General features: G+C 70.1%; 54 protein-coding genes and 1 tRNA gene (1 of these 55 cut by a window edge). 19 read left to right on the top strand and 36 right to left on the bottom strand.

Going from position 1 to position 55,685, the window contains the following annotated elements:
* Positions 1-50 precede the first annotated feature (50 nt).
* Complete coding sequence (locus ACZ7OU_RS47810) at positions 51-875, bottom strand: hypothetical protein (protein ID WP_470260376.1); 825 nt, start codon at positions 873-875, stop codon at positions 51-53.
* A gap of 883 nt (positions 876-1,758) precedes the next feature.
* Between ACZ7OU_RS47810 and ACZ7OU_RS47805 the strand changes: the two genes are divergently transcribed.
* Both ACZ7OU_RS47805 and ACZ7OU_RS47800 read left to right on the top strand, forming a co-directional pair.
* Positions 1,759-1,974 carry a hypothetical protein gene (locus tag ACZ7OU_RS47805; protein ID WP_470260375.1) on the top strand — a complete coding sequence of 72 codons (216 nt, stop codon included), beginning with the start codon at positions 1,759-1,761 and terminating at the stop codon, positions 1,972-1,974.
* A gap of 112 nt (positions 1,975-2,086) precedes the next feature.
* Entirely contained in the window at positions 2,087-2,371 is a 285-nt protein-coding gene (locus tag ACZ7OU_RS47800) for a hypothetical protein (protein WP_470260374.1), read from the top strand.
* A 206-nt stretch (positions 2,372-2,577) separates the two neighbouring features.
* Here the strand turns inward: ACZ7OU_RS47800 and ACZ7OU_RS47795 are convergent, their stop codons facing one another.
* On the bottom strand, positions 2,578-2,883 hold the full coding sequence (locus ACZ7OU_RS47795; RefSeq protein WP_470260373.1) for a hypothetical protein: 306 nt from the start codon (positions 2,881-2,883) through the stop codon (positions 2,578-2,580).
* 742 nt (positions 2,884-3,625) lie between these two features.
* Here ACZ7OU_RS47795 and ACZ7OU_RS47790 point away from each other — a divergent pair.
* Positions 3,626-6,067: a hypothetical protein gene (locus ACZ7OU_RS47790; protein WP_470260372.1), complete on the top strand. Its 2,442-nt coding sequence runs from the start codon at positions 3,626-3,628 to the stop codon at positions 6,065-6,067.
* A 442-nt stretch (positions 6,068-6,509) separates the two neighbouring features.
* Here the strand turns inward: ACZ7OU_RS47790 and ACZ7OU_RS47785 are convergent, their stop codons facing one another.
* Positions 6,510-9,428, bottom strand: a complete 2,919-nt coding sequence (locus ACZ7OU_RS47785) for a hypothetical protein (protein ID WP_470260371.1) — start codon at positions 9,426-9,428, stop codon at positions 6,510-6,512.
* On the bottom strand, positions 9,415-10,272 hold the full coding sequence (locus tag ACZ7OU_RS47780; protein WP_470260370.1) for a hypothetical protein: 858 nt from the start codon (positions 10,270-10,272) through the stop codon (positions 9,415-9,417). Before ACZ7OU_RS47780 ends, ACZ7OU_RS47785 begins: the two co-directional genes overlap by 14 nt.
* A gap of 709 nt (positions 10,273-10,981) precedes the next feature.
* Between ACZ7OU_RS47780 and ACZ7OU_RS47775 the strand changes: the two genes are divergently transcribed.
* The gene (locus ACZ7OU_RS47775) at positions 10,982-11,899 is read left to right on the top strand and encodes a hypothetical protein (protein WP_470260369.1); all 918 of its coding nucleotides are present in this window, start codon (positions 10,982-10,984) and stop codon (positions 11,897-11,899) included.
* A 61-nt stretch (positions 11,900-11,960) separates the two neighbouring features.
* Here the strand turns inward: ACZ7OU_RS47775 and ACZ7OU_RS47770 are convergent, their stop codons facing one another.
* The 6 genes from ACZ7OU_RS47770 to ACZ7OU_RS47745 form a co-directional block, all read right to left on the bottom strand.
* Complete coding sequence (locus ACZ7OU_RS47770; RefSeq protein WP_470260368.1) at positions 11,961-12,617, bottom strand: hypothetical protein; 657 nt, start codon at positions 12,615-12,617, stop codon at positions 11,961-11,963.
* 1,170 nt (positions 12,618-13,787) lie between these two features.
* Complete coding sequence (locus ACZ7OU_RS47765) at positions 13,788-14,831, bottom strand: tyrosine-type recombinase/integrase (RefSeq protein ID WP_470260367.1); 1,044 nt, start codon at positions 14,829-14,831, stop codon at positions 13,788-13,790.
* Positions 14,828-15,298, bottom strand: a complete 471-nt coding sequence (locus ACZ7OU_RS47760; protein WP_470260366.1) for a hypothetical protein — start codon at positions 15,296-15,298, stop codon at positions 14,828-14,830. Before ACZ7OU_RS47760 ends, ACZ7OU_RS47765 begins: the two co-directional genes overlap by 4 nt.
* Positions 15,299-15,438: 140 nt before the next feature.
* Positions 15,439-15,522 (bottom strand) — tRNA-Leu (locus ACZ7OU_RS47755).
* Positions 15,488-17,272, bottom strand: coding sequence for an AfsR/SARP family transcriptional regulator (locus tag ACZ7OU_RS47750; RefSeq protein ID WP_470260365.1), 1,785 nt, complete (start codon positions 17,270-17,272; stop codon positions 15,488-15,490). Before ACZ7OU_RS47750 ends, ACZ7OU_RS47755 begins: the two co-directional genes overlap by 35 nt.
* Before the next feature lie 36 nt (positions 17,273-17,308).
* The gene (locus ACZ7OU_RS47745; protein WP_470260364.1) at positions 17,309-18,250 is read right to left on the bottom strand and encodes an NmrA/HSCARG family protein; all 942 of its coding nucleotides are present in this window, start codon (positions 18,248-18,250) and stop codon (positions 17,309-17,311) included.
* 155 nt (positions 18,251-18,405) lie between these two features.
* Between ACZ7OU_RS47745 and ACZ7OU_RS47740 the strand changes: the two genes are divergently transcribed.
* Positions 18,406-19,179, top strand: a complete 774-nt coding sequence (locus ACZ7OU_RS47740) for a cellulose-binding domain-containing protein (protein WP_470243405.1) — start codon at positions 18,406-18,408, stop codon at positions 19,177-19,179.
* On the opposite strand, the gene ACZ7OU_RS47735 is transcribed toward ACZ7OU_RS47740, so the two are convergent.
* The 3 genes from ACZ7OU_RS47735 to ACZ7OU_RS47725 all read right to left on the bottom strand — a co-directional run bounded on the left by ACZ7OU_RS47735 (position 19,151) and on the right by ACZ7OU_RS47725 (position 21,385).
* Positions 19,151-20,203, bottom strand: a complete 1,053-nt coding sequence (locus tag ACZ7OU_RS47735) for a cytochrome P450 (protein ID WP_470260363.1) — start codon at positions 20,201-20,203, stop codon at positions 19,151-19,153. The two genes, ACZ7OU_RS47740 and ACZ7OU_RS47735, sit on opposite strands and share 29 nt — an antisense overlap.
* Before the next feature lie 61 nt (positions 20,204-20,264).
* The gene (locus tag ACZ7OU_RS47730; RefSeq protein ID WP_470260362.1) at positions 20,265-20,459 is read right to left on the bottom strand and encodes a tryptorubin family RiPP precursor; all 195 of its coding nucleotides are present in this window, start codon (positions 20,457-20,459) and stop codon (positions 20,265-20,267) included.
* A 32-nt stretch (positions 20,460-20,491) separates the two neighbouring features.
* Positions 20,492-21,385: a LysR family transcriptional regulator gene (locus ACZ7OU_RS47725; protein WP_470260361.1), complete on the bottom strand. Its 894-nt coding sequence runs from the start codon at positions 21,383-21,385 to the stop codon at positions 20,492-20,494.
* Positions 21,386-21,482: 97 nt separating this feature from the next.
* On the opposite strand from ACZ7OU_RS47725, the gene mdlC reads away from it, so the two are divergent.
* Genes mdlC through ACZ7OU_RS47710 form a run of 3 tightly spaced genes read left to right on the top strand, consistent with a single transcriptional unit; the run spans position 21,483 to position 25,700 of the window.
* Entirely contained in the window at positions 21,483-23,057 is a 1,575-nt protein-coding gene (gene mdlC, locus ACZ7OU_RS47720; protein ID WP_470260360.1) for a benzoylformate decarboxylase, read from the top strand.
* Positions 23,058-23,059: 2 nt separating this feature from the next.
* Positions 23,060-24,487, top strand: a complete 1,428-nt coding sequence (locus ACZ7OU_RS47715) for a benzaldehyde dehydrogenase (protein WP_470260359.1) — start codon at positions 23,060-23,062, stop codon at positions 24,485-24,487.
* Between the two features lie 7 nt (positions 24,488-24,494).
* The gene (locus ACZ7OU_RS47710; RefSeq protein ID WP_470243411.1) at positions 24,495-25,700 is read left to right on the top strand and encodes an MFS transporter; all 1,206 of its coding nucleotides are present in this window, start codon (positions 24,495-24,497) and stop codon (positions 25,698-25,700) included.
* Here the strand turns inward: ACZ7OU_RS47710 and ACZ7OU_RS47705 are convergent, their stop codons facing one another.
* Positions 25,701-25,874 carry a hypothetical protein gene (locus ACZ7OU_RS47705; RefSeq protein ID WP_364621888.1) on the bottom strand — a complete coding sequence of 58 codons (174 nt, stop codon included), beginning with the start codon at positions 25,872-25,874 and terminating at the stop codon, positions 25,701-25,703.
* A gap of 103 nt (positions 25,875-25,977) precedes the next feature.
* Here ACZ7OU_RS47705 and ACZ7OU_RS47700 point away from each other — a divergent pair, with 103 nt between their 5' ends.
* The gene (locus ACZ7OU_RS47700) at positions 25,978-26,607 is read left to right on the top strand and encodes a maleylpyruvate isomerase family mycothiol-dependent enzyme (RefSeq protein WP_470260358.1); all 630 of its coding nucleotides are present in this window, start codon (positions 25,978-25,980) and stop codon (positions 26,605-26,607) included.
* 477 nt (positions 26,608-27,084) lie between these two features.
* Here ACZ7OU_RS47700 and ACZ7OU_RS47695 read toward each other — a convergent pair whose 3' ends face one another.
* The 3 genes from ACZ7OU_RS47695 to ACZ7OU_RS47685 all read right to left on the bottom strand — a co-directional run bounded on the left by ACZ7OU_RS47695 (position 27,085) and on the right by ACZ7OU_RS47685 (position 28,425).
* On the bottom strand, positions 27,085-27,531 hold the full coding sequence (locus ACZ7OU_RS47695; RefSeq protein ID WP_470243413.1) for a nitroreductase family deazaflavin-dependent oxidoreductase: 447 nt from the start codon (positions 27,529-27,531) through the stop codon (positions 27,085-27,087).
* 52 nt (positions 27,532-27,583) lie between these two features.
* On the bottom strand, positions 27,584-27,763 hold the full coding sequence (locus ACZ7OU_RS47690) for a hypothetical protein (protein WP_470243414.1): 180 nt from the start codon (positions 27,761-27,763) through the stop codon (positions 27,584-27,586).
* An 83-nt stretch (positions 27,764-27,846) separates the two neighbouring features.
* Positions 27,847-28,425: a TIGR03086 family metal-binding protein gene (locus tag ACZ7OU_RS47685; protein WP_470260357.1), complete on the bottom strand. Its 579-nt coding sequence runs from the start codon at positions 28,423-28,425 to the stop codon at positions 27,847-27,849.
* A gap of 100 nt (positions 28,426-28,525) precedes the next feature.
* Between ACZ7OU_RS47685 and ACZ7OU_RS47680 the strand changes: the two genes are divergently transcribed.
* From ACZ7OU_RS47680 to ACZ7OU_RS47670, 3 genes are all read left to right on the top strand, one after another.
* On the top strand, positions 28,526-29,785 hold the full coding sequence (locus tag ACZ7OU_RS47680) for an amidase family protein (RefSeq protein WP_470260356.1): 1,260 nt from the start codon (positions 28,526-28,528) through the stop codon (positions 29,783-29,785).
* A gap of 7 nt (positions 29,786-29,792) precedes the next feature.
* A complete protein-coding gene (locus tag ACZ7OU_RS47675) occupies positions 29,793-30,596 on the top strand; it encodes a MerR family transcriptional regulator (RefSeq protein ID WP_470260355.1) in 804 nt (267 codons plus the stop codon).
* Positions 30,597-30,673: 77 nt separating this feature from the next.
* A complete protein-coding gene (locus ACZ7OU_RS47670; protein ID WP_470260354.1) occupies positions 30,674-31,858 on the top strand; it encodes an SEFIR domain-containing protein in 1,185 nt (394 codons plus the stop codon).
* 14 nt (positions 31,859-31,872) lie between these two features.
* Here the strand turns inward: ACZ7OU_RS47670 and ACZ7OU_RS47665 are convergent, their stop codons facing one another.
* Positions 31,873-32,223: an ArsR/SmtB family transcription factor gene (locus ACZ7OU_RS47665; RefSeq protein ID WP_470260353.1), complete on the bottom strand. Its 351-nt coding sequence runs from the start codon at positions 32,221-32,223 to the stop codon at positions 31,873-31,875.
* A 54-nt stretch (positions 32,224-32,277) separates the two neighbouring features.
* Here ACZ7OU_RS47665 and ACZ7OU_RS47660 point away from each other — a divergent pair, with 54 nt between their 5' ends.
* Complete coding sequence (locus tag ACZ7OU_RS47660; RefSeq protein WP_470260352.1) at positions 32,278-33,204, top strand: cation diffusion facilitator family transporter; 927 nt, start codon at positions 32,278-32,280, stop codon at positions 33,202-33,204.
* Here the strand turns inward: ACZ7OU_RS47660 and ACZ7OU_RS47655 are convergent.
* From ACZ7OU_RS47655 to ACZ7OU_RS47625, 7 genes are read right to left on the bottom strand one after another with little or no spacing between them, the layout of a single operon-like run.
* Positions 33,167-34,504 carry a uracil-xanthine permease family protein gene (locus ACZ7OU_RS47655; RefSeq protein WP_470260351.1) on the bottom strand — a complete coding sequence of 446 codons (1,338 nt, stop codon included), beginning with the start codon at positions 34,502-34,504 and terminating at the stop codon, positions 33,167-33,169. The two genes, ACZ7OU_RS47660 and ACZ7OU_RS47655, sit on opposite strands and share 38 nt — an antisense overlap.
* A complete protein-coding gene (locus ACZ7OU_RS47650) occupies positions 34,501-35,133 on the bottom strand; it encodes an SRPBCC family protein (protein ID WP_470260350.1) in 633 nt (210 codons plus the stop codon). The genes ACZ7OU_RS47655 and ACZ7OU_RS47650 overlap by 4 nt, the downstream gene beginning before the upstream one ends.
* Positions 35,133-37,475 carry a xanthine dehydrogenase family protein molybdopterin-binding subunit gene (locus ACZ7OU_RS47645; protein ID WP_470260349.1) on the bottom strand — a complete coding sequence of 781 codons (2,343 nt, stop codon included), beginning with the start codon at positions 37,473-37,475 and terminating at the stop codon, positions 35,133-35,135. The genes ACZ7OU_RS47650 and ACZ7OU_RS47645 overlap by 1 nt, the downstream gene beginning before the upstream one ends.
* On the bottom strand, positions 37,468-37,950 hold the full coding sequence (locus tag ACZ7OU_RS47640; protein ID WP_470260348.1) for a (2Fe-2S)-binding protein: 483 nt from the start codon (positions 37,948-37,950) through the stop codon (positions 37,468-37,470). The genes ACZ7OU_RS47645 and ACZ7OU_RS47640 overlap by 8 nt, the downstream gene beginning before the upstream one ends.
* The gene (locus ACZ7OU_RS47635) at positions 37,943-38,812 is read right to left on the bottom strand and encodes an FAD binding domain-containing protein (RefSeq protein WP_470260347.1); all 870 of its coding nucleotides are present in this window, start codon (positions 38,810-38,812) and stop codon (positions 37,943-37,945) included. Before ACZ7OU_RS47635 ends, ACZ7OU_RS47640 begins: the two co-directional genes overlap by 8 nt.
* Complete coding sequence (locus ACZ7OU_RS47630; RefSeq protein ID WP_470260346.1) at positions 38,809-39,585, bottom strand: alpha/beta fold hydrolase; 777 nt, start codon at positions 39,583-39,585, stop codon at positions 38,809-38,811. Before ACZ7OU_RS47630 ends, ACZ7OU_RS47635 begins: the two co-directional genes overlap by 4 nt.
* Entirely contained in the window at positions 39,582-40,571 is a 990-nt protein-coding gene (locus ACZ7OU_RS47625; RefSeq protein ID WP_470260345.1) for an amidohydrolase family protein, read from the bottom strand. Before ACZ7OU_RS47625 ends, ACZ7OU_RS47630 begins: the two co-directional genes overlap by 4 nt.
* A 160-nt stretch (positions 40,572-40,731) precedes the next feature.
* Here ACZ7OU_RS47625 and ACZ7OU_RS47620 point away from each other — a divergent pair, with 160 nt between their 5' ends.
* The 3 genes from ACZ7OU_RS47620 to ACZ7OU_RS47610 are packed head-to-tail and all read left to right on the top strand — an operon-like array spanning position 40,732 to position 42,964.
* Complete coding sequence (locus tag ACZ7OU_RS47620; protein WP_470260344.1) at positions 40,732-41,340, top strand: UbiX family flavin prenyltransferase; 609 nt, start codon at positions 40,732-40,734, stop codon at positions 41,338-41,340.
* A complete protein-coding gene (locus ACZ7OU_RS47615; RefSeq protein WP_470260343.1) occupies positions 41,337-42,269 on the top strand; it encodes a LysR family transcriptional regulator in 933 nt (310 codons plus the stop codon). Before ACZ7OU_RS47620 ends, ACZ7OU_RS47615 begins: the two co-directional genes overlap by 4 nt.
* Positions 42,266-42,964 (top strand): GntR family transcriptional regulator, encoded by a 699-nt coding sequence (locus ACZ7OU_RS47610; protein ID WP_470243429.1) that lies wholly within the window; start codon positions 42,266-42,268, stop codon positions 42,962-42,964. The genes ACZ7OU_RS47615 and ACZ7OU_RS47610 overlap by 4 nt, the downstream gene beginning before the upstream one ends.
* Here ACZ7OU_RS47610 and ACZ7OU_RS47605 read toward each other — a convergent pair whose 3' ends face one another.
* From ACZ7OU_RS47605 to ACZ7OU_RS47570, 8 genes are all read right to left on the bottom strand, one after another.
* A complete protein-coding gene (locus ACZ7OU_RS47605) occupies positions 42,965-43,669 on the bottom strand; it encodes a GntR family transcriptional regulator (protein WP_470243430.1) in 705 nt (234 codons plus the stop codon).
* On the bottom strand, positions 43,669-45,093 hold the full coding sequence (locus tag ACZ7OU_RS47600; RefSeq protein WP_470260342.1) for a UbiD family decarboxylase: 1,425 nt from the start codon (positions 45,091-45,093) through the stop codon (positions 43,669-43,671). Before ACZ7OU_RS47600 ends, ACZ7OU_RS47605 begins: the two co-directional genes overlap by 1 nt.
* Positions 45,090-45,794 (bottom strand): isochorismatase family protein, encoded by a 705-nt coding sequence (locus ACZ7OU_RS47595; RefSeq protein ID WP_470260341.1) that lies wholly within the window; start codon positions 45,792-45,794, stop codon positions 45,090-45,092. Before ACZ7OU_RS47595 ends, ACZ7OU_RS47600 begins: the two co-directional genes overlap by 4 nt.
* A complete protein-coding gene (locus ACZ7OU_RS47590) occupies positions 45,791-46,756 on the bottom strand; it encodes an ABC transporter substrate-binding protein (RefSeq protein ID WP_470260340.1) in 966 nt (321 codons plus the stop codon). The genes ACZ7OU_RS47595 and ACZ7OU_RS47590 overlap by 4 nt, the downstream gene beginning before the upstream one ends.
* Positions 46,753-47,511 (bottom strand): ABC transporter permease, encoded by a 759-nt coding sequence (locus ACZ7OU_RS47585; RefSeq protein WP_470260339.1) that lies wholly within the window; start codon positions 47,509-47,511, stop codon positions 46,753-46,755. Before ACZ7OU_RS47585 ends, ACZ7OU_RS47590 begins: the two co-directional genes overlap by 4 nt.
* Positions 47,495-48,400 (bottom strand): ABC transporter ATP-binding protein, encoded by a 906-nt coding sequence (locus ACZ7OU_RS47580; RefSeq protein WP_470260338.1) that lies wholly within the window; start codon positions 48,398-48,400, stop codon positions 47,495-47,497. The genes ACZ7OU_RS47585 and ACZ7OU_RS47580 overlap by 17 nt, the downstream gene beginning before the upstream one ends.
* 183 nt (positions 48,401-48,583) lie before the next feature.
* Positions 48,584-49,783 carry an MFS transporter gene (locus ACZ7OU_RS47575; protein WP_470260337.1) on the bottom strand — a complete coding sequence of 400 codons (1,200 nt, stop codon included), beginning with the start codon at positions 49,781-49,783 and terminating at the stop codon, positions 48,584-48,586.
* Positions 49,780-50,556, bottom strand: a complete 777-nt coding sequence (locus tag ACZ7OU_RS47570) for a DeoR/GlpR family DNA-binding transcription regulator (RefSeq protein WP_470243437.1) — start codon at positions 50,554-50,556, stop codon at positions 49,780-49,782. The genes ACZ7OU_RS47575 and ACZ7OU_RS47570 overlap by 4 nt, the downstream gene beginning before the upstream one ends.
* A gap of 123 nt (positions 50,557-50,679) precedes the next feature.
* Here ACZ7OU_RS47570 and ACZ7OU_RS47565 point away from each other — a divergent pair, with 123 nt between their 5' ends.
* Entirely contained in the window at positions 50,680-51,267 is a 588-nt protein-coding gene (locus ACZ7OU_RS47565) for a TetR/AcrR family transcriptional regulator (RefSeq protein ID WP_470243438.1), read from the top strand.
* On the opposite strand, the gene ACZ7OU_RS47560 is transcribed toward ACZ7OU_RS47565, so the two are convergent.
* Positions 51,264-52,364, bottom strand: a complete 1,101-nt coding sequence (locus ACZ7OU_RS47560) for a Gfo/Idh/MocA family protein (protein ID WP_470260336.1) — start codon at positions 52,362-52,364, stop codon at positions 51,264-51,266. The genes ACZ7OU_RS47565 and ACZ7OU_RS47560 overlap by 4 nt on opposite strands.
* Positions 52,361-53,089, bottom strand: a complete 729-nt coding sequence (locus tag ACZ7OU_RS47555; protein ID WP_470260335.1) for a sugar phosphate isomerase/epimerase family protein — start codon at positions 53,087-53,089, stop codon at positions 52,361-52,363. The genes ACZ7OU_RS47560 and ACZ7OU_RS47555 overlap by 4 nt, the downstream gene beginning before the upstream one ends.
* Before the next feature lie 199 nt (positions 53,090-53,288).
* On the opposite strand from ACZ7OU_RS47555, the gene ACZ7OU_RS47550 reads away from it, so the two are divergent.
* Together ACZ7OU_RS47550 and ACZ7OU_RS47545 are read left to right on the top strand one after the other, a co-directional pair.
* Entirely contained in the window at positions 53,289-53,483 is a 195-nt protein-coding gene (locus tag ACZ7OU_RS47550) for a hypothetical protein (protein WP_470243441.1), read from the top strand.
* 77 nt (positions 53,484-53,560) lie between these two features.
* Positions 53,561-54,406: an SAM-dependent methyltransferase gene (locus tag ACZ7OU_RS47545; RefSeq protein ID WP_470260334.1), complete on the top strand. Its 846-nt coding sequence runs from the start codon at positions 53,561-53,563 to the stop codon at positions 54,404-54,406.
* On the opposite strand, the gene ACZ7OU_RS47540 is transcribed toward ACZ7OU_RS47545, so the two are convergent.
* Positions 54,403-55,685, bottom strand: partial view of an RICIN domain-containing protein gene (locus ACZ7OU_RS47540; RefSeq protein ID WP_470260333.1) — the 3' end only. 1,573 nt of this gene lie beyond the right edge of the window; the window shows 1,283 of its 2,856 coding nt (coding positions 1,574-2,856); its start codon lies off the right edge, out of view; its stop codon occupies positions 54,403-54,405. The genes ACZ7OU_RS47545 and ACZ7OU_RS47540 overlap by 4 nt on opposite strands.

The raw sequence follows: 55,685 nt of genomic DNA, 5'->3' as shown, positions 1-55,685 counted from the left end.
TACCCAGGGCGACCGAAGTGGTTTGGCGTAGCAGCCGGCTACGCCGGATGTCACCAGCCGAGTGTCTCGGCCGGACCGGTTCTTGCGTGCCCGACAAGTCGATAGCGGGTGCGTTTACGCACGGGGTCGAACACCGACGAGTTCCTCGTGGCGGGGAGGACTTGGCGGTCGACCTCCAGGAGCTTGCGGCTGACCAGCTCGGCGGTGCCTGCGGCGCGGGTCTTGTGGGAGATCCGGTAGCGGGCCGGGAACGCGGTGGTGCTGAACCAGACGAGCTCGCGGTCGGCGCGTTCGGCCAGCAGGATCAGCAGCATGACCGTGGCTGGGCCCGACAGGCTTTGAAACGTGCCGTCCAGCCACAGCTCGCGCGACAGCTTGGAGTACATGTGCGTGCGCTTCTGCACGTCGGTCCGGGCGAACTGGAACGCGGTGCTGGGCGGGCTGTAAGCCCGGCCACTGCCGTCTTCCATCCGAATCTCGATCATGTTGGGGTGGCCGGGCTGAGCTGTGATCTTGATCAGCTGGGCGGAAGCGAGAGTTTTCAGCGCGTCGGTGACCCGGCGAGCACCCTTTCCGGTGGGGTCCGTGAGACCAAGCAGGGTCGCCCATGCGCGAGCCGGCTTGTCGGTCTGGTACGGCGGGGCGGCGCATCGCCAGAGCAGCGCGATGTACAGCTTCACCGCGACGATGCCGCTGCGGCCGCCCGCGTAGATCCGGGCCAGCGGTGCCGGGTCAGGGGATGCGTCGTCCGAGACACGGACGAAACTCTTCCGCACCGGGATGTCGATCCGCCGCTGCCCGACTCCGTCGGCCTGATCCTGCGCTGCTGCTAATGCCGTGTCCGGGACGTTATTGCCTAGGACGAACGCTCGCATCCGCGGGCTCAGACCCGCAGGAAGTACAGGTGGCATCGCCGACTGGTCTGCGGTGTCACGTGGACTCATGTACGCCCTCTCTACTTCGCACCAGGAGCGTCGCATCTAATGCACCATAAGGGTATCCCTCAGAGAACCGGGAAGGCGGCGCTTTATGGGACGCAAACGAGGGGCGGCATCGTACCTCAGTTAACCGCATTGGTCAACGGGTTGAGGTGTGCAAATCAGGCTGGTTGTGGCATACTCATCGCACGGAGCTGAGCCGTCCGGGGTGGGCACGTCGTGTGGACGAAAGCCCCGGACCAGCGTCAGCGCCGAGCAAGGCACGCCTCTCGACTTCACCCACGTGGATCGGAGGCCGGTGTCGTCAGGGACGACTGGACTTCCCGCCGTGGGAAGCCGCGAACCCGCGTGGCGGCGTGTGGTGCCGAGCCCTGGCCAGCCGCGTGAAGCGGCATCGGGACGCGGCTGGCCAGGCGTCTAACTGCCTCCGCTGTGACGATTTCGGAGATAGCACCTCGATCTCGCTGCCCCACTGGGGCGGCCGGCGCTCCCCAGGGCATGCCCAGCGTCCGCCTGGACTCCGGTCGGGACGTCGGTGACGTGGCCGAAGTCGGGTGACAGCGAGAGGACGACGAGGACCTCCCTCTGGAGGAAGCGTGTTTGCCGAGGTCGGCTCGATGCTCCTTCCTGGGGCGGAGACTGGGCGAGGTGGTGGCGCTGCCTGCGTCTGCAGCCGGACTCTCGGCTGCGAGACGGCCGACGGATGGGGCATAATGTCGACGTGGAGTCCGTCCGTTTCGGTACCGGTCGTCGAGTGGTCCGCTGGGTCCACTCGTGGTTGCCGGCGTCGTCATGGTCGGAATTTCGTAGCCGTTCCTACTTGGACTTCGAAGTAGGAAAGATCGTCTTCTACGGGATTCTCGTGGCGGTCGCCCTGTCTGCCTACATGCCATCTTGGCTGCCGAAGGAGATCTGGCTCCGGCCACGTCGACCGGAGCCCCAGGTGCGCCGCCTCGTGCGAACGCCGGACCACCCCCTTGTTCCTGCCTTCATCGTCGATGACTTTCTCGATCCCAAGTCATCCGCGGTGAACTGAGCGTCGCTTCGAGTAACCTTCGACGCTGGTTCCTGCCTCAACCGAGCAGGGGACCGGAATGGACCCACAAGTCTGGGTAGCACTGGGCCATTTTGCGGCTGCAAGTCCGATCGTGGGCGCCATTGTGGGCGGCCTGTGGGTGCTGCTGTCCAAGCTGAAATGCGTCAGCGACGCGTACGCCTCGATCTCGGAGACGCGGTCGAAGAAGAAGGCGTGTGAGGTACTCCTCGACCCGGACTCCAGTCCCAGAGAGCGCGAAGGCGCGGCGGTGGTGCTGCAACGACAAGACGTGGCGGGGCCCGAGCAGCCGGGGGCGGTCGCGAAAATCGAGCAGAGCAAAGAGTCCGACTCGTCGGAACACCGGTGGTGGCGGCGAGGGCGACCGAGACCGGACTAGGGCCAAGCGAGACGAGAAAGGCCCCGCCGGGCGTTTCGACTCCGGGCAGCACGGAGGAGCGCACGCGGCGGGGCGGCGGTGGGCTACGAGGTATTCGCACTGCCGACCGCAGAGCTTCCGGACCGGTCCGCGGCACCCCACGGGCTCGCGTCGGCGGACCCAGAGGGTCCGGGCCCTCTACCTTGGAGATCGGCGAGCGCGGCAACTCAGCAGCGACTCCTCCAGGCGCGGACAATGGCCGCGATGCCGGGAAGGAAAGCGCCGAAAGCCCCCGCCGTCGCGACGTACGGGCTCACGATCGCGGCCAAGCCGAGGATGGTGGCCAGCACGCCGAAGAACGCGGCGAGGCCAGTAAAGACGAGCCAATACGGACCGATTTCCTTGGCGAGGGCTCTGACAACCTCGTCCAGCTTGGACGGTTTTTCGAGGGCTCCGGTGGCTGTGGTGGAGCGGCAGCGGGGGTACTCATGGCGCTGATGGTGCCTGTCCGCCAACGGGTACAGCAACCGCACTAGAGGGGGAATGAGGCTTTACCCGGTCGTGACTGCCGTTTTTTGACGCTGATGCAGTTTTCTCCCTATATATGGCACCCTATTCAATCAGGCAACGCCTTGACCTCTAGTGATAGCGCAGCGTCGCAGCGACGTGACGCTCATGACGTCGCCCAATCGCGTGGATGTGATACGAGACACACAAGGGCTGGAGTCGCTTCCCTGGCACGGAACTTTTGAACGCAAGAACCCTCGCTTCCCGAGCAGGGAAACGAGGGCTCTTTCAGCGGCAGGCTCGGCAGACAGATTGGAGCCTGTCCGGCCGAGCGGAGTTGCAGCGGTACTCGGCGGCCGGCTACTCCGTCCGGCACGACGGGCACCGCTTCTCCGTCCGGATGATCCGAGGGCCGCTGGCCGCCTCGTCCGCGGAGCTGGCGAGCTACCGCGTGCCGGAAAACGGCGGCGGCGTGCTCGCGCTCGGCCGGGGTCCGCGATGGAGCCGACGAGTTCCTGGAGGCTCACCCGGCCACCCGGTCGAGGGCGTTGCCGAGGACCAGCAAGCCGTACGCCGTCCGCACGACGACCAGGTCACACACGGTCATCGAGCCGACGCACTCGAAGGTGCGGAGGCGCGGAGTGTGGCGGACTCGTCCGGCGTTAGGATTACGATCATCACCTCCTGCGCTCGGTGTTCGTCCGGGAGCCGCACAGCCATCCGGCGCGTCCAGTCGGCACCGACGAGCAACCTGGGTAAATTGACCCGATGAGCGGGAAACGGCACAAGGAGCGCCGAGCGAGGCAAAAGCGCGAGAAGGCACGACGCCAGCGTGCCATTCCCCCCGCCGTACCGGGCGTGGTGACCGAGATGGTCCAGATCGCCGACCGGTTCGCCCAGTACATCGAGAATTCCGACGGCTACTCGGGCGCTGCAGAAACCGCTCGTCAACGTCTGCGCGAGCTGGCTCAGACGATCGAGCAACGGGCCTGCGGCTTCGACCTGCTCAAAGCGGTTTCCGCCGTACGCGTCGGAATGATCATGAAGCAGGGGGGCCACGGGGTCGAACCGTCTGCAGCGGCCCTCGAAGTGATCGCGCTGATACTGGCGTGCCGCGACCGCTCCACTGAGCCCGTCGTAGGCCAACAAGACCCCGCACGGTTCACATCGGATCCGCTGGAGGCAGCCGCGCGGGAGGCCCTGTCGGTGGGCAGCTTGATCGGAATCTTCGAGTCCCCACCGGGCGACGCGGAACAGGCAGTCGTCTTCCGGTCGGTGCAGCGCGAGGTCAACCTGCGAAACCCGGTCTACCCGCACATGCTGCTCGACACCTTGCTAGGTCTGTTCGGCGACGAGAAGGTCAACGACGTCTGTCGCGAAGTACTGGGTTTTACTGGCCTAGAGGCGGTGCATGTGATGGAGGCAGTGCGCACCGCGTCACTTTCCGCGATACGGCAGCGGTTCTCTCGTATGGAGGAGGCCCGCGACGCATCGCTTCCTTTCCTCGATGCATTCCGCCGCGAGGGCCGGGATCCCACGTCAGAGCCGGATCCCGAGGCCGTGCGCGCAGTCCAGGAGATGTTCGATGCCGTGAACGACCTAACGAAGAACATCTCCGAAGCCACGCTCATCGACGTCAGCGCAATCGCCTCACTGACGGGATACGAGCCAGCCGTCGTCGAGGCCGTGCTGGACACCTTCACCCTCGACAGCGTCCTCGGACCAGAAGAGACCCTGGAACGTTTCTTCCACGGTGACAATCCGCTTCGGACGGCTCCGATCGTGGGCGATCCCGCTGGTCGGCGCATGCTCGTCCACGACGGCCTGGCCCTACCCGCCGTCCGGGAGGTCATCGAAACCCGGCTCAAGGCGGCGGGCCGCATGACGGCCTACGAGGACCACCGTGGGCCGTGGGTCGAGAAAGCGGCCATCGATCTACTCGAACGAGCCCTGCCGCACGCGCGCGTGTACCGGTCGCTCAACTACTTCGTCCCTGATCCACGAGCAGCGCAGCCCCAACTCGAACCGGCCGATTTCACCAAGCGCGTCGAAGCCGACGGTCTTCTGCTCATCGACGACGTCGCGCTGATCATCGAGGTCAAGTCCGTCTCACTCACCGGCGAAGCACGCGGTGGCGTCGCGCGCCGGCTCCGTGGGAAACTCCGGGACATCATCACCTCGGCCGCCGACCAAGCCGGCCGGCTTCGCGACCGCATCCTCACCGACAAGCGCCTCCGCCTTGACAACGGCGAATGGCTCGACCTGAGCGGAGTGCGCGAGGTCCACACCATCGCGGTCGGCCTCGAAGACCTGTCCGGTGTCACCACCACTATCCCTGCCCTGCTTGCCGCCGGGGTTCTCCGGCGCGACAACATCCCCTGGACCGTTTCGATACACGACCTGCGCGTCGTGTGCGAACTGCTCAACCGGCCAAGCGAGCTGATCCTCTATCTCCGCCGGCGCACCCAGCCGGAAACCACGTGGAAGTACCGGGCAGTCGACGAGCTCGACCTCTTCATGCTGTTCCTCGAAGCCCACTTCTACTTCGAACCCGATCCTGAACGCCTCAATGCAGACCTACCGTGGTCGCTCGCACCGCGAACCGGAGAGCAGCGGCGACATCGTGAACAGGTCCCCCAGGTAGTTGAGAGCAGGACCGAACCGCTCGACGCCTGGTACTACGCCAAGGACGACGACACCAACGCAGCCAAACCCGGCTACAACGCCAACGACGCCGTCCTCCGCTTGGTTGATGCCATCACCGAAGCCGCCGAGCCCGGCTGGCTGGCGACCTGCGCCGCGCTGCTTAGCCTGAACAAAGCAGCGCAGAGACAAGCCGGCCGCCGCGCCAAAGACCTGGCCAAAGTTGTCCGTCAAGATGGTCAGCACCACTCCATGACGACTCTGCTGGGTGACGACACCGGACGGCACATGTTGCTCGTCTGGGCCTGCATCGGGCGCCGGGAGCAACCGGCCGAAGCAGCCGAGTACCTGACGCGTTACCTGAAAGCCAAGAAGATCCAAACAGGCGCGTACCGCGCGGCCTGCCTGGTCTTCGACAGCCGCGGTCAAGCCTTGCAACAGCTTCTGTACGACAACACGCCGGTGGATCGAGAAGCAGTACCCGAACCAAGTGCCGGTTTGGTCCCACTCGAACGGATGAGCCGACGTATTCCCCGTCCTGGACGAGCACACGGACCGAAGCGGTAACACGACACCGAGCACAAACGCCCGGCCCGCACCCTGACGGCCGCACGAAGGCGACGACCTCGGATCGAGGTCCCCACGGCTCGATCAACTCGCGACCACGGGCGAGTGTTGCGGTCCGAGTACCGCCTCCTGAATGTGTCCTACGCGGAGATGCTCCGCTCTGCTCGTACCAACTCCACCAGGGCGCGCGACCGGTCTGCGCCTACACCCAGTGCCTTCCGGAGGTTCTCGGCAGAGACCGGCCTCCACATCGCCGCGGGGCAACGCCGACTTGGCTACGGCCGCACGCTCGTTGCCGCTGCCCGCGCCCGCGCAGCCGAAAGCACACCTGGACCGCGCCGCTACCCCGTGGCGGTACCGGGCAATCCTTCCGCGCCCGCATCCCCTATCCGCAGGCCAACGCACCCTGCGTACATCGGCACCATCTCGACGGCTGACGACGTCAAGCGACCGCTACACCTATCTTCTGTGCGAATTCGATCATTCCCCATGACGCCAACGTCTGAACGAAGCGACGGGTAAGGTCTCGAATATCCTGATCTTCGCTACTGATCAACGCCCGCAAGATCGCCTCTGACTTCTGGACGGCATAGTATCGCTGCTGATCAGTGGCCGCGTGGCGCAGAACTATTTCGATCGCCTCTAGCGCCTCCTTTTCATGGCCTTCGTATCTAGCAACCACGTCTTGAATTACCATGCCTGGCGCTTCGATGCGCGGCGCGATCCTTAAGACTGCGAGCAGTTCCTCGAACTCCCACGCGGTTCCGAGTTTGGCCGCGTGCCACCATCGATGGAATCCTGAAACCATGCGGGCAGCACCACCGGGGTCCCCATCACGACTCTCGGCACGTTTTCTCCACCAGGTCCACAGGGTGCGCAGATTCTCAGCTGTGACGTCGTCGAGGGATTCCTCATGCTGAAGCTGGAACCCGAGTTGCATGAATGCCTCTCCGGCCCACTGTGATCGAAAGACGGGTTTGAGGCGCGGGTCGTCGACCTTTAGGACGTCCCACACCACGAATAGCAGCATGTGATCTAGTAGGCGTTGACGGGTGTCTCGCCGGGCCCCTTGTCGCGTGCGTGGAGGCTCGCGCAAGGTGCGGAGTGCTTGTTCGTAATAGGCCTGCATAAGGTCCCACATGCCGACGTGAGGCATCGCGAAGAGGAGATAGGCGTCCAACGCTACTTGTCCGAGCTGCTGCTCACGGGTCCGCGAAATGGCCGAATCAGGTTGCTGCTGGCCTGCCGTCGCAGCGGTTGCAGGTGCACCGAAGATTCCAGCGACGTGCGCGCTTGTCCACCGCGGCAGGTAGCAGTGCAGCAACTTGATGTGCTGCCCGTAAACTGATCGGATGGCCGGGGAGGGCTCGCGTTCAAGGTCCAGATGCTGATCCAGCATCGTGATGAGCTGCGCAGGTGCGGTCGCTTCGGTTCCACCGTGCGCGCACCACCAGCTGATGAAGGCCATCACTGCGTTCATGGTGATCCCGCGGACGGAATTGATCGATCGCGTGGTGGGATCCGAAGTGGCGAGATCCTCACCCTCGTCGACAGGTGTCGGGTCTGGACTGTCCAGAAGTTGCGCGAGGACCGCGAGAATGTCGTCGGCGCTGTCGAGCGTCAGTCCGGCGACAGATACGGTAAGACCGGTGTCGATCAGGTGCGCCAAGCTTCGATGCAACCACCGAGAAGAGTCGGGGGTGTGCCGCGCATCGGACTCACCGGTGTCAGAAAGATCGGCGATCGCTGTGCTCGCTTCGAGCAGGGTGGGCCAATCCAAGTTCAAGGTTGGCGGTTCGCCCCCATCGTAGTTCTTCCTGGCAGCGGCGGAAAGGACGGTTGCAAGGCCGGTGAGCAGTTTGGAGATGTACAGCGGTGGCAGGGTCGCGAATTGCGTGGCTTGGGCGGTGTACTCGTCGGGCCGAGACTGAATGTCTTGGACGATCACGTCGGCCAGGGACTCCTCGGGGCTATCGAACAGCCACGAACCGGTCGGCGAGTAGTCCGCCAGCCAGAGCACGAGATCCTCGACGGACATGGCTGCTACCTCGGCAGCCGAGAGAGGAGATTCTGGCCTGATCGCAGGGTAGGTGACATGACTCAGACCGGGATGTGCCGGCATTGTCACATCTCGGGTCGCCAGGTCCTCGGCGATTGCATGCAGCGGCGCTGGCAGCTCAGCACCGAAGAGTGCAAGCCGCTCTGCTCGCCAGTGATCTGCGTACGCGCTGGCCGCGTCGTCGTCTGAGCTTCCGCTCAGCGCCGTCAGGCGCTGCACATGTTCGTCACTAAGGTGCGGGCCGACGCGCACCCGTTCCGCTATCGTCTCGACATCCGCGGCGGAAAGGTGCGGCAACATGGCGCGGACGAGCAGGCCGTACTCCAGGCGGCTTGACGAGTCTGCCAGCGAGCCGTCGGCCATCACCCAGTCTCTGGCTCGGGCACGCAGGGCCGTCACCCAGTCGGCTGACGGCGCGTCCTGACCGGTGTCGTCGGCCTCGTTGATGACAACTGTGGCCAAGTGGTAGGCGATCCGCCGGAAGATCGCGGGCGGTCGGGCCAGCAACTCATCCAAGAGATCCAGCCGACCGGTTCTACGCAGGTAGCTCAGGCCGGCGTCACGCAAGCCGTCAATCAGCGGGTCAACGTCGCCGTGGAGATGCTGATTTTCCGGGTGATCGCCGATTGACACCCTGCCGTAGTTGATCAACTCCCAGCGGCGCGGGTCGTCGCCGCCCTGATCGAGTGCCTCGGCGAAGACACAGACCCCTGCCGCGCTGGATCCTGCCAGTGGCTGGGTGAGCGCCTGCGCCACCTCGCCCAGTACGTACTCGTCGCGTATCGAGCTCAGCAGCGCCAATGCAAGACGTTCGCCCGTATTCGTATCGTCGAGTCGCAGAAGGGCTGCGGTCAGGCTCGTAAGATCCCGCTCGTCAAGCCAGGCTGCGTGCGGACCGCGCATCCACGACACGGCCAGGCTCGCGAATTCGGCAGCTTGAGTCGGCGGTAAGGCCAGCAGGGCTGCAACAAGGTGACGTTGGACCAATGGGTTGGTCGTGCCGCCGACCGCGTCAATCAGGCTCACCGCCGTCTCAGGCACGGCCGCGGCCACGCGAGCGAGGTAGGCCGCAGGGGGCCAGTCGAGGATCTGGACGCTTCCGTCGTCACCGACGATCGGCTCGGGCACACGATCGGTATCGAACCAACCGCGAGCCGCTAAGGGTGCAAGCCACAGCGGGTTGTCCAACCTCTCGAAGAAGTACTGAAGACGCCGAGGCTGGTTCACCAGCCTCTCAGCCTGCTCAAGCTGTTCGGGAGTCGCGCTCGGCCAGGCGAGTTTCTGAGGATCAGGCATCGTCACCAGCCCTCTCGGCGGGCACCTCAACCCCAACGGAAACGTGCGGAACTGCCGCACTGCCACCCGGACCGTCGATATCGAGCACCCGTTGTTGGGTTTGGGCCAACAAGTCATCCAGGTCTGCCACCACGTCCAGTGGTGCAAGCACTCCGCGCATCACGTCTTCCAGGAATTTGAAGTCGTCGGCGAGCTGATCTTCCGGGATTGCTTGGGGCCGCTTATCGAAAGCATGAACCCAAGGAAAAAGTCTATCGACAATCTTGACCCAACGGTCGACAGTAGGGTGACGTTCGGCTGCAGACTGTCCGTCCGGGGCATGCGGGTCAACAATCATCAGCGCAGCGCGACGGCGGTTGCTGCCACGTATACGCGTGGACAAGACAAGATCAGCTGCTGCCACTAAAACCGGCCTGGGGATGTGGCACTCGTCCGTAGCACTACCCGACGTCGGGCATCCGGGAACCTCGCCTACGTCGTCTGGCAAGCCGGCCTTCCCCCACGCCTTGGTCAAAATGGGTAGCTTGCTTTCCGTATTGCTGCGATCCACCCTGGCCACGTTGACGGCGTCCGGCATATGGTTGCACAACTCGCGCACCGCGTGCGCGAGGTGCGACATCCGCGCTGGTGCGTCCGGCGTATGCAGAAAGTAAAGGGCTGACTCATAGTAGTCGGCGAGCAACTGCATGCGCTCAGTCAGCAGCGCATGCAGGCTCCGGCGCTGCTCGGTCCATCCGACACCGTCACGCTGCCCAACCGACGACATAGCCCAATACAATGACAGATCACAGGCACTTCGCCGCTGCAACAAGCCGAGCGCAACATCGAATTCTCGTTTCACCAGAAGCACCGACCGATTCGATCGGGCCAAGCCCTGGAAGACGACAAGCGCACGGTCACGCCGGCCTGGGTCTGACCGATTGCGGCCAGAGTCCAGTCTGATCATCTCCTTCGAGACCACGGGACGAGTCGTAGGAGCGTTTCGAGCGTGTGCGCGGCAGCGGCTCGCGTCGAGCGTCGACGTGCGAGCGTCGCACACAGGGCGACTACGGCGATCAATGACATCGCGATGCCGGCCAGCACGACCAGGCACACGAGCGCTGTGCGTGCTTCGCTGCAGAGAGCGAGCACGGTCGGCAAATACGCCAAGGTAGCCGTTGACCGGACGGCCCGTCGCCGGTCCGGGTCCTTCTGAGTGGTTCTCACGTCACCGCCTCGGTCCACACCCCCAACCAAGTGCCGCGGGGCGGCGTCTAGTAGGCCAGAGGTGGTCGCGTATTTATTGACATACTTCGCGGGGTTCTAAGGATGCGGTGCCGATGAGAGCAGCCCCTGGCGCAGCAGACCGTCGGCTGATCGAGCAGCTGGCCGAACGCGGTCTGACTGCGTCGCCAGCTCAGCTCGAGCGGTGGAGACGGGCGGGGTTACTGCCGAGGAACACGCGTCACGGGCGTGGCCGGGGGCGTGGGTCGGTCGCCACAGCTGAGCCGCAAACCGTGGAGATCGCGGCAGCTCTGGCTCGGCACGCCCGCCAGGGTCGCGACCTGCGCTTGGCGGTCGTGGACTGGTTCGCCGAAGCAGGTCTCGCCCTCCCGCCGGCCGAGCCTGTACCCGACCCGCCCGACGAGGCTGTCCGCACGGCGATCGTCTGGGTGTTCGAAAGGAACCGTCAGCATCGACTTGTCCGGATTGCACGCTCGGCAGCAACGGAGGCGGAACGAGACGCGTTCTACACAGCAGCGGAACAGTCCGTCCGACGCAGCGGCGCACCGGCTCCGCGGCCGCTCGACCCCGACCTGATTCGTCAGTCCCTGCTCAGCGGTACGGACGTCCCGGACAATGAGGATCCGGTGCTCCCTGACGAACAACAAGCAGCCATGATCCACTTGACGGCCAGTCTGGGAATGGGGATCGACGAGGTCGGTCCGGAACTCTTCGCGGCGTCCCTCATGCAGCTCGGTATGATCCCGTCGGGTACTACCGCGGCCGAGCTGGCCAGCCTCCTGGCTGACCCGACACGGTCTTTCCACCTACGTGCGGCACTGGCGACGACGAGCGCCAGCGATGAGCTCGAAGCAGTGCGGCGCGCTGACGCGGGGCAGCTACGGCGGGCACGAACGGTGGCCAACGGTCTGGCCGGGTTCGGTGCAATCTACTTGATGCACGGCCTGCTGATGCCTGACACCCTCGGGTTTTCTGCGCTACGCGCGCGGATCGATAAACTCGGACTACGTGACCTACTGATGGCTCTGGGGCCATCAATGAGGTCGACTGCCGGATTCGTTTCGACCGTCGTGTCCTGTCTCTCGCCGTGGATGTCGAACCTCTACGACGCATTGCTCGACGGCGTCGAGAAAGGGCCTGGGCTGTTGCATGGCCCTGACGACCAGCACACTGCCGCGAAGTTCATCGATGAATGGATGGGGACCATCGCCAGACTCCGGTCCGAGCGCGGAGGCAGTGACAGTTCGATGTAGCGGTTGCGGGCCCGTACGGTTACGTCTTCGCCGTCACGTTCGCGAAGGCCAAGTTCGGCACCTACGCGGAGATGCTCCGCTCTGCACGTACCAGCTTCACGAGCGTTCGCGACCGCTCTGCGCCGACCCCCAGTGTCTTCCGGAGGTTCTCGGCAGAGACCGGACGCTGATACAGCTCTCGATGCCGCCGGTCCTCATGCCGTGCCCGCTCAAGCAACTCAGCGTCCACATTCACCTCTTCTTGCCACTCGGCCACAGCACTGGATGAGTCGGCGGCCTGGGCGACGCCAGCCGGACGCCCTGTGGCTGATACGGCGGCCAGCGCCTGCAACAGGACCGGCCCCACCTCAGCCCAGCCGATCAGCAACAGCGGACCCACCGCATCGAACAACGCCTTTCCCACCTCGCCGAGGATCAACGGCTCAGCGACGTTCAGCGCCAACGTCACCACACTCGAGGCCAACAGCAGCCGCCGCGCCGGCCGGATCACCTCAGCAGGAGCGCCTCGCATTGACAAGGATCGAATCGCAAGCAGCAGCCCGACCACCGACAGATCCACCGCAGGCGCCACCAGTGGTGCAACCCAGACCGGCACCCCCAGCCGAAGAGCCAACGTGAACACGTTCCCGAAACCGAACAGGAAGGTCAGAGCCACGATGACCCCTACGATCAGCGTGACCGCCGAGAGCACCGGATCACGCCCCTCACTCGGGCTCATCACAGCACCAGCCCTCCCTGGCAGCCCTCAGCCGTACCGACGTCCGCCACGGTTGACCTGCGCGGATACGTCGACAAAATCCGGCACGCGCGTGCCCGAGAAGTGCCCGAGAGGTCGCGCACACGACGACAGAAACCGGCAGGGTCCGACACAGGTGATGGCCGGTGACCAGTCGAAAAGGTCTTGTCCGACATCACTCGACACCATCCGACAGCGAGGACAGCGAACTCTTAATCAGCGGGTTGAGATTCTGACGGTATCCGAAATTCGTCGCTCGTTCCGATGCTCCGTCAGGCGCCTGAGACGTGTCCGCCTTGCACTCCGCTTGAAAGATCCAGTCAAGCCGGCACACTCGGCCAGCCGTCAATAAGCGGCCGATGAAGGCTGAACTGGACCGGTCCTCTTCGCAATCAGCAGCTCGAGTTGTCACGTTGAGCTGCGACTCCGGTGCGAGGTTGCCAGTGAGGCGCATCTCGCGGCATTGTGGCACTATTCACCCGGTCGGATGATCGACGCCCTCCCACGTCAACTCACGTGAAGGCAGCATGTCTAACTCTCCAAGCAGCTCGGGAAACCTGATAGTAGGCAGCGCTTCAGTACCACGGTCTGCGGCCGGCCCCCGCTCATCGACGAAGCATGTCCTACAGCCGGCGCAGCAGATTATCGAAACGCTCGCGATTCCCGCATTCACCCGAGCGGAGTCCCAGGTCGCACCGCTTCCCGTACCGGAACTGGAGCCTTTGGCGGGACACTCGACAGCAGGATTCGCGCTGGTACGCGTAGACGGCTCAGGAGCTGTCGCGTCGAAAGGCACCGTGAACCTTCTAGGCTGGCCAGCAGGTCTTCCGATTCGCTACGACGTGCGGTGCGGCCTGATCGTGGTGAGCGCGAGCCCTGACGCCGCGCGACGGGTGCCGGCGAAGCTGAATCTCGTTTTGCCGGCGTAGGTCCGTGCCCGCTGCCGGATTCAGGCGGGTGACCAGCTGCTTCTCGCCGCGCTGATGGAGCACGAGTTGCTGGTCATCTACTCCCAGCGCCGCCTCTACGAGATGGTGATCGCCTACCACGACACCCTCAGAGCTGAACCGGACACGCTCCCGTGACTCCTGGTCCACGACCCGATCGCGAGGTGGTCGCACGGCTTACGATGCTGCGCGACCACCTCGCAGGTCAGGCGTCCAGGTCGACCGCCAGTGGGTGAGGTTCACCGGTCAACGCAGCGAGGGCGGCGGCGACCTCCGCGACGCCGGCCTTCACGTAGCGGACCGTGGTCATGTCATTGGACGATCGATGTCCGGCGTAGGCGCGGGCGACGGCCATGCCGAAGTTGCGCTCGACCCAGGTCAGGGTGGTGTGGCGCAACCAATGTGCGCTGATCTGCAGTGAGCATGCCCATTCGAGCTCCTTCTGGACACGGCCGAAGATGTGGTCGTAGCGGCGCCGCGTGATGGGCTTTCGGCTGGCGTAGCGCAGCAGCTGACCATCGGGGTCGCCGTCTCCACGCTCGTCGAAGTGGGCAATGAGGTGACGCATGAGCGTCGGGGAGATTGGCTGCCAGCGTTCGGTGTATCCCTTCTCCCGAAGCAGGATGGCGCTCTGTTTCCGGTCGAGGTCGCGGCGGCGCAGCCCGAGTGCGCCGCCACGGCGGCAGGCGCTCTCCTCGTGCAGCCGGCAGATCAGAGCGTCGAGCTCAGGGTCGTCGCCGGTGCTGGCCACGACCTCATTGAGCTCCTTGATCTGGCCGGCGGCGATGGCGCGGCGGGTCGACTCGTTGCGCGAGGGCTTGGTGACACGGATGGCTGGATTCGCTCGCTCATCCAGGCGCCCATCGTCGACCAGGTGCTTGTAGAGGCACCGCATAGCCGCGACAAAGTTCTCCGCGGCGTTCTGGCCGCCACGGGAGTTGCGGCGGACCAACGCCGTTCTACGGACGTACTCAGTCATCGTCTTGATCTCGGTGCCGGTGATGGTGTCCATGCGCCGGTCTCCCCACACGGCCTCGGCCTTCTTCCAGTACGAGCCGTAGGAGCTGGCCGTGCGAGGCGACAGGAGCCCGGCGACGACGGGGATCCATTCGCGGATCGTCGGCACCGGACGGTCCTTGGTCGCCGCGGATGGGGGTGGGTCGCCGATGAGGTCGGCGGGGTTGACGCCCAGGCGTGCGAGCAGCAGCCGGGCGGTTTCGAGATCGGCAGGATCGGTGGTGTCAGTCATCGGTCCGCCTCCTCAGCGGCAAGGGTGGTGTGGAAGTCGCGCAGCATCGCGTGCACGACGTGCTCGGGGTGTACGACCAGGACGTCCTGCTCGAGGTCGGCGGCGATCAGCACCCGGCTGCCGGCCAGCACGCGGCAGCCGTGCCGGACGATGCCGGGCAGCACGACATAGGGCTTGGTGGTCATGCGGAAGACGCCGTCGGTGCGGCGGCTGATCACCGCTGAAGATCCGATCTGGGTGATCAGCAGCCGGTCCCCTGGCTTCCATTCCAGGGCGGCGACGATCCTGCGGTCCTGGATTCGTCCGGAGGCGTCCACCAATGCGGTGGAGAACCGTCGGTGCCGGTCGCCGACCTGGCCGACGAGTTCGGGCATCGGCGGCGCGGCGGGTGCTGCCGCCGGTCCGCGATCGAGAGCGGGCACCGCGGCGCGAGGTGGTATCGAGAGCGGCTGGATGCGGCCGGTCATGACACACCTCCCCGGCAACGCTCGTGCGGGGAGGGCACGGTCATGATCAGCGTAGCCGACCGCGAAGGTGCAGGTATGACGAAAGGACCCACCGAGGTGGGCCCCTTACTCTGTGGTGCGGGAGATATCCCGTAGATTTGTGTCCGAGGGGGGACTTGAACCCCCACGCCCGTTAAGGGCACTAGCACCTCAAGCTAGCGCGTCTGCCATTCCGCCACTCGGACCTGCTGAAGAAAGAGTATACGGCTCCCCCGCACCCTTCTTCAGGGGGGTCTGGATCGACCCTCTGTGACCCTCTGGCATCATCCGGTGGCTTGCGACCTCCTGCATCGATTCAGCCCGGCCTCGGGCGTACCTGCGGACCGGCTCCTGGTAGCTGTAGCGCTCCGGGCCCGGGGACTCCAGCAAGTGCACGTCCACCAGGGACTCCAGCAGGTTTGCCGTGTCCGCCTGCCCGAGGTCCAGGACCTCGGTCGCCGTCGCCGTCGAGAACGTCGGGAATGCCGACAGCCGCTCGAATGCCCGGATCTGCCACGTCGTCAGCTCTGCCAGTGCCGATTCGTACGGCTTCTCTATCGCCTGGCACTCCGGGGGCCTTGTCGGCGAGCCCGGTGTCGGGGGACCCACTCGCTTCAGTGCCTCTGCCATCGTCCAGCTCGGGCGGGCTGCCAGGCGCGTCCCTATTGCCTGGAGTACCTGGGGTAGGCCTGCCGTGCCTGCTGCCAGCCTTCGGGACTCCGGGAGCTCGGCGCTCACTCGGTCCGGGCCCACCAAGTGCGACAGCAATGCCAGGGAATCCGGAAGATCCAGGCCGCCCAGTTTCGTCCATTGTGCGTGGGGCAGGTCGTACGAACGCTGACGCGCTGTGATCAGCACCGCCGGACCTCCGGTGCCCGGCAACAGGGGGCGGATGTCGTCGGTGGGGCCGGCGTTGTCCAGGATCACCAGCACACGGCGGCCCGTTGTGCGGGTTCGCCACAGCGCCGCTCGCTCGCTGGGTGAGGCCGGGAGGTTCGTGGTGCCGATGCCGTGTAACAGCTCGGACAGGGGGTCCGCCGAGGCTGCCATGTCCAGGAACAGGCGGCCGTCCGGGAAGTCGGGGGTCAGGGTGTGGCCCAGGTGGACCGCCAGCGTCGTCTTGCCGATCGCCACCAAACCCTCGATGCCGATCACCGGGACCGCGAAACGCGAAGTCAGCGCCTGGGACAGCGCCGTCGTCTCCGCCGCCCTGCCGACGAACTCCGGGAGGTCCGGGGGCAGCTGTGAAGGGCGCGTCATCGGTGCCAGCGACGGGTCCGCCGCCAAGATCCGGCGCTGCATCTCCTGCAGCTCGGGACCGGGATCTAGACCCAGTTCGGACTCGAGGAGGCGCTGCGTCCTGGCGTAGACGTCGAGGGCCTCCGCCTGGCGGCCCGAACGGTACAGTGCCAGCATCTGCAGCTCGCGGGGCCGCTCGCGCAACGGCTGCTCGGCGATCAGGTCCGTCAACGCCGCCGCCGCTTCGACGTGGTGGCCGGCCGCGATGTCCGCTGCCGCCAGGTCCTCCCGGGCCGTCGAACGCAGCTGCAGCAGGCGGACGCGTGCCGCCTCCGCGTAGTCGCCGTTCACTCCGGCCAGCGGGGTTCCGTGCCACCAGCGCAGAGCCGCGCGCGGGTGGCCGGAGGACAGCAGGCGCTGGAACTCCGTCACGTCCAGGGACTCCGCCCGGATCGCGTAGCCGCCGGCGGCGGACTCGATCGGCACGCCCGCGTGCCGCAGGCGCGACACGTACGAGCGCACCATGCCGATCGCCGCCCTTGGCTCGGCGCCGCCCCACAACGCCGAGACCAGCTGGGACGGCGACAGCGGCGTGCCCTCCTGCAGGAGCAGCACCGCCAGCGCCGCCCGCTGCTGGGGCGGGCCCAGCTCGATCTCGGTGTCGCCGCGCCACGCCCGGATCGGCCCCAGGACTTCGAACCGCATCGCATCGGTCACGCAGAGCGCAACCGGTGGCCGCGGACACCTATTCCGTCACAGCCCCTGGAAGGCGTCCCGGTGGGAAGCGAGCCAGGTGGCGAAGTCCTGCAGCCGCGGGTTCAGCCGCCGCACCGCTTCCGGGTCGCGCGCGCCGGCGAACACGTCTTCGTGCTCCGCGTAGTAGAAGAACATGTTCGAGAGGTCGTCGGCGCCGGGGAAGCCCGACGTCCGCAGCGCCTCGACGCTCATCGGGCGGTACGCGACGTCGGTCCCGAGCTCCTTCGCGAACGCCGCCGCGTACTCCTCGCCGGTCAGGTTCTCGCCGGAGATGCTGATCCGCTCCCCCGCCGCCGACGGGCCCTGCGCGAAGACGCCGAACGCGGTCCGCCCGATGTCCTCCGCCGCGATGCCCGGCAGGCGCGCGTCGCCCATCGGCAGGTGCAGCGCGAGGACGCCGTCGTCGTCGCGGACCGGGCGGAAGAAGTCGGCGAAGGCCTCGAAGTAGAACGTCGTCGAGAGGAACGTCGTCGGCACGCCCGCCTCGACGAAGAACGCCTCCGCCTCGGCCTTGCTGTCGAAGTGCGGGACCTTGTAGCGCTCGTGGAGCGTCGGGACGCGGTCGTCGCGCAGGTGCAGGCGCGTGTCCGGCAGCGTCGACCAGATCACGTGCTTCAGGCCCGCGACCGACGCCGCCGCCGCCATCGCGCGGGCCTGCTGCTGCTCGCGTTCGACGGAGTTGTACTCCCAGAACGCCGTGACCAGGTACGCGCCGTACGCGCCTTCGAGCGCCTTCGTGAGGCTTGCTTCGTCGTCGAGGTCCGCGGCGACGACTTCGGCGCCGCGCTCGGCCAGTTCCCGTGCGGCCGCGGAGTCTGGGTTGCGCGTGAGGGCGCGCAGGGCGAACCGCTGCTCCGGGTCGTCGAGGATCGCGCGGGCCAGCCCGCCGCCCTGCTGGCCGGTCGCGCCGACGACGGCGATGAGCTTCTTCTCGGACATCGGGAACCTCCTGGGGTCGGGCCGGGCGTTCCGGCCACCGGTCCAGGTAAGCGCGGCGATGTGCACGGCTGCTGCACGCCGCGTGCACGCGGTTTACAAGACCGCCGCGGATTCCTAGGATTCGCCGGTCGGGCCGCAGAAACTGGAGGATCCGGATGGCGCGCGCCGATCGGCGGCGGGACGACGAGATCTCGGTCGCCGAGCTGCTCCGCGAGACCGGGGCGACGCCGCGGTCGCTCGGCGGACCGCCCGAGAGCACCCCCGCCCGTGAAGAGGACACCGGCGACGGCTATCGGGAACGCCTCGAACAGCGAGCGCGGGAAGCGGCCGCTGACCAGCAGCGGGCCGGCCGGCGGCTCCGGTGGGTGTCCGCGGTCGGCGGCGCCGTCGTGGTACTCGGCAGCCTCGTGGTCATCGCCGTCACCTCCGACAGCTCCCCCGGGCGGCAAGCGGCGCTCGCGCCGGACTCGCTCGCGCCGGCGACGACCCCGCGTTCGACGATCCTGGCGAAGCCGAGTCCCACGCCGATCCCGACCGTGCTGCGGCAGACCGCGTCCTCGACCTCCGCCCCGCCTTCATCGCGGTCTCAGGCGCCGCCCGTCCAGACCGCGACGTGCGTCGTGCGCTTCTCCGTGACCGATCAGTGGAACGACGGCTTCACCGCGGGCGTCGCCATCACCAACAAGGGCAGCGAGACGCTCTCGCCGTGGACGCTGTCCTGGACGTTCACCGCCGGTCAGCGGGTCACCCACGGCTGGGACGGCAAGTACGGCCAGAGCGGCAGCCGCGTGACGGTGAACGCCGAGTCCTACAACGCCACCCTCGCGCCGGGCGCGACCGTGAGCACCGGCTTGAACGGCGCCTTCGCGAGCGGTAACCCCCAGCCCACGGCGTTCACCCTCAACGGCGCCCGCTGCGACGCGGGCTGACGATCTTCACGTCGGCCAGCTCCAGCAGGCCGTCGAGCTCGACGTGCGCGCGGGTGCGCCGCGGGTCGGGCACCAGGCCTTCGGCGCGGACGACGTCGAGCAGGCGGCTCGCCAGCGGCAGCACCAGGTGCCGGCCCCAGCAGCGCTCGCTGACGTGCCCGAACGGCAGGTAACCCGGGTGGTGGTCGGCGTCGAGCTCGGCCCAGCGCCGCGGACGGAACTCGTCCGGCGCCTCCCAGAGCTTCGGTGAGCGGTGGCTCAGCAGCGGCAGCAGCAGGATGTCGTCGCCGGGCGTGATGCGGTCGTCGACCCGGGCGAACTCCGGCGAGCGGACGCGCAGGATGTTCCACGACGGCGGCAGGAGCCGCAGCGCTTCGTTGATGACGTACTCGTTGGGGACGTCGTCGTCGAACGGCGCGCCCAGCCAGACGGCGTTGGTCACCAGCGCGGCGACGGTGAAGCAGATCGGCGCGGCGACGCGGCGGTAGAGGTACATCCGGAAGCGCCGCTCCGCCAGGGTTTCCGCGGCCAGGACCTGCCGCGCGAGGGCGGACAGCTCGACGTCCGGAGCCGGCGGGCGGACCAGCGCGGCGCCGGCGGTGACGGCCGACCACGTCAGCTTCGGCGTCAGCTCCAGGCGGCGGTCGACGAGCACGCGGAACCGGCGGGTCTCCGGCCCGAAGACGAACCGGCGCAGGTGGTCGTGCGGCACGGCGGGCCACGCGCCGGTGAGGTCGGGACGATCGGCGGGACGCTTCAGCGCCGCTCGCACGTCCGCGGCCAGGCCCTGCATCAGGCTCGCGGACTCGGCGCGCGTGACTTCGCGGCCCAGCACCGGCTTGAACGTCGGCCGTTCCTCGGCGCCGGCCGGGCGGGCGCGCAGCACCGCGTCCATCAGCTCCGGGTCCGCGATCCCGACGGTGTCCGGTTCGAGCCGGAAGAGCCCGTCGTCGCGGTGGTCGCGCAGCAGCGCTTCCAGGCGGGGCGCGAAGACGACCTCGCGGTGGGCGGGGGCGATGACCACGTTCGGCACTCCTCGGAGGGGGAACGGGCCGGTCCCGGAGGTCCGGGACCGGCCGCGGCGATCAGATCCAGCCGTACCAGGCGTAGGCCTTCAGGCTCTTCTTGGGAAGCGCTTTCTTGACCAGGCGGACGAGCTTCACCGGATTCCTCCCTAGCTCGGGTGTCAGGATCGTGATCGACGATAGGGAGAACGGGATCGGTTTAGCACGAAGCACTACACGATCGGCCCAGATCTTTCGGCGTGAATTGGGCGCCATGAACAGTGCTTGTCAAAAGAAGGCGTGTTAAATCAGCCGAGCACTTCACGCATGAATGTCACAAGCCAGTGCTGCGCCGGGCTGCGGGCGTGCGTGTGGCGCGTGTACACCGACACCTGCGCCGGCTCGACCTCGAGGGGCAGCTCGAACAGCCGGACCCGGTGCTCGGCCGCGAACATCTCCGCCACCAGGCGCGGCACCATCGCCACCAGCTCGCCGTCCTGGACCAGGTACGGCAGCGCCGCGAACCGCGTCACCTCCAGGACCACCCGGTCGAGCAGCCCGCACGCCTCCAGCGCCCGGCGAGGGCCGTCGTGGCCGGTCGGGCCGAACACCGTCACGTGCCGCTCCGCCGCCAGCTCGGCGAACCCGACCGACGGACCCAGGCGCGGGTGGTCGCGGGACACCATCCCCAGGTAGCCCTCGGAGAACAGCGGGACGCGGGCCACGCGCTGGGAGCTGATCAGCGGCGACGCGATGAAGGCGTCGATCTCGCCGCGGCCGAGCTGGTCGGCGGCGCCTTCGACGTCGAGCGGGCGGACCGTCAGCGTCACCCCGGGCGCGCGAGCGGGCAGCGCCGCCATCAGGCGCGGCAGCAGCGAGATCTCCCCCAGGTCGGACAGGCAGAGCGTGAACGCCGCGCGGGCGGTCGCGGGGTCGAACGACCACGCGCCGCTGACCGCCCTTTCGATGCCGGACAGCGCGCTGTGCAGCGGTTCGTAGAGCGCGCGGGCGGTCGTCGTGGGGACCAGGCCGCCGCCGGTGCGGCGGAACAGCTCGTCGGAGAACCGGCGCCGCAGCTTCTGCAGGCTGTAGCTGATCGTCGGCTGGGTGACGTGCAGGGATTCCGCCGTCGCGGTGACACTGCGAGTCTCGTACAGCAGCACGAACGTCCGCACCAGGTTGAGGTCGAAATCCCGCATCATCGATCCTGTCTATGAACGACCCGGCCAACATCTATTTGAACACGGCCCGGCGACCTCCCTAGGGTCTGGGCCAACCCCGTCCGAGGAGGACCCGCGCATGCCCACCGCCCGCCGGCTCGCCCACGAGTTCCTGCACCGCCGCGGCCTGACCACGATCTTCGGCAACCCCGGCTCCAACGAGCTGCCGTTCCTCGCCGAGCTGCCGGACGACTTCACCTACGTCCTCGGCCTGCACGAAGGCGCCGTCGTCGGGATGGCCGACGGCTACGCCCAGGCCACCGGCCGCCCGGTGCTGGCCAACCTGCACGCCGCCGCAGGCTCGGGCAACGCGATGGGCGCGCTGACCAACGCCGTCTACTCGCGCTCGCCGCTGGTGCTCACCGCCGGCCAGCAGGTGCGCTCGGCCATCGGCCTGGAGGCGATGCTCGCCAACGTCGACGCCACGCAGCTGATGCGCCCCCTGGTCGCCTGGTCCGGCGAGCCGAGCTGCGCCGAAGACGTCCCGCGTTCGCTCGCGCAGGCCGTGTTCGAGGCCGAGCTGCACCGGCGCCCGAGCTACCTTTCGGTGCCCTACGACGACTGGGCCGCCGAACTGGGCGCGAACGCCGCCGTGACGCTGGACCGAAGTGTCCAAAGAGGACTCGCCCCGAGCGGGAGCCAGCTCGACGACCTCGTCGCGACCGTCGCCGCGGCGAAGAGCCCCGCGCTCGTCCTCGGCGGTGACCTCGACGCCACCGGCCTGTTCGACCGGGCCGTCGCGCTCGCCGAGCACCTCGACCTGCCGACCTGGGTGGCGCCGTCGCCGCACCGGCTGCCCTTCCCCAACCGGCACCGGCTCTTCCGCGGCGTGCTGCCGGCCGGCATCGCCCCGATCTCGGACGCGCTGACCGGGCACGACCTCGTGCTCGTCCTCGGCGCGCCCGTCTTCCGCTACCACCAGCACGTGCCCGGCGCGTACCTGCCGGAAGGCACGCGGCTGATCCAGGTGACCGACGACTTCGGCGCCGCCGCCCGCGCGCCGATGGGCGAGGCGCTGGTCGCCGACCCCGCGCCGGTGATCGAGGCGCTGCTGGCCAAGGTGCCCGCCCGGACGTCGACCGGGAGCCATGTCGCGAACCCGGCGCCCCGGACGGGCGAGCGGGCGCTGCACCCGGAGCAGGTCTTCGCCGCGCTGCGCGAAACCCAGGCGGCCGACACCCGCTACGTCGTCGAATCGACCTCGACGAACTCGGCCTGGTGGCGGCAGATGGACCTGCGCCGCGCCGGCTCGTACTTCTTCCCCGCCGCCGGCGGCCTCGGGTTCGGCCTGCCCGCCGCGGTCGGCGTCGCCATGGGCAGCCCGGACCGCCCGGTCGTCGGCGTCATCGGCGACGGCTCGGCGAACTACGGCATCACGGCGCTGTGGACGGCAGCGCACTACCGCGTCCCGGTCACGTTCGTGATCCTGCGCAACGGCGTCTACGGCGCCCTGAAGTGGTTCGGCGAGGTGCTCGGCACGCCGGACGTGCCCGGCACCGAGATCCCCGGCCTCGACTTCGCCGCGATCGCCGCCGGCTACGGCGTTCCCGCCACGACCGTCATCGACGAAGACGACCTGCACAACCAGCTCAAGTCGACCCCGGACGGCCCCCGGCTGATCCAGGTCGACACCGAACCGACCTCCCCGGAGTGATCATGACGTTGCTCGACGAAGACTTCGTCCGCGGTACCGGCGGGACCCACCCGGTCGTCGAGCCGGCCACCGGGGAGACCCTGGGCCGGGTGGGCATCGCGACGCCGGACGACGTCGCCGCGGCCGCGACCGCGGCGGCGAAGGCCCAGCGCGACTGGGCCAAGCGCAAGCCCGCCGAGCGCGCCGCGGTGCTGCGCCGCGCCGGTGAGCTGTGGGAGACCCACGCCGCCGAGGTGCAGGACTGGATCGTCCGCGAAACCGGTTCGACGCGGCCCAAGGCCGGGATCGAGACGGAGATGGCGGCCGGGATCTGCTTCGAGGCCGCGGCCCTGCCCACCCACCCGCGCGGTGAGGTGCTGAGCACCGGCGAACCGCGCTGGTCGCTGGCCCGCCGCGTCCCGGCCGGGGTGGTTTCGGTGATCTCGCCGTTCAACTTCCCGCTGATCCTGGCGATCCGCTCGGTCGCGCCCGCGCTCGCGCTCGGCAACGCCGTGCTGCTCAAGCCGGACCTGCGCACCGCGGTGTCCGGCGGGGTGAGCATCGTGCGCGTCTTCGAGGAGGCCGGGCTGCCCGAAGGACTGCTGCACCTGCTGCCCGGCGACGCCGCCGTCGGCGCCGCGGTGGTCGACGCGCCCGAGGTGTCCGTCGTGTCGTTCACCGGCTCGACCGCCGCCGGGCGGAAGGTCGGCGAGGCCGCCGCGCGGGCGCTCAAGCGCGTGCACCTGGAGCTGGGTGGGAACAACGCGCTCGTCGTGCTGCCGGGTGCCGACGTCGCCAAGGCCGCGTCCGCCGGCGCGTTCGGCTCGTTCCTGCACCAGGGCCAGATCTGCATGACGACCGGCCGCCACCTCGTGCACGAGTCCCAAGTGGACGACTACGTCGAGGCCCTGGCGGAGAAGGCCCGGCGGCTGCCGGTCGGCAACCCCGCCACCGGCGCCGTCGCGCTCGGCCCGATCATCGACGACCGGCAGCTCGCGCACGTCACCGACGTCGTCGACCGCGGTGTCGCGGCGGGAGCGCGGGTGCTGGCCGGCGGCAAACCCGACGCGCCGTACTACCCGCCGACCGTCCTCTTCGGACTGTCCGATGAGAACCCCGCCTGGCGCGAGGAGATCTTCGGCCCGGTCGCGCCGGTGCGCGCCTACCGCGACCTCGACGAGGCGGCACGGATCGTCAACGACTCCGCGTACGGCCTGTCGGTCGGCATCCTCGGCGACGTCGGCACCGCGATGACGCTGGCCGACGAGGTCCGCTCGGGCAAGGTGCACATCAACGAGCAGACCGTCGGCGACGAGCCCACCGCGCCGTTCGGCGGCGTCGGCGACTCCGGCAACGGCTCCCGCTTCGGCGGCGCCCAGGCCAACATCGAGGCCTTCACCGAGACCCAGTGGCTGACCGTCCGCGCCGACATCGCGGGCTACCCGTTCTGAGGAAACCATGACAACGACGTCTTCCCGTCCCGTGTGGACGGCGGTCCTCTGCTGGCTGACCGTCCTGCTCGAGGGCTACGACCTGGTCGCGCTGGGCGCCACCATCCCGACCCTGCTGAAGAGCGGCCACCTCGGCTTCACCGCGGCCGGCGCGACCGCGGTCGCCACCGTGTCGCTCATCGGCGTGGCGGTCGGCGCGGCCGGCCTCGGCCCGCTCACCGACCGCTTCGGCCGCCGCGGCATGCTCATCGGCTCGGTGCTGCTGTTCTCGCTGTTCACCCTGCTGACCCCGCTGGCGCCGAACGTCGCGACGTTCGGGATCTTCCGGTTCGTGGCCGGGCTCGGCCTCGGCGCGTGCATGCCGGTGGCGCTGACCGTCATGACGGAGAACCTGTCGGCGCGCCGGCGGGCCAGCGCGAGCACGTTCACCATGACCGGCTACCACGTCGGCGCGGTGCTGACGTCGATCCTCGCGCTGTCCGCGAAGGACGACTGGCACCTGCTGTTCTACGGCGGCGGGATCGTCGGCCTGCTGGCCGTGCCGCTGATGTGGTGGAAGCTGCCGGAGTCGGCCGCCTACCTCGCGTCCCGCGAGGACGCGGCGGCCGAGCGCGTCGGCCTGCGCGACCTGCTCGGCGCGCGGTTCCGGCGGATCAGCATCGCCGTGTGGACCGGGTCGTTCATGGGGCTGCTGCTGGTCTACGGGCTCAACACGTGGCTGCCGCAGCTGATGCGCACCGCGGGCTACCCGATCTCGACGTCGATCACGCTGCTGCTGGTGCTCAACATCGGCGCGGTGCTCGGGCTGGTGCTGGCCGGCACGATCGCCGACCGGTTCGGCATCCGCCCGATCGCCCGGATCTGGTTCGGCGCGGGCGCGGTGCTGCTCGCGGCGCTGAGCCTGCGCATCGGGAACGCGTTCGTGCTCAACGCGGTCGTGCTGCTGACCGGCGTGTTCGTGTTCTCCGCGCAGGTGCTGATCTACGGGTACGTGGCCCAGGCGTTCCCGGCGCAGGCGCGAGGCACCGCCCTCGGCCTGACGTCGGCGGTCGGGCGGCTCGGGTCGATCCTCGGGCCCTTCGTGACCGGCGCGCTGGTCACCGCCGGGGTCGCGTACCCGTGGGGGTTCTACTTCTTCGCCGTCGTGGCCGCGTTCGGGCTGGTCGCGGTGCTGATGCTGCGCAGCGAGGCGCGTGCGCCGGCGATGGTCTAGTCAGGCCGTTTCCTCGGGTCGGCGGCGCATGGTGGGCTCGGGGTTCTCGGTGCGGCGGTCGGAGTCCTTCAGCACCTCACGGGCCTGGGCTTCGGGGTCGGCGCTGTCGGCGGCCTGCTCTTCCGGGAGCAGCTCGGCGCGGGTTTCGGTGCGGTCGGGGATCTTGTCGTCCATGCCGGGGTTGGTACCCGCTGCCGTCCGGCGTGTAACGCCCCGGGCGTCCCGGACGACGTGCGAGCACCGGGATCGCCGATCCCGGACGGCCCGAGGAGGCCCGATGCCGGACGCCGGTCCCTGGCCCGAGATCCACCGGGAGCGCGCCGCGCTGGCCGATGACCTCGCGGACGTCGATGCCTGGTCGACGCGCTCGCTGTGTCACGAGTGGACAGTCCACGACGTACTCGGCCACCTCGTCTCGACCGCGACGCTGACCCCCGTCACGTTCTTCGCCCGCCTGGCCGGCTCCGGGCTCCGGTTCGCGGCGATGACGACGAAGAACATCGCCCGCGAGACCGCGGACGGCCCCTCGGCGACCCTCGCCCGGCTGCGCGCGCACGCGGACGACAGCACCGGGCCGCCAGGGCCGGCCGACTCGTGGCTCGGCGAGGTCGTGGTGCACGGCACGGACATCCGGTGGCCGCTCGGGCTCGACCGCGCGTTCCCGGCCGCGACGCTGACCCGGGTCGCCGAGTTCTACCGCCGGTCGAACCTGCTGATCGGCGCGAAGAACCGGGTCGCCGGGCTCACGCTGCGCGCGACCGACGCCGAGTGGTCGGCCGGGAGCGGGCCGGAGGTGTCCGGCCCGATGCTCGCCCTGGTGATGGCGATGACCGGCCGGGAGGCGGCGCTGGAACGGCTGTCCGGCGCCGGGCTCGAGCGGCTTTCGGCCCGGTGCCGGACGGCTTGAGCACGCTGCCGGCTGACGGTGGCTGACTAGGTCCGGCCGCCGTCGCGGTGGACGGCGAACGCCACGCCGGCGGGGTCGTCGGGGAACCGCCGCCGGCCGGGCCGACGGCGAGCAGCCCCACCGGCGCCGGGCTCGACCGGCTTTCGGCCCGGTGCCGGACAGCTTGAGCGCGCTGCCGGCTCACGGTGGCTGACCGGACCCGGCCGCCGTCGCCGGCTGCGCTGCCGGCTGACGGTGGCTGACGGTGGCTGACCGGGCCCGGCCGCCGTCGCTGGCTCGCGCCGCCGGCTCACGGCAGCCAGCAGAACCCGGCCGCCGTCGCGGTGGACGGCGAACGCCACCCCCGGCGAGGCCGACGCCGAACGCCACCCCGGCGGGGTCGTCGACGAGCAGCCGCCGGCCGACCCGCCTGTGGGTCCCACCGGCGCCGGCCACGTGGATCCTCGACCAGAGGCCGGCTCGGGCTTGCCCGCCGGCTCAGGCCGGTTCGACGCGGAACACCGCGATGCGCTCCGCCGCCGCGGCCGCCGCCTCCGGGGTCGGCGCGTCCGCCAAACCCGTGATCACCAGCCGCTTTCCGACGCTGGCCGGGCTGTTCGCCACCAGCTCGCGCAGGAGCGGGCGCCGCTCCTCGACCGGGACCTCCGTCAGGCGGGCCGGTGACGTGCGGCGGCCGCGGGTGAGCGTCACCTCGGCCGCCGCACGGGCGTTCGCGACCCAGGCCGCCTTCGGGTAGGCCTGGAAGATGTAGCGGTCGCCGTCGATCGGGATGACCGCGATCGGGAACGTGCGCGGCACCCCCGTGCGCCGCCCCGGGACGGTGAGCAGCTGCATCGGGCCGAACGCGACGCCCAGCCGCTGGAGCCCGACGACGATCTTGTTCCCGGCGTTGACCATCCGCCGGTAGTTCTGCGCTGTTGTCATGCCACGACCGTACACTAGATCATATGAAACTCATATCATCTACGACTCGTACTTAGTGTCGTTCCGGACCGGGTTCCGTCTCCGGCGGCAGCGGGTCCGGGACCGGCGTGCCGGGCTCCGGGGCCGGCCGGTCCGGACCCGGGCCGGGCAGCGCCGGGTCCGGCACGACGGGATCCGGCGGGGGTGCCTCGGGCGGCGCCGGGGGTGCGGTCAGGCGAACTGTGGTCGGCATCGGTCTTCCCTCCGCCACGCTGCGCCGTCCGCGACTCGGACGGCGATCACCGATGGTTACCACCGCGACGCGAACCGAAACCCCTACGCCGGCACCGGCGCCCACGCCCGGCGGCCGAGGAACGCCAGCATCCGCGTCTGCTCGTCGACGCCGGTGGGCGGGACCAGCTCCGGGCCGAAGAACCCCGGCCGGCGCACGATGTTCGCCCGCGCCCAGCCGAACGCCACCGTCACGAGCTCCGGCGGCAGGCGCACGTCCTGACCGGCCGCCGAGCCGATGTCCCAGCTGTGCGTGAGGAGGTCGGTGGTCAGCAGCGTGACGAGGCCCGCGACCGGGATCTCGCCGAGCCCGGGCACCGCGACCAGACGGCTCAGCTCCACTTCGGTCAGCGTGCCGACCCGGGCGGCCCGCCACGTCCCGACGGGGTCCGCCCCGGCCAGCGCGGCGGGGTGCGGCGCTCCCGGCGCGCCCCCGGTCTCGGGGTAGTCCTCGCCGGTCGCCCAGGCCCGCAGCTGGTGCTGGCCCCAGATCACGTGCCCGGCGACGTCCCGCACCGACCACTCCGCGCACGCCGACGGCGCGTCCCACCGGTCGGCGCGCACCGCGGCCAGCACCGCTTCGAACCCGTCCTGGGCGCGCCGGTACAAGTCCATCGTGTCCATTTCGCTCCTTCGTCGAGGTGGTTCCTCCCCCTTAGGACGAACAGGCGCGGCCGAACTGGACAGTTGACCCTGACACCGTGTCAGCCGTTATCCCGGACCCATGACGTTCTTCCGCACCGCCACCGAGGTGGCCGCCGACCTCCGCCGGGGCACGCTCTCGTCCCGTGAGCTGACCGAAGGGCTCTTCGCGCGCATCGACGCCTCCGACGTCAACGCCGTCGTCGCGACCCGCCGCGAGTTCGCCTTGACCGCGGCCTCGAAAGCCGACGCGACGACCGGCGGTCCGCTGCACGGCGTCCCGATGACGGTCAAGGACGCCTTCGCCGTCACCGGGCTGGCCACGACCTGGGGCGAGCCGGCGTTCGCCGACGCCGTGGCGGACGAGGACGCCGAAGTCGTCGAGCGGCTGCAGGCGGCGGGCGCGATCGTCGTCGGCAAGTCGAACGTGCACCACCTGCTCGCGGACTTCGGCCAGACGGCGAACCCGATCTTCGGGCGGACGCTGAATCCGAGGGACCCCGCGCGGACGCCGGGCGGGTCGAGCGGCGGCGCGGCGGCCGCACTCGCGGCCGGACTGTCCTTTTTGGAGTACGGCTCCGACCTGGCCGGGTCGATCCGGATCCCGGCGGCGCACTGCGGCGTCTACGGCCTCAAGCCGACGCCGGGAACCGTGCCACTGCGGGGTTTCCAGCCGCCCGGGCCGCCGACCGAGCTCGTGCGGGAGTTCCCGTCGGTGGTCGGTCCGCTGGCCCGGTCGGCGGCCGACCTGCGGCTCGCGCTGAGCGTCACGGGCGAGCCGGGAACGCCGTCGCGGCGTTCGAAGCTGACGGACTTCCGCGTCGGCGTCGTCCTCGACGACCCGGCCTGCCCGGTGACCGACGAGGTCGGCCGGGCCCTGTCGGACGCCGTCGACGCGCTCGCCCGCGCCGGCGTTCAGGTCGTCGAAGGCTGGCCGGACGGCGTCGACCCGGTCGTCCAGGCGGAGGCGTTCGGTTTCCAGGTCGAGTGGTTCTTCGCCGCGCAGGAAGGCCGCGAACCGGACGGCGCGGCCGAGCAGGAGCGGCAGCGGACGGCGCTGGAGGCGGCGTGGGCCCGGTCCTTCGCGGACGTCGACGTCTTCCTCTGCCCGACCGTCTTCACGACGGCGATGCGGCACGACGACCGGCACCGCTACGACGACCAGGTGTTCTGGGTCGCGCAGGCGTCGCTGCCCGGGCTGCCGGCGGTGAGCGCGCCGGTGGGCGGCGCGCTGCCGGTCGGGCTGCAGGTCGTCGGGCCGGCGCGTGAGGACGACACCGCGATCACGTTCGCGGAGCTCGCCGCGGACGTCCTCGGCGGGTTCGTCCCGCCTGCGGAATGATCGGGGCGTGTTCTCGATCGGCGACTTCGCCCGCCACGGCCGGGTGTCGGTCCGGATGCTGCGCCACTACGACGCGCTCGGGCTGCTGCGGCCGGCGCGCGTCGACCCCGCGACCGGCTACCGCAGCTACACGGCGGGCCAGCTGGCACGGCTCAACCGGATCGTCGCGCTGAAGGACCTCGGGTTCACCCTCGAGCAGGTGGCGACGCTGCTGGCCGACGACGTCTCGGCGGAGCAGGTACGCGGCATGCTGACGCTGCGGCGCGCGGAGCTGGAAGCGGCGCTGGCGGAAGGCGCGGCGCGGCTCGCGCAGGTCGAGGCGCGGCTGCGGACGATCGAGGAAGAGGGGCACGCACCGGACGTCGTGGTCAAGGAGCTGCCGGCGCTGCGGGTGGTCGAGCTGACGGGCGTGGCGGCGGGGTTCGCGCCCGAGGCGATCGGCCCGGTGGTGCGCCCGCTGTGCGCGGAGCTGGGCCGCCGTATCGGTCTCGCGGACGTCACCCCGACGGGCCGCCTGACGTGCTACTACGAGCAGCGCGCGGAGGACGAGGTCGTGGTGCACGCGGCGCTCCCGGCGTCGATCGGCCCGGGCGACCTCAACGGTCTGGCGGTCGCGGACCTGGCCCCGGTCCGCGCGGCGACGCTGGTCCACCGCGGCGCGATCGACGGGGTGCTGCCGAGCTGGCAGGCGGTGGTCCGCTGGATCGACGGCCACGGGTTCGCCTCGGCCGGGGCGCAGCGGGAGCTGTACCTGGACTGCCCGGAGGATCCGGCGGGCTGGGTGACGGAGCTGCAGGAACCGATCGGCTGAGGTTTGCTCTGCCGTTGCTATCGTTCTTCGCCAGAACAACGCCCGCTCACGCGGCCACGGCGAAGAGGATCCACCCGATGGTGTCGCCCCACCCGAAGACTTTCGTGTCGTACACCCACGACAGCGCCGAACACTGTGCCGCGGTCCTGGCGTTCGCGAACTTCCTGTGCGCACACGGGATCGACGTCGAACTCGACCAGTGGGCCGGCGAACGCCAGGACTGGTACGCTTGGGCGCTGAGGAACATCACCGAAGCCGATTTCGTGATCGTGGTGGCGTCGGAGGGCTACCGGCGGATGGGTGACGGGAACGGTCCCGTCAATCGCAACCTCGGTGGGCAGGCGGAAGCCGCGGCACTCCGGGAACTCCTGCAGCGCGATCGGGGGAACTGGACGCGCAAGCTCCTCCCGGTCGTACTGCCCGGCCACGATGTCGACGAGATCCCGCTGTTCCTGCAACCGTACAGCGCCGACCACTACATGGTGTCCGCTCTGACGCTCGAGGGAACCGACGGCCTGCTCCGCCACCTGACCCGGCAGCCGCTCCACATCCGTCCCGAACTCGGCGCTCTGCCGGTTCTCCCGCCGCGCGCCGCCTTCCCCGCTCCCGCCGCCGGGCAACGCGGGGTGGCGCTTCTCCAGGAACTCACGCTCACCTGGCGTTCGGAACTTCTTTCGCGGCATTACCAGCCGCAAGAACCGCTCGTCGAAGTCCACCTTGTCCCGGCTCAACCGACCGCGCGCTACGGGGTGGTGCAGCTCGAGCGGATCTCCGACGACCTGGCCGGGCTCGGCAGAGCCGAGGGGCTGTTCTCTCAGCAGCAGTCCGTGACCGTCGACTCCAACGCCGATGTCGCTTCGGCATATTCGACCGACTGGCGATCCGGGCAAGGCGGCCTCGCCGTGCTGCGCACCGGACAACGCTCATGCTGGTTCGCTCTGTCCAAGGCGGCCATCGGCCACATCCTGGACCGGGACGACCTGTCACTGAAGATCGCGGACCGGTTGCAGTCGCTCCTGCGGATCGACCTTCCGCTGCCGGGAATCATCGCGCCGGCGATCGGCTTGGACCCGGTCACTTCGACGACGAGGCTGGGCAAGATCGCCGAAGCGTCGGCGAACACGGCGAAACTCAACCTCGGCACACCCGAGCGCATCCGCGTCGATCCCGAAGAGACCTTTTCGTCCGAGGACCTGCGCCGATCGACTCAGGACGTCGGCGAAGAGCTGGCAGCGCGGCTCGCCGTCGCCTTCAAGCGCTGATCTACTCCGATCGGCTAGGGCCGGTGGGCGTGCTCCGAGGGGAGGTCTCGGTCCAGGTGGTCCGCGTGGTGCAGGGCCTGGGCCAGCAGGCCGCGCACGTGGTTGTCCGCTGCCGAGTAGTACACGAACGTTCCCTCGCGGCGGCCCTTCACCAGGCCCGCCAGCCTCAGCTTCGCCAGGTGCTGGCTGACCGCCGTCGGGGCCGCGCCCGCCAGTTCGGCCAGGCAGGCCACCGAGGACTCGCCCTGCAGGAGCGCCCACAGGACCTTGATGCGGGTCGGGTCGGCCAGGAGGCGGAACGACTCCGCGGCCAGGTGGACCTGCTCGTCGGTGGGCATGTCGAACTCCGGCAGCGACGCGTGCATGGCGTGAACCTTACTACTTGCGTATCTGCGTGCATGCGCAGATAGACTCACCGCATGGGACACGGACACGGGCACAGCCACTACAGCTCTCTCGACACCAGCCGGCGGGGCCTGCGCACGCTGACCTGGTCGTTCGCCGCGCTTTTCGTGACCGCTGTCGCGCAGCTGGTCCTCGTGCTCCTCACCGGGTCGGTCGCGCTGCTCGGGGACACCATCCACAACTTCGCCGACGCGCTGACCGCCGTCCCGCTCGGCGTCGCCTTCGTGCTGGGCCGGCGGGCGGCGACGCGGCGGTACACCTACGGCCTCGGGCGGGCCGAAGACCTCGCCGGGATGGTCGTCGTGCTGGTCGTCGCCGCTTCGGCGGTGCTCGTCGGGTACGAATCCGTGCGGCGGCTGCTCGATCCCGAGCCGGTCGGCCACCCGTGGGTGGTCGCCGTGGCGGGCGTGATCGGCTTCGCCGGCAATGAGCTCGTCGCGCGCTACCGGATCAAGGTCGGGCGGGAGATCGGGTCGGCCGCGCTGGTCGCCGACGGGGTCCACGCCCGCACGGACGGCTTCACGTCACTGGCCGTCGTCGCGGGTGCCGCCGGGGTCGCGTTCGGGTTCCCCGCCGCGGACCCGATCGTCGGGCTCGGCATCACCGTCGCGATCGTGTTCGTGCTGCGCGACGCGGCGAAGGAGGTCTTCCGGCGGCTGCTGGACGCCGTCGACCCGGCCTCGGTCGAGCTGGCCGAGCGGACGGCACTCGACGTCGAGGGCGTGCTCGGCGCGCGTGACCTGCGGATGCGGTGGATCGGGCACCACCTGCGGGCCGAACTGGCGGTCACCGTCGCGGCGGAGCTGACCGTGCGCGAAGGGCACACCCTCGCGCACGAGGTGGAGCACCGGCTGATGCACGCGGTCCCGCACCTGACCGCGGTCGTCGTCCACACCGAACCGGCTAGCTCCGGCGCAACCCGAACGCCAGCTTCAGGATGACCAGCAGCACCGTGCCGAGGATCAGCGGCTGCGCCAGGATCAGCTGGACGACCGCCGGCATGACCTTCAGCGTCGTCGCGGGCACGAACAGGCCGCCGATGGCCGTGATGAACGGGAAACCGGCCAGCATCAGGTTGTCACGCGACCAGTGCACGCCCGAGAGGACGTCGATCGCGCTGGCGAACAGGACGCCGAACAGCACCGTGCCGGCCGCGGCCAGCACCGGCAGCGGGACCGCCTGCAGCAGCCGGTCGAACGGGCCGAGCCCGCCCAGCACCAGCAGGATCACGCCGGTGGCCAGGGTGACGTACCGCGAGCCGACCTTCGTCACGCGCAGCAGGCCGATGTTGTCCGGGTAGGCCAAAGTGGACAGTCCGCCGAACACCGCGCCGACCGTGCTGCCGAGCACCTCGCCGAACACGCCCTGAGACACGCGGTGGCCGGACAGCTCCTGCCCGCCCCAGCCCGCCACGATGTCGTAGGTGGCGATGCTCTCGGCGATCGCGGGCAGCAGCGTGATGAAGAAGATCAGCACGAGGTCGCCCTGCACGGCGAAGCCGAACGGGAAGATCCGCGGCACGGTGACGCCGATGTTCTCGCCCACCGCGCCGAAGTTCGTCGGCGCCAGCAGCGCATAGACGACCGTCCCCGCGACGACGGCGACCAGCACCGCACCCCGGCGCAACAGCTTTCCACGACGCAGCAACGTCAACGCGATGACCAGCGCCGCCGCGACACCGCCGGCGAGCAGGTTCACCCACGGGAAGCCGGGACTCGTGGGCGTGCCGAGCCAGTTGGGCAGGGCGGTGCTCGTCAGCTGGGTGGCGAGGATCAGCACGAGCACGCCGGAGATGATCGGGTCCCGCACGAACTTCGCCAGGTACGTGATCGGCCCGAAGCGCTTGAGCGGGATCGCGATCACGCACCAGATCAGCCCGGCGACGACCATCGACCCGAACGCGGCGCCGAGGCCGCCGCGCCCGTGCCCGACGGCCAGCAACGCGGCCAGCGAACCCGCGTACGGGCCCTGGATGATCGGCAGCCGCAGCAGCAGGACCGACTGCAGGATGACCACCAGCCCGGACGTCATGAACGTGACGCCGTAGAGGTAGGCGGTGTCCGCGGCGGACAGCTTGAACGCGGTGCCGATCAGCGCGGGGAAGATCAGCAGGCCCGCCATGCCGAGGATGTTCTGGATCCCGAGCCCGACCGCGCTGCCGACGCGGACCTTGTCGTCGATGCCGACGTCGAAGACGGGCACCGGCTCGGGTGGCGCCGGGACGGTGATGCGCGTGGTCATCTCGACTCCGGGGCGGTGGCGCGCAGGCGGGCGGCCCAGCGCTCGAGGATTCCGGCGAGGACGACACGGATGAGCGCGGACGCTTTCATGGCGGGGACCTCGGCGAGCGGCGCGGGGGGCGGCGCGCTGACCGGCGAGCTGACGGGCTCCGGAGCAGGCGCAGCCGTGGCCGCGGGCTCGTCGCCCTGCTCGATGCGCTGCCGCACCTGGGAAGCCAGCTCGCCCACCATCCGGCCCGAGACGTCCGCCATGATCCCGCGGCCGAACTGCGCCAGCTTGCCCGAGATCGTCAGATCGGTCGCGAGCACGACGTTCGCCCCGTCGCCCGACGGCGTCACGCGCATCGTCGCGCGGGCCTTCGCCGTGCCCGATCCGCGCGTGTCCTTGCCGTCGGCCAGGAGCACCGCCGTGCGGGCGACCTCGTCGCGCTCCACCACCTTCGCCACGCCCTGGTAGGCCGCCGTCACCGGGCCGACCTTGATCTTCACCTTGCCTCGGTAGGAATCCTCGCCGAGGTCCTCGGTCAGCTCCGCGCCCGGGAAGCACGCGGCGACGTTGTGGGCGTCCCGCAGGAACCGGTAAACCTCGTCGGGGTCGGCGGCGACCTCGAAGGAGTTCTCGATGAGCATCAGCAGACCTTCTTTCCGGCGGCCGAGGCGGCGAGCAGGGCGTCGACGATGCGGGCGGGAGTGACCGGCGCGCGGGTCACGCGGGCGCCGAGGGGGCGCAGCGCGTCCTCGACGGCGTTGGCGATCGCGGCCGGCGGCGGGACCGTGCCGCCCTCCCCCGCGCCCTTCGCGCCGAGCGGGTTGAGCGGGCTCGGCGACTCGATGTGGAACAGCTCGACCGGCGGCACCTCGGCCGACGACACCAGCGCGTAGTCGAGGTAGCTCGTGGCCTGCGGGGTGGCTTCGTCGTCGTAGACGGCCTCCTCGTACATCGCGTTGCCGAGGCCGTGGGCGAACCCGCCGAGCACCTGGCCGTCGACGAGCAGCGGGTTGATCACCTTCCCGCAGTCGTGGCCGATGACGTACTTGAGGATGGTGATCCCGCCGGTCTCCGGGTCGACCTCGACCAGCGCCGCGTGCGCGCCACTCGCGTAGGCCGCGCGCTCCGGTGAGAAGTAGCTCGCCGTCTCGAGACCGGCGGTGATCCCCCGGGGCAGCGTGATGCCGTGCTTGCCGATGTTCGCCACCTGCGCGAGCTGGTGCAGGGACACGGACTTCTCGCGGTCGCCGCCCACGCACGCCAGATCGCCGTCGAAGTCCACTTCGGACGAGGAACAGCCGAGTAGCACCCCCGCCGTGTCGAGCAAGCGCTCTCGCATCTGCTTGGCGGCGTCGAACACCGCCGGGCCGCAGGTGGCCGTGATGCGGGAGGCGAACGTGCCCTGGCCGAACGGGATCCGCGCGGTGTCGCCCGTCGTGACGTCGATGTGGGCCATGTCCAGGCCGAGGCCGTCGGCGGCGATCTGGGCGTAGATCGTCTCGTAGCCCTGGCCCTGCCCGGCCGCCGCGAGCGTCACGAGGATCCGGCCGCGGTTGGTGACGCGGATCTTCGCGCCTTCGTACGGGCCGAGGCCGCAGCCTTCGACGTACACCGCGAGCCCGATGCCGACATAGCGACCCTCTTCGCGCAGCCGCGCCTGCTCCGCCCGCGCCGCGTCGTAGCCGATGCGGTCCAGCGCGCCTTCGAGCAGCGCCGGGAAGTTGCCGCTGTCGTAGGTGAGCGGGCTGCCGTCGCGGAACATGATGCCGACCTGGTACGGGAACTCGTCGGCCTGGATGAGGTTGCGCCGCCGCACTTCCGCGGGGTCGAGCCCGAGGTGCGCGGCGATCCGGTCCATCATGCGTTCCATCACGAACACCGCCTGCGGCCGGCCCGCGCCCCGCACCGACGAGGTCGGGACCATGTTGGTGTAACAGGCCCGCAGCTCGATGTCGATGTTCGGCACCTTGTACGGGCCGGGCACGGTCGACGTCGTGATCGACGGCACCTGCAGTCCGGCACAGTACGCGCCCTGGTCGTGCTCGATCACGTCCTTGACCGCCAGCAGCCGCCCGTCGTCGTCGAACCCGACCTCGACCTGGTGGGTCTGCGAGCGTTCCATCATCGCCGAGACGAAGTTCTCCTGCCGGTCCTCGACCCACTTCACCGCGCGGCGCAGCTTCTTCGCGACCCACGGGACGACGACTTCTTCGCCGTAGAACTGGGCTTTCGGGCCGAAGCCGCCGCCGACGTCCGGCGGGGCGATCACGCGCAGGTCGTCCTCGGCCATCTCGTAGATCATCGACAGCTGCTGGCGCGCGTAGTGCGGTGACTGCGTGGTGTCCCAGATGGTCAGCTGCCCGGTCGCCGGCTCGAAGCGCGCGGCCACGGCCCGCGGTTCCATCGAGTGGCCGCCGCCGCGCATCTGGTAGAACTCCTCGCTCAGCGTGTGCGGGGCGGTGCTCAGCGCTTCCGCGGCGTTGCCGGCGCTCTGGGTGAGCAGCACGGCCACATTGGACTCTTCGCCGGTGTGCACGAGCGGGCCACCGGGGCGCAGCGCGGCGGCGGTGGAGCCGACGGCGGGCAGGACCTCGTAGTCGACGTCGATCAGTTCCAACGCGTCTTCGGCGAGGTAGCGCGACTCCGCGATGACGACGGCGAGGGGTTCGCCGACGTAGTGCAGCTCCTCCGGCGGCATCGGCAGCCGCGGGTAGTCGCGCAGCTGCGGGTGCAGCACCTTGGGCGCCAGGGGTTTCTGGATCTCCATCAGGTCCGCGCCGGAGAACACCGCGACGACACCGGGCAGCGCGCGGGCTTCGGACGCGTCGAACGCCGTGATCCGCGCGTGCGCGTGCGGCGAGCGCAGGAAGGCCGCCGCGAGGGCGTCGGGGAGGTCGAGGTCGTCGAGGTAGCGGCCCTGCCCGGTGAGCAGCCGCTGGTCCTCGCGGCGCGGCAGCCGCCGCCCGATCATCGCGTCAGGCATCGGACCGTCCTTTCGCGACGTCCAAAACGGACTGGACGAGCCCGCTGTACCCGGTGCAGCGGCAGATGTTCCCGCTCAGCACCTCGCGCGCCTGGGCCTCGTCACGCACGGTCTCCTCGCGCAGCGCGGCCGTGACGCTCATCAGGAACCCCGGCGTGCAGAACCCGCACTGCAGGGCGTGGTTGCGCTTGAACGCCCGCTGCAGGGGCGCCAGCTCGCCGTCGGTGGCCAGGCCTTCGACGGTCTCGACCGCCGCGCCGTCCACCTGCACGGCGAGCATCAGGCACGCGCGCGTCGCGGCGCCGTCGACGATCACCGTGCACGCGCCGCAAACGCCGTGCTCGCAACCGAGGTGCGTGCCGGTGAGCCGCAGCTTCTCGCGCAGGAAGTCCGCCAGGGTCAGGCGCGGGTCGACGGTCTCGTCGAACGGCTCGCCGTTGACCGTGCCGCGAACCGCGTGGGTGGCTTCAGGCATGGGCTTTCTCCGTGATATCGGTGAGCGCGCGCTTGACCAGCACGCCGGTGAGCCGGGCGCGGTACTCCGCGCTCGCGTGGATGTCGCCGGTGGGGTCGACCTGGGCGCGGGCGGTGGCCTCAGCGGCCGCGCCCAGGTCGGGTCCGAGGGGCTGCCCGATGACGAGCAGCTCGGTGTCGGTCAGCCGCTGCGGGGTCGGCGCCACCCCGGCCGCCGCGATCCGGCACGCCGTGACGACGCCGTCGTCCACTTCGCACACCACGGCGACGCCGGCCAGCGCGAAGTCGCCGCGCCGGGTGGCGAACTCGCGGAACGAGGAGAACTGGTTCGCCCCGGGCCGGTCGACGCTCACCTCCAGCAGCAGCTCGTCGGGCTCCAGCGCGGTGGTGAGGTGGAACAGGAAGAAGTCCGCCGCGGACACCGTCCGGACGCCCCGGGCCGAGGCCAGGGTGAACTTCGCGTCCAGCGCGGTGAGCACGCTCGGCAGCTCCGCGGCCGGGTCGGCGTGGGCCAGGCTGCCGCAGATCGTGCCGCGGTTGCGGATCTGCGGGTGCGCGACCTGGTGCAGCGCTTCGGTGAGCACCGGCAGCAGCCGTGCGGCCTCGGCCGACCGTTCGACGTGCCGCTGCCGGACCAGGGCGGGGATGGTGATCGTGGCGTCGCCGAAGTCCGGCGTCTCCCACCGGGGCCCGATGCGGTTGATGTCGACCAGGTGCTCGACGTGGGCGAGGCGGAAGTTGAGCATCGGCATCAGGCTCTGGCCGCCGGCCAGGACCTTGGCGTCGTCACCGAGGTCGCGCAGCAGCTCGAGGGCTTCGTCGAGCTCGCGCGGCGCGTGGTAGGTGAAGCGGGCGGGTTTCATCGGGTCTCCGTGACGCGGCGCAGGTGCTGCCGGACGCGGCCGGCGAGCAACGGGCGTTCGACGAGCGACAGGTGCCGCAGGTCGGGCAGGATTTCGAGTTCGGCACCGTCGATGCCCTCGGCGAGCTGCCGGGCCATCGACGGCGGGGTCGCGTAGTCGTGCCGCCCCACCAGGACCAGGGTCGGCGCGGTGACCGACGGCAGCAGCGGCCGGGAGTCCATGGCCCCCATGGCGATCGACGCCGCCGCGTGGGCCTCGCTGTTGGTGCGCAGGAAGATCTTGACGACGCGGTCGGCCTCGTCCGGGTGCCGGTCGCGGAACTCCGGGGAGAACCAGCGGTCGAGCTGGAAGGTCACCTGCTTGGCCCGCGGCACGGCGACGGCTTTCTGCGCGCGCTCGGCCCACGTCGTGCCGGCGTCTTCGCCGTACCAGGCCGTGGTGTCGGCCAGCACGAGCGACCGGACGCGCTCGGGGTGGCGCCCGGCGAAGTTCACCGCGACGCTGCCGCCCATCGACAGGCCGAGCAGGCTCGCCGAGGGCAGGTCGAGGGCGTCGAGGGTGCGCGCGACGTCGTCGGCGAGGTCCTCGATGGTGAACGGCTTGCCGTCCCAGGCGCTGTCGCCGTGGCCGCGCAGATCGAGGGCGAAGACCTGGAACTCGTCGGAAAGGGCTTCGGCCAGCGGCGTCCACAGCTCGCCCGAGAGGGCCAGCGGGTGCAACAGGACCAGGGGCTCGCCCGCGCCACGCCGGCGCACGGCCAAGGGCTTGCTCATGCGGGCCTCCGGAAGAGCGTGGGGTGCAGGATCGCGTCGACCGCCGCGGCGTCGAGGCCGCTTTCGCGGACCGTCCGGACCGGCTCGGGGTCGCCGAGCGCGAACGGGTAGTCGCTGCCCAGCAGGACGCGCTCGGGGCCCACGAGCCCGGCCAGGAACGCGATCGCCGGACCGGACAGCCCGACCGTGTCGTAGTGGAAGTCGCCGAGGTAGGCGGACGGCTTCCCCCGCTCCAGCTCGCCGGCGAAGGCTTCCTTGGTGCGGTACCCGCCGTCGAGGCGGTGGGCCTGGTACGGCAGGAAACCGCCGCCGTGCACGAGCACCAGCCGCAGGTCCGGGTGGCGGTCGAGGACGCCGGCGAGGATCAGCTTGGTGACCGCGACGGTGTTGTCGATCAGCCGGCCGTGGACGTTGCCCATCGTGCCCAGCGACGTGAGGTCGCCGGACGGCCCGCACGTCGGCGGGTGCAGCACGACCGGGATCCCCTCGGCCGCCGCGAACGTCCACAGTGGATCGAACGACGGCTCGTGCGGGGCGGGGCCGGCGGGCGGGTCGGTGTTGAGGATCAGCCCGGCGAACTCCGGCCGTTTCCACGCTTCGAGGAGGTCGTCCGCGGCCCGGTCGCCGTCGTCGGTGGCCACCGAAGCCAGCGCCACGGTGCCGGCCGCCGACTCCGCCATCGCGTCGTTGACCGTGCGCGCCCAGTCCCGGGCGCGGGCCGGGTTCAGCGGCGCCGACTGGATGTCCAGCCACGGCGACAGGATCTGCCGCGTGACGCCGGCGTGGCGCTGCCAGTCCGCGCGCGGCCCGGCTTCGGTCATCCGCGCGCCGATCGGCCGGGTCTCGCCGGTGCCGGGCACCGCCACCACCCAGCCCGCGTCCGTGCGCCGCGCCGAGAACCCCGCGACGGGGGCCTGTTCCAGCGCGGTCAGCAGCGAGCGCGGCACGATGTGCGCGTGCGTGTCGAGGACTTCCGTCCGACTCACCTCCACCGGTCGGGTTGCTGGTCCGAACGCTAAGCGGGGTGGCGCGGCGGGACCAGCGCGCTTTCCTGGCAGCAGGCGTAAGGAGAACTGACAGCCGCGGTCTCGCTTCCGGCGCGCGTTCGTGCTGCGATGGCAGTCCACAGAGGAAAGGGCGGCGGTCGTGACGGAAACCCGGAACGTGGTCGTGGCGATCACCGGCGCCAGCGGAGCGTGCCTGGGCGTGCGCGTCCTGCACCTGCTGCGGGACCAGCCCGGGATCCGGACGCACCTGGTGCTGTCGAAGGCCGGGATCCTCACCCTGCGCCACGAATGCGACCTCACGGTGGCCGACGTCCGCGCGCTCGCCGACGTCACCTACCGGCCCGGCGAGATCGGGGCGACGATCGCGTCCGGCTCGTTCCCGGTCGCGGCGATGCTCGTCGTGCCCTGCTCGGTCAAGACGCTCTCGGCGATCGCCACCGGCTACACCGACGACCTGGTCAGCCGCGCCGCCGACGTCTGCCTCAAGGAGGGACGGCCGCTGCTGCTGATGGTCCGCGAAACCCCGCTGCACCTGGGGCACCTCAAGTCGATGGTGGCGGTGACCGAGGCCGGCGCGATCATCGCGCCGCCGGTGCCCGCGTTCTACGCGCGGCCGCGGACCGTCGGCGACCTCGTGGACTACACGGCTCGCCGCGCGCTGGCCCGGGTGGGACTATGGGAGCTGGCGCCGGAACCGTGGGACGGCGAACTGACCAGAGCCGACCCGGCCGACCTGCTGGGGCGGTGACGAAAGGGACCGGGGTGCTGGAGGCGCGGCGGCTGCAGATCTTCTCCGCGGTGGCCGAGCACGGCTCGTTCACCGCCGCGGCCGAAGCCCTGTTCATGACGCATTCCGCCGTCTCGCAGCAGATGGCGCTGCTGGAGCGGCAGCTGGGCGTGCCGCTGATGATCCGCGGGCCGCGCGGGATCGAGCTCACCGAAGCGGGCAAGCTGCTGGCCGAACGCAGCACCGGCCTGCTGGGCACGATCGCCCACATCGAGCAGGAGATGTCGGATCTCAAGGCGCAGCACGCGTCGGTGCGGCTCGGCGCGTTCCCGACGGCCGGGGCCGACCTCATCCCCCGCGTCGTGCGCGAGTACCAGCGCCGGTACCCGGAGACGAAGCTCGTGCTGCGCTCGGCGCACGCGTCGGACATGACCGCCGCCCTGCGCGACGGCTCGATCCACCTCGGCCTGGTCTGGGACTACGACTTCGACCCGCGGTCGGTGCCCGCCGACGTCGAGTGGGTCCACCTGGCCGACGACCCGCTGTGCGTGCTGGTCCCGCTGGACCACCCGGTCGCCGGGGAGTCCGAAGTGGAGCTGCGCGAGCTGGCCGGCGAGACGTGGGTGGTGCGCAGCCACCGGCCGCCCTACGACGAGGCGTTCACGACGTTGTGCAAGTTGTCCGGTTTCGAACCGCGAATCGGCTTCGCGACCGAGGACTACCTGTCGGTGCAGGGCCTGGTCGCGGCCGGGATCGGCATCGGCGCGGCCCCTCGGCTGGCGCTGGTCGCGCAGCGCCCCGACGTCGTCGCGGTGGCGATCGCCGGGGCCGCACCGCGGCGGCGGATCGCGGCGGTCCGCCTGCTGGAGGCGAGTCATCCCCCCGCGGCGCGGCAGATGCTGGAAGTATTGCGGGTGGTGGCGACGACCGACCCGGAGGACCACGCGTGACCGAACCGCCCGACGTCCTGCGTCAGATGCTGCTCGACGGGCGCGCGGACGTCTCCCTGGTCGACCGGATCGTCGAGGACCTGGCCCGCCGCATCATCGACGGTTCCCTGCCCCCCGGTGCCGACGTCAACTCGGTGGACCTGGCCCGCCGCTTTTCGACGTCGCGGACGCCGGTGCGGGAGGCGCTGCTGACGTTGCAGCGCGAAGGCCTGGTGGACATCCCGGCCCGGCGGCGGCCGCGGGTCGCGCCGGTGACGCTCGCCCAGGCGCGGGAGCTGTACGAGATCCGGGCGTCGCTGCACGCGCTGGTGAGCGAGCTGATCGTGGCTCAGCGGGCCGATTTGTCGGTGCTCGCTTCCTGGCAGGCGCACCTGCGCGACGATGCCGCTCGTGGCGACGTCGACGCGTACTTCTGGCACAACGTCTCGTTTCGCCAGGCCGAAGCCGAGGTGGCGGGGAACCGGCAGTTGACGCGGTTGCTGGGATCGCTGGGCCTGCGGACGTTGCAGCTGCGGCACGTGAGCTTGTCGTTGCCGGGGCGGCTGGACCGCTCGGTGGCGGATCACGAGCGGTTGCTGGGGGCGTATGCCGACGGGGACGCGGTGCTCGCGACGGCGTTGACGCGATCGATCATCATGACCGGGCTGCACTCCATCGAGGCTTCCGGGTGGTCGGGGCTCGAGGTCGCGGAGTAGTCACACGCCGCCGGCGCGTTCGATTGCCCGGTAACCCCGCATCACCAGCGAGCGGCTCACCGCCGCCGCCAACCCCGCGTCGCGATCCGCATACGCGTTCACCAGCCTCTCGTGGTCCGCCACCGAATGCAGCAACCTTCCCGGCAGCGACAGACTCAAATGCCGGAACCGGTGCATCTGCAGCCCCAGCGAACTCAGCCGCCGTTGCAGCTCGCCGTTCTTCGCCAAGCTCGCCTCCGCGTTGCGGAACCCCACGTTGTGCCAGAAGTACGCGTCGACGTCACCACAAGCGGCGTCCGCCTCCAGCAGACCCTGCCAGCGGCGCAACCCGAAGATCTCCGCGTCCGACGCCCGCGCCACCAGCAGCTCGCTCACCAGCGCGTACAGCGAAGCCCGGATCTCGTAGATTTCGCGCACCTGGGCCATGTCCACCGGGGACACGTACGGCCGCCGGCGCGGGGGGACGATCACCAGGGACTCCCGCTCCAGCAGCAGCAACGCTTCCCGCACCGGCGTCCGCGACGTGCTGAACCGGCGGGCCAGCTCGGCCGAGTTCACCTCGTGGCCCGGCGGGAGCCGTCCCTCGACGATGCCGATCGCGATCTCCTGGAAGATCGTGAACGCCAGCGACGAGCTGCCGTCCACTCCGCGCAGCGCCGTGAAGAGCAGCTCCCGCCGGAGGTCCGCGAGATCGGCCGCGGTCACTAGCCGAGGACCTCGGGCCAGCGCCGGCTCACGTCGGCGATCAGCGACGGGCTCGACTCCGCGACCGCCGGGAAGTCGCCCAGCCGCTCGAACGGCCGGCACGCGTCGATGATCGCGCGGCTGTTGAACGGCACCGATCCCGGCAACGTCAGCGGGTCGACCCGGCTGCCCCACGTCCGCTTCATGACCTCGATGTCGAGCGACGGGTCGGTCCGCCCGCACATCGCCCAGACGACCTCGCCGAGGTCGCGCGGGTTGACGTCGTGGTCGACGACCACCGTGAACCGGTTCATGTACGCCGCGCTCGGCAGCTGCGAAGTCAGGTACGCCGCTTGACGCGCGTGGCCCGCGTAGCGCTGTTCGATCGCGACGATCAGCAGTGACCGCCCGCCGCCCGCTTCGTGCGCCCAGACCCCCCGCAAGCCCGGCAAACCCGTCTTGCGCAACGAATCCGTGATGATCGCGGACTTCATCACCGTGCGCATGTACGAGTAGTCGTGCGGCGGCTTCCCCGGCGGCGCGCCGAGCAGGATCGGGTCGTCGCGGTAGTACACCTTTTCGACGTCGATGGTGAGGATCGGGTCGCGGGAGCCGGAGTAGTAGCCGGTCCACTCGCCGAACGGGCCCTCCGGGCGCTTGTCGTCCGGCCGCACCCAGCCTTCGATCGCGATCTCAGCGTCGTGCGGCAGCGGCAGGCCGGTCGCGAGCCCCGCGATCGTGCGCACCGGCGCGCCGGCCATCGCGCCGACGTAGTCGTACTCCGAGACGTCGCCGGGCACCTCGACGCCGGCCGCCACCAGGTAGGCCGGGTGGTGGCCCAGCGACGCCGCGATCGGCGCCCGGCCCTCGGCTTCGAACCAGCGGCGCAGGTGCTGGGCGCCGTGCTTGCCCGCCTCGATGTTGACGCTCACCGCGCGGCCGTCGTCCTGCACCTGCATCCGGTACGCGCCGAGGTTGATCCGGCCGGTGTCGTAGTCGCGGGTGACGACCGCGCAGCCCGTGCCGATGTAGCGGCCGCCGTCGCCTTCGTGCCAGCGCGGCACCGGGAACTTCAGCAGGTCGACCTCGTCGTCCACATGGGACAGCAGCGGCCCGTCTTCCACCGTCACAGCACGGAATTCGCCCGAACGGGAGATCCACTCCCCCGGCTTGACGGCGAGCTTCTCGACGAGGTCCTCGTCGGTGTTGTCCCAGCCGAGCCCGAGCACCGACCCGAGCAGCCGCGGGTTGCTGACCGAACCGGACAGCACGCGCGATCCGGACGGGTAGTCCTTGATCGCGTCGAACATCAGGGCTTTGGGGTTGCTCCGCCGGTAGTTGACCTGGGACAGCGCGCCGATCTCGAGCTCCCAGTGGGCGCCTTCGACGGTCTGCACCTCCCCGGCCGCCTCGGCTTCGGCGAGCCACTTCCGCAGGTCGGTCATGCCGGGATCCTTCGCGAGGTCTGGCGGAGGTGGCCGATGGCCGCCTCGGCGGTGAGCACGTCCGCGTACTTCTGGTCGAGGTCGAACAGGCTGAGCCAGTGCGACGCCTCGAACCGGTCGAAACAGCAGTCGCCGACGACGCCGACGCGGTAGCCGCGGCTGCACGCGTCGACGACGGTCGAGCGCACGCACCCGCTGGTGGCCTCGCCGGCGACGAGCAGGGTGTCGTGGCCGCCCATCCGGAGCATCGTGTCCAGCGGGGTGCCGTGGAAGCAGCTGGGGCCGATCTTCTCCAGCACGACGTCACCGGCCCACGGTTCCACTTCGGACACGATCGCGTTCGGATCCACTGTGGACTTCGGGTTCAGCGCCGAGCCCGGCTTGCGGTTCCACCGGCCGTACCGCGCCGGCGTCGCGTGGAAGTAGATCACCGGTGCCCCGGCGTCCCGGGCCGCGCGCAGCAGCGGGGCGGTGCGGTCGACCGCCGCCCAGCCGTCCTCGCCGCACGCACTCGGCCAGTCCTCGACCGCGTCGAGGATGTCCCGGCGGGGCAGGCCGAGCGCCGCGTAGTACAGGTCGACGACGAGCACGGCGGGGTGGGCACCCAGACCGAACGGGGCCCGCTTCGCCCACGACGTCGCCGCGAGCACCGCGCGGTCCCGTTCGGTCAGGTACTTCGTCCACTGGGCTTCGAAGCTCATGACGCCGTCAGGCTGTTGTCGATGTACTTCGTGACGTCCGTCGGTGGCGACGTCTTGGCGTTCTCCGCGGCTTCGTCGAAGGCCTGCTTGATCACCTTCTCGTCCACCACCGGGGTCTTCGCCCAGACGTCGAGGAAGAAGTCGTAGGCGTAGGCGGCGAGTTCGGTGCTCTGCACGCCGCTGTACTTCTGGATGCTCTTCACCGTCTCGTTCTTGTGCCCGCGGATGTACTGCAGCGCCTCGGCTTCCGCCGCGACGAACCGCTTGACGACCTCGCGGTTGTTCTGGAGGTACTTGGACTGCACGGTGTAGGCGCCGAGCGGGAACGGCATGTTCGACAGCGCGGCGAGCCGGTGCGCGCCCTTGTCGCGGCTCTCGGTGCCGTTGGGCGGCTGGGTGAGGATCGCCGACACGGCGCCGCTGCCGAGCGCGGCCACCTCGGCCGGGACGCCCTTGACGAACACCGCGGTGACGTCTTCGCGCTTGAGGCCGTTCGACTCCAGCAACGCCGTCAGCCCGAAGTCGCTTTCCGAGCCGGGTGAGGTGATGGCGACCTTCTTGCCCTTGAGCTCCGCGACCGACTTGACGTCCGGGCTCGCCCACATCTCCAGGTTGTAGTGCGGCTCGGACATCGCCACGTACTTGAGGTCCGCGCCCTTCATGATCGCCGCCGCGGTGTCGGCCGCGACGCCGACGCCGATCTGGACGCTGTTGCTGGCCAGCCCCGCGACCAGCTGGGAGCTGTCGTTGAGCCGGGACAGCTTCACGTTCAGGCCGTGCTTGGCGAAGATGCCGTAGTCCTGCGCGGTGTAGAGGTCGGAGTAGCCCGCGCCGAGCGCGGTGTAGCCGATGGTGACCGGCAGCGCGCCGCTGGCGTCGGCGGTGACCGTGCCGCCGGCCCCGCCTCCGCACGCGGTGAGGCCGAGCATGAGGCTCGCGGCCAGGAGGAGGGTGTTCTTCATTGTGCACCTGCCCAGTGGGTGAATCGGCGTTCGACCAGCCGGACGGCCCAGTTCAGCAGCAGGGCGAGCACGGCCAGGAGGACGATCCCGGCCATCGCCGAGTCCATGTCGAAGTTGGAGGTCTGCGTCTGCACGAAGTAGCCGAGGCCCTGGCTGGCCAGGAACAGCTCGGCGACGATCGCGCCGACCAGCGCGCGGCCGACGGCCAGCCGCACGCCCGCGAGGATGTACGGCAGCGTCGCCGGCAACGCGATGGTGTAGAAGAACTTCAGCCGCGGCGTGCAGAACACCGTCGCGACGCGGGTGTAGTCGCTGTCCATGTTCCGGACGCCCGCCGTGATGTTGATGATCAGCGGCAGGATCGCCGCCCACACGATGACGATCACGCGGGAGGTGTTGTCGATGCCGAACCAGAAGATGATGATCGGCAGGAACATCACGTACGGCACCGAGTAGAGGATGTTGACCATCGGCTCGGTCATGTCGTGCAGGATCCGGCTGCGGCCGAGCACGAGCCCGATCGGGATGCCCAGGACGAACGTGATGCCGAGGCCCCACAGCAGTTCCAGGCCGGTCGCGCCGAGCGCCGGGTAGATGTCGCCGGAGCCGAAGAGCTTCACCTCGGCCGCGGCGATGCGCAGCGGGTTGCTGCTGAAGGAGACGTCGACGAGGCCGAGCGCCGTCGCGAGCTGCCACAGCACCAGGACGATCGCCATCCCGGCCGTGCCGAGCAGCCCGCTACGGTGTCGCCGCACCCAGCCGGAGCTCGCCGAGAGTGCCGGCGGTGGGTTCGGTGACGGGTTCGGTGACGCTGTCGTGCGCGGGAGTGACGCTGTTGCCATGGTCCGGCTCCGAAACTGCGGGTTCGTGGTGGAGGGCCGAGAGGATCTTGTCGCCGTAGGCCAGGAACTCGGCGCTGCGCCGCCAGGCGGTGTCGCGCGGGCGGGGCACGTCGATGACCAGTTCCAGCGCGACGTGCGCGGGGGACGGGGAGAAGACGAGGACGCGGTCGGCGAGCAGCACGGCCTCGTTGACGTCGTGGGTCACGAACATCGCGGTCTTCTTCGTGACGGCGTCCGCCTGCCAGATCCGCAGGAGCTCGTCCTGCAGGTTCTCGCGGGTCTGCGCGTCGAGGGCGCCGAACGGCTCGTCGAGCAGCAGCAGCGTCGGGTCGGTGGCCAGGGCGCGCGCGAGGTTGACCCGCTGCCGCATGCCGCCCGAGAGCTCGTGCGGGTACTTCTTGGCGACCTGGGTGAGGCCGACGATCTCGAGCAGCTCCTCCGCCCGCTTGCGGGTGCCGGCGTTGAGCCTGCCCTGCACCTGGGGTCCGAAGAGGACGTTGTCGAGGACGGTCCGCCACGGGTACAGCGAAGCGTGCTGGAAGACCAGCGACCGCTCCGGTCCGGGCCCGGTGATCGGACGGCCGCCCAGCTCGAGGGCCCCGCCGGCGACCGGCACGAGCCCGGCGACGGCCTCGAGGAAGGTGGTCTTGCCGCACCCGCTCGGGCCGACGATGACCACGAACTCCTCGTCGTGGATCTGCAGGTTCAGGTCGAGGCACGCGGTCGAGAACCCGCCGCCGCGCCGGGCCTTGTGGCCGAGCAGCAGGTCCCGCGCGTCCAGGCAGATGGTCGGGACGGACATCAGCACGTCCCCGGGATTTCTGGGTGGTTCACTACCGCTCCTCCTTGGCGATGGCTGCACTGCGGATCGCAAGGTGTCGACACTTTGGGAGAGTCTGCGTCCGCGATGTAGGCAATGTCAAGGAGTCGGGATCGAGTCAGATGCAAACTGTCGACACTCAGGGGATGGTGAGTGCGGGTCTGCTCAGGCGACCGGTTGCTCCGCCGGTTCCGGCTTCGGGCTCAGCACCCCGGCGAACACCGCCGCCAGCACGCACAGCACCACCGGCACCGCGAAGGTGACGTTCAGCGGCATCCACCGCGTCAGCCCGCCGATCAGCGCCGGCCCGGCCAGCAGCCCGACGTACCCGAGCCCGACCACCCGCGCCATCAACGCCCCCGAGGCCCGCGTGTCCAGGTTGCCCGCCGCCGTGAACAGCTGGGGGACGCCGCCCGAGAGCCCCAGGCCGAACACCGCCCAGCCCACCAGCGACAGCCACACCCAGGGCGCCGCCGCGGCCGTCGTCAGGCCCACCGCCGCCAGCGTCGCCCCGTACCGGACGATCGCCGCCGGGCCGGCCCAGGCCGCGACGCGGTCGGTCAGGAAGCGGCCCGTCGTCATCGCCACCGCGAACGCGCCGTACGCCAGCGCCGCCGTCGAGGACGACGTGCCCAGGACCTTCTCCATGTGCAGCGCCGCCCAGTCGTTGGCCACGCCCTCCGACAGCATCAGCGCCAGCGCCAGCAGGCCGAGCAGCCACACCACGCGGCCCGGCGTGCGGCGGCGCACCGCCGGCTCCGCCTCCGAAGATGCGGCCGCCGAAGGCACCGGTGCCTCGGACGATTCCATCAGGAACCGCGCGGAAGACAGGGAAAGCGCCACGCACAGCAGGCCGGTGCAGGTGAGCGTCACGCCGGTCGCCACCCCCGCGCCGAGCGTCGCCGCGCCGATGACCGCCGCGAACGCGCCGCCGATCGACCAGAACGCGTGGAACGCCGCCATGATCGGGCGCGGGTAGGCCCGCTCCACCACCACCGCGTGCGCGTTCATCCCGACGTCGATCGCGCCGTTGCCGAAGCCGAACAGGATCAGCGAAAGCCCCAGCGTCCACCACGAGTTCGCGAACCCGGGGGCGCACAGCGCGAGCCCGAGCAGCACCCCGGCCGCCGGGACCAGCCGGCGGTGACCGAGGCGGTCGACGAGCGGGCCGGAGATCTGCATGCCGGCGAACGCCGCGCCGCCGAGCACCAGCAGCAGCGCGCCCAGCGTGCTGTGCGAGATGCCGGTCGCGCGCTCGATGTTCGGGATGTGCACCACCCACATGCCCATCGCGAACCCGTTGAGGCCGAAGAACATGAAGGTCGCGAACCGGGCGGCGCGCGGGCGGGGCGGGGCGGTCGTCATCGGTTCTCCAGGGGGACGGCGACGTGCACGAGCACACCGAGGTCGGCCAGCGCCGCACGCTGGTCCTCGGGTGCGCCCGGGTCGGTGATCACTACGTCCGCGCGGTCGGCGGGACAGACGTGGGCGAGCGCGGCGCGGCCCCACTTGGCGCCGTCGGCGAGCACGATCGTACGGGCCGCGACGGCGAGGGCCGCCCGCTTGACCTCGGCGTCGCCCAGGTCGAACGCGGTGAGCCCGGCGTCGAGGCCGAACGCGCAGGGGCTCAGCACGGCGACGTCGAAGCGCAGGGCGCGCAACGACGCGACGGTCAGCGGGCCCACCAGGGCCTGCTCCCCCGGCCTCGGCTCGCCGCCCGGCAGCAGCAGCCGGACGTCCGGGTCGTCGGCCAGCTCGTGGGCCGCGTGCAGGGAAAGCGGCATGACGGTGACCGCGCGCCCGCGCAGCAGCCGCGCCAGTTCCAGCGCGGTCGTGCCGCTGTCGAGGACGATCGTCTCACCGTCGCGGATCAGCTCGGCCGCCGCGGTCGCGATGGCCCGCTTCGCCTCGACAGCGGCCGTTGCGCGGGCGGCGAACGGCGGTTCGATCCCGGACGGCGACGCCGGCACGGCCCCGCCGTGCACCCGCCGCAGCACGCCGCGCGAGGCCAGGTGGTCGAGGTCGCGGCGCACGGTCATCTCCGACGCGCCGGTCGCCGACGCCAGGTCCGCGACGGCGACCTGGTCGGCGTCGCGCAGCCGCTCCACGATGATCCGTTGCCGCTCCGCGCTCTTCACCCCGCGATGCTCGCAAGCGGCGACCATTCGCACAACCGATTTGTTCGTCCGCTCACGTCGGTTGTGCGAACCACCGCTGCGGCATGATGGTGCCGTGCACGCCGCCGAGACCACCGCGACCCCGTGACCGGGGGCTACCTGAAGGGCCGGATCCGCCGCGAGGACATCATCACGGCGGCGGCCGCGGCGTACGGCGAGCTCGGCTACCACGGCTCGTCGCTGCGGGAGATCGCCAAGCGCGTCGGCATTTCGCACGCCGGCCTCCTGTACTACTTCCCGACCAAGGAAGCCCTGCTCGCCGCCGTGCTCGAACGGCGTGACGCCGAGGACTCCGAGCGCGAGCAGCTGACCGTGCCGCCCGGCCTCGAGGTGCTGCGCCACTTCGTCGCGCTCGCCGAACACAACGTCCGACACCCCGGGATCGTCGACCTCTACTCCCGGCTCGCCGCCGAGGCCGTCGCCGCCGACCACCCGGCGCACGAGTACTTCGTGCGCCACTACCGGGCCGCGCGCGAAGGCGTGCGCGAGTCGTTCGCGGTCCTGGCCGCCCGCGGCGAGCTGCGGGATGGCGTCGACCCGGGGCTCGCGACGCTGACCTTCATCGCGCTGATGGACGGCCTGCAGGTGCAGTGGCTGACGGTCCCCGGCGACGTCGACCTGGTCGGTTCGCTGCGCTTCTACCTGCAGAACCTGCTCACCGTCCCGGTCTAGAGGGTCTTCGCGTACGGGTCCCAGCCCACCGGCAGCAGGGGCGGGACCTCGACACTGCTGCCGACGTCCACGGTCTGCCCCCGGGTCAGGGACTCCTCGATGGCAAGCATCGCGTCGAGCACGTGGTAGGCCAGTTCGCCGGACGCGCGTTCCGGCACGCCGGCGCGGATCGCCCGGGCCAGCTCCAGCGCCCCGGTGCCGCGGGAGGCCGCGTGCCCGGCGGGCGCCAGCTCTTCCGGCTCGTCACCGCCGAGCAGGTGCAGCCGGGTCGGCTCGTCGAACCGGTTGGGGTCCGGCAGGACGGCGGTGCCGCCGGTGCCGGTCAGCTCGACCACCCCGGTCCGCTTGAGCGCCGAATCGAAGCTCAGCACGAGCTGCGCCGAGGCTGCTTGGAACTCGACGAGTGCGGTGACCGTCGTCGGCACCAGCACCGGGAACTCCGTCCCCGCGCGCGGACCGGAGCCGATGACCCGGGTGTCGCGCGCCCGGCCGCCGGCGCCCGTGACGCGCCGGATCGGCCCCAGGAGGTGCACCAAGGCCGTCAGGTAGTACGGGCCCATGTCGAGCAGCGGCCCGCCGCCCGGCTGGTAGTAGAACTCCGGCGTGGGGTGCCACACTTCCGGGCCCGCCACCTGGAACAACGCCAACGCGGTCAGCGGACGGCCGATCCGGCCCTCGTCGACGGCCCGGCGCGCGGTCTGCAGCGCGGCGCCGAGGACGGTGTCGGGCGCGCTCGCCACGCGCAGGTTCTTCTCCCGTGCGCGATCCAGCAGCTTGCGGCCGGTCTGGCGGTCCAGCGCGAGGGGCTTCTCCGCCCAGACGTGCTTGCCCGCTTCGAGGGCCGCGAGCCCGACGTCGACGTGCGAAGCGGGGATGGTCAGGTTGACGACGAGCTCGACCTCGGTGTCGTCGAGCAGCTCGGCCACGGTGCCCGAACGCGGCACGCCGTACTCGGCCGCGCGGGCCGCGGCACGCTCGGTGTCGAGGTCGGCGATCCGCAGCACGCGGACGTCCGGGAAGCTCGTCAGGTTCTCGAGGTAGGTGCCGCTGATGACGCCGGCGCCGACGATCCCGACGCCGACCGGCCCGCCGGTCACCGGTTGACCAGGAACGCGTGGCTGGCGGCGATGGCCTCGAAGAGGTCACCGTCGTAGGCGTCGAACTCGACCACGCGCAGCACGTCCGGCGCGGCGGCCAGGACGTCGGCGATCGGCACCTGCCCCTGGCCGGCCGGGACCTGGCCGGAGGCGTCGGTGGCCAGGGCGCCGTCCTTGACGTGGATCGCCTTGACGCGGTCGCCGAGGCGGCGCAGCAGGGCGGGCGCGTCCTCGCCGCCCGCGGTGGCCCAGTAGGTGTCGACCTCCAGCGCGACGGCCGGGTCGAGCTGGTCGGCGAACACCTCGAACGCGCTGCGGCCGTCGATCCGGGACTCGAGCTCCCACCAGTGGTTGTGGTAGCCGACCTGGACACCGTGTTCGGCCGCGAGCTTGGCGGTGGCGTTGAGCGCGTCCGCCGTGGCGGCGATGTCGGCCGGGTCCTGCCACTGCTCCGGCTTGACGAGCGGGTCGATGACCAGGCCGATGCCGAGCTCGGCCGCCGCGGCGAAGACGGCCGCCTGGTCGGCGCCGAGCAGGCGGGCGTGCGCGGTCGGGGCGGTCAGCCCGTTCGCCGGCAGGCCCGAGCGCAGGGCCTCGACGTTCTCGACGACGCCGTAGGGCTCGACGCGCGTGAAGCCGATCGCGGCGAGCCGCCGCAGGGTGTCGGCGGGGTCGGCCGCGAAGGCGTCGCGGACCGAGTACAGCTGCACGGAAAGCTCGCTCATCACCGGCTCCTGGAGGTCACGGGGTTCCTTGAATTTCTACCACTTGGTCAAAATTGAGGCCAGGGATTTGCCGGCCGGTCCACCGGACGGCCGCACCCCCGCGTGCGCGGTCTCACTGCCGTGGTTGTTTTGGCGAGGGCCGGTCGGGGCAGTAACGCCTTGACGAGGCCAGAGCCGATCCGATCCGGAGGTGCCGGTAGTGGACAGGGCAGGGGACGAAGTGGACACGGGGGCCGTCGGCCACCCGGCGTCCCGTCGCGACCTGACGGAACTGTCCGAGGCCGCGCTGGACCTCGACCGCCGGATCGAGCAGCACCTCGCCCGGCTGCGCCGCGAACGCGCCGAACGCGCCCGGGACGACATTCCTGACCAGCGGCTTCGCCCGAGCGGCTGACCTCGCGTTCACCGCGTGGACCCGAGCTACTACGCTGGGTGCACCCACGCCACGCGCCGAAGTCCTGCGAGGTCGCCATGTCCGAGTCGCTGTCCCCGAGCCAGAAGCCGGTGGGGGTCGACCCCGACCGGCCGAGCATCGCCCGGATCTACGACGGGTTCCTCGGGGGCAACAACTTCTACGAGGTCGACCGCGTGGTCATGGAGAAGATCCGCGCGGCGGTCCCGGAAGCGGTCGACATCGCCCGCGGAAACCGCGGTTTTCACAACCGCGCGCTGCGGATGCTCGCGAGCCAGACGAAGATCCGGCAGTACCTCGACTGCGGGTCCGGGCTGCCGACGGCGGAGAACACGCACCAGATCGTCCAGCGCATCGAGAAGGACAACACGGTCGTCTACGTCGACAACGACCCCGTGGTCCTCGCGCACGGCCGGGCGCTGCTCGTCGAGAACGACTTCACGCACATGGTCGAAGCGGACATCTTCAAGCCGGCGGCGGTGCTCGGCAACGACGAGGTGCGCCGGCACATCGACTTCGCCGAGCCGGTCGCCCTGCTGCACGTCGGCACGATGCACCACTTCGAGGGCGACGGCGCGGTCGAGGTCATGCGGCAGTACATCGACGCGCTCGCCCCGGGCTCGTACGTGGTGCTGTCGCACTTCTTCGACCCCGAGGTGCCGGAGCTGACCGAGATCGCCAAGCGCATCGAGAACATCCTGACCCAGGGCCCGCTCGGCGCCGGCCGGTTCCGCACGCGGGTGGAGATCGAAGGCATGCTGCCGGGCCTGGAGTTCCTCCAGCCGAACGCGACGTCCGCGCCCGGCCTCGCGGTGTGCGACGAGTGGTGGCCGGACGGCCCCCGGCTCACGCCCCTGTCGGGTTCGGCGAAGTGCGTGGCCGGGATCGTCGGCGTCAAGCGCTAACGCAGCCGCCACAGGTGGTCGGCGGTTCCGGTGTCGCCGAACTGCACCACCTGGGCACTGTCGGCCGTGGACATCCCGGCGACGCCGAGGACCTTGCCCGAGTTGCGGTTGACGATCCGGAACCAGCCGCTGCCGTCATCACGCAGGCGCCACAGGTGGTCCGCGGACCCGTTGTCGGTGGACTGCACGATGGCCACACTGTCCGCTGTGGACATTCCGGCCACGCCGAGCACCTTGCCCGAGTGGACGTTGCGGATGAGGAACCAGCCGTCGGCCGCGGCCTCGAACGTCCACAGGTGGTCGTCGGTGCCGTTGTCGGCGAACTGCACGACCCGCGCGTTGTCCGCGGTGGACATCTGGTCGACGCCGAGAACCTTGCCGGAGTTGCGGTTCTCGACCCGCAGCCGGCCGTCCGGGACGAGCCGCCAGACGTGGTCAGCCGAGCCGTTGTCACCGAACTGCACCACCTGGGCACTGTCCGCCGTGGACATCCCGTCGACGCCGAGGACCTTGCCCGAGTTGCGGTTCTTCAGCCGCCACCAGCCGTCGCCGTTGTCGACCGGCTGCCAGAGGTGGTCCGCGGTGCCGTTGTCGGTGAACTGCACGACTCGCGCACTGTCCGCGGTGGACATCTGATCGACGCCGAGAACCTTGCCCGAGTGGTGGTTGCGGATCCGGTACCAGCCGTCGCCGTTCGCGACGAGGTGCCAGACGTGGTCGTCGGTGCCGTTGTCGGCGAACTGGACGACCCGTGCACTGTCCGCCGTGGACATCTGATCGACGCCGAGAACCTTGCCGGAGTTGCGGTTCACGATCCGGAAGCCCGCTCCCCCGCCGCCGGGCGACCACGGGTGGCCGTTCGGGTCGGCCGTCGGGAACGAGGTGACGCGCAGCCGCGCCGCACCCATCGGGATCAGCGTGACCGTCTCGACCGCCGCGTCGCTGCGCGCCGGTGACGCCTGCAGCGGCGTGACGACATTCTGGTCGTCCGCGGTCCACTCGGCGATCTTCCGCGCGGGCGCGGTGATCTTCACCGGCGCGGTCTCAGGGGTGAACGGGTTGGCGGGCAGCGTGCCGCTCGCCGGCGAGAACGTCAGGGCGGCGCCGACGGTGAGGCCGTAGTTCCACGGCGTCGTCGCGTGCACCGCGTACTGCGGGAACTGCGTGCTCCCGCCGAGGCTTTGGTAGTTCTCGCCGATCTTGAGCGAGTACGTCAGCGGGCCGTGGTCGACCGACACCGAGTCGTGGTTGGCCGTCCAGGTCCGCGTGGTCGTGCGCT

It is taken from the genome of Amycolatopsis sp. NPDC114505, assembly GCF_055633615.1.
Note: the sequence above shows the minus strand (reverse complement) of the source record. Positions and strands in the feature narration are given on the sequence as shown.

Excerpts from the sequence above, each read along its gene's own strand:
- ACZ7OU_RS47635 (WP_470260347.1), bottom strand. The coding sequence starts at position 38,812 with ATGAAACCCGCCCGCTTCACCTACCACGCGCCGCGCGAGCTCGACGAA.
- ACZ7OU_RS47705 (WP_364621888.1), bottom strand. The coding sequence starts at position 25,874 with ATGGACGACAAGATCCCCGACCGCACCGAAACCCGCGCCGAGCTGCTC.
- ACZ7OU_RS47640 (WP_470260348.1), bottom strand. The coding sequence starts at position 37,950 with ATGCCTGAAGCCACCCACGCGGTTCGCGGCACGGTCAACGGCGAGCCG.
- ACZ7OU_RS47590 (WP_470260340.1), bottom strand. The coding sequence starts at position 46,756 with ATGAAGAACACCCTCCTCCTGGCCGCGAGCCTCATGCTCGGCCTCACC.
- ACZ7OU_RS47725 (WP_470260361.1), bottom strand. The coding sequence starts at position 21,385 with ATGATGCGGGATTTCGACCTCAACCTGGTGCGGACGTTCGTGCTGCTG.
- ACZ7OU_RS47670 (WP_470260354.1), top strand. The coding sequence starts at position 30,674 with ATGGTGTCGCCCCACCCGAAGACTTTCGTGTCGTACACCCACGACAGC.
- ACZ7OU_RS47680 (WP_470260356.1), top strand. The coding sequence starts at position 28,526 with ATGACGTTCTTCCGCACCGCCACCGAGGTGGCCGCCGACCTCCGCCGG.
- ACZ7OU_RS47655 (WP_470260351.1), bottom strand. The coding sequence starts at position 34,504 with ATGACCACGCGCATCACCGTCCCGGCGCCACCCGAGCCGGTGCCCGTC.
- ACZ7OU_RS47760 (WP_470260366.1), bottom strand. The coding sequence starts at position 15,298 with ATGACCGGCCGCATCCAGCCGCTCTCGATACCACCTCGCGCCGCGGTG.
- ACZ7OU_RS47600 (WP_470260342.1), bottom strand. The coding sequence starts at position 45,093 with ATGACCGACCTGCGGAAGTGGCTCGCCGAAGCCGAGGCGGCCGGGGAG.
- ACZ7OU_RS47545 (WP_470260334.1), top strand. The coding sequence starts at position 53,561 with ATGTCCGAGTCGCTGTCCCCGAGCCAGAAGCCGGTGGGGGTCGACCCC.
- ACZ7OU_RS47695 (WP_470243413.1), bottom strand. The coding sequence starts at position 27,531 with ATGACAACAGCGCAGAACTACCGGCGGATGGTCAACGCCGGGAACAAG.
- ACZ7OU_RS47715 (WP_470260359.1), top strand. The coding sequence starts at position 23,060 with ATGACGTTGCTCGACGAAGACTTCGTCCGCGGTACCGGCGGGACCCAC.
- ACZ7OU_RS47650 (WP_470260350.1), bottom strand. The coding sequence starts at position 35,133 with ATGCTCATCGAGAACTCCTTCGAGGTCGCCGCCGACCCCGACGAGGTT.
- ACZ7OU_RS47740 (WP_470243405.1), top strand. The coding sequence starts at position 18,406 with ATGGCGCGCGCCGATCGGCGGCGGGACGACGAGATCTCGGTCGCCGAG.
- ACZ7OU_RS47580 (WP_470260338.1), bottom strand. The coding sequence starts at position 48,400 with ATGTCCGTCCCGACCATCTGCCTGGACGCGCGGGACCTGCTGCTCGGC.
- ACZ7OU_RS47700 (WP_470260358.1), top strand. The coding sequence starts at position 25,978 with ATGCCGGACGCCGGTCCCTGGCCCGAGATCCACCGGGAGCGCGCCGCG.
- ACZ7OU_RS47810 (WP_470260376.1), bottom strand. The coding sequence starts at position 875 with ATGCGAGCGTTCGTCCTAGGCAATAACGTCCCGGACACGGCATTAGCA.
- ACZ7OU_RS47665 (WP_470260353.1), bottom strand. The coding sequence starts at position 32,223 with ATGCACGCGTCGCTGCCGGAGTTCGACATGCCCACCGACGAGCAGGTC.
- ACZ7OU_RS47710 (WP_470243411.1), top strand. The coding sequence starts at position 24,495 with ATGACAACGACGTCTTCCCGTCCCGTGTGGACGGCGGTCCTCTGCTGG.
- ACZ7OU_RS47595 (WP_470260341.1), bottom strand. The coding sequence starts at position 45,794 with ATGAGCTTCGAAGCCCAGTGGACGAAGTACCTGACCGAACGGGACCGC.
- ACZ7OU_RS47630 (WP_470260346.1), bottom strand. The coding sequence starts at position 39,585 with ATGAGCAAGCCCTTGGCCGTGCGCCGGCGTGGCGCGGGCGAGCCCCTG.
- ACZ7OU_RS47730 (WP_470260362.1), bottom strand. The coding sequence starts at position 20,459 with ATGGCGCCCAATTCACGCCGAAAGATCTGGGCCGATCGTGTAGTGCTT.
- ACZ7OU_RS47690 (WP_470243414.1), bottom strand. The coding sequence starts at position 27,763 with ATGCCGACCACAGTTCGCCTGACCGCACCCCCGGCGCCGCCCGAGGCA.
- ACZ7OU_RS47765 (WP_470260367.1), bottom strand. The coding sequence starts at position 14,831 with ATGACTGACACCACCGATCCTGCCGATCTCGAAACCGCCCGGCTGCTG.
- ACZ7OU_RS47745 (WP_470260364.1), bottom strand. The coding sequence starts at position 18,250 with ATGTCCGAGAAGAAGCTCATCGCCGTCGTCGGCGCGACCGGCCAGCAG.
- ACZ7OU_RS47685 (WP_470260357.1), bottom strand. The coding sequence starts at position 28,425 with ATGGACACGATGGACTTGTACCGGCGCGCCCAGGACGGGTTCGAAGCG.
- ACZ7OU_RS47770 (WP_470260368.1), bottom strand. The coding sequence starts at position 12,617 with ATGAGCCCGAGTGAGGGGCGTGATCCGGTGCTCTCGGCGGTCACGCTG.
- ACZ7OU_RS47575 (WP_470260337.1), bottom strand. The coding sequence starts at position 49,783 with ATGACGACCGCCCCGCCCCGCCCGCGCGCCGCCCGGTTCGCGACCTTC.
- mdlC (WP_470260360.1), top strand. The coding sequence starts at position 21,483 with ATGCCCACCGCCCGCCGGCTCGCCCACGAGTTCCTGCACCGCCGCGGC.
- ACZ7OU_RS47660 (WP_470260352.1), top strand. The coding sequence starts at position 32,278 with ATGGGACACGGACACGGGCACAGCCACTACAGCTCTCTCGACACCAGC.
- ACZ7OU_RS47555 (WP_470260335.1), bottom strand. The coding sequence starts at position 53,089 with ATGAGCGAGCTTTCCGTGCAGCTGTACTCGGTCCGCGACGCCTTCGCG.
- ACZ7OU_RS47645 (WP_470260349.1), bottom strand. The coding sequence starts at position 37,475 with ATGCCTGACGCGATGATCGGGCGGCGGCTGCCGCGCCGCGAGGACCAG.
- ACZ7OU_RS47790 (WP_470260372.1), top strand. The coding sequence starts at position 3,626 with ATGAGCGGGAAACGGCACAAGGAGCGCCGAGCGAGGCAAAAGCGCGAG.